This is a genomic window from Terriglobia bacterium, assembly GCA_020073205.1.
Classification (GTDB): Bacteria; Acidobacteriota; Polarisedimenticolia; order Polarisedimenticolales; family JAIQFR01; genus JAIQFR01.
In genome coordinates, this window is sequence record JAIQFR010000027.1 from 1 (window position 1) to 42,224 (window position 42,224).

A 42,224-nucleotide genomic window follows, 5' to 3' on the forward strand; every position below is an offset into this window, starting at 1 on the left:
AGGCCTTCCCCGTCCCCGACGTTCGAGGGGCGGGATGTCTTCGCCCCGGCGGCGGCCTGGATCGCGCGCGGCACGGAGCTTCACCATTTCGGCGCGCCCGCCGACGACCTCGTGAGGCTCGAGACCCTCCACCCGGCGTTCCGCCCGGGTACCGTCGCCCGGGTGCGGGTGCTCGTCGTGGACCGTTTCGGAAACGCGACGCTCGACCTCGCGCGGCGGGACGTCGAGCCGATTCTCTCCGCGGGGGCCCCGGCCCCGCGGATCGTCGTCGAGACGCCCGGCGGGCCGGTGATGGATCTGCTCCGCACGTACGGCGACGGCGCACCGGGCCGGCCGTTCCTCCTGTTCAACTCCGCGGGCCACCTCGAGGTCGCCGTGCGGGAGGCCCGCGCCTCGGAGAAGCTCGGCCTGACGCCGGGGAAGGAGGTGGCGGTCGCCATCCGCTGAGGCCGCGGCCGGCTCCGCAACCTCCGGGTCGGGTCAGGACCGCCCGCGTCGTCCGGTCAGAAGACCGTGTAGATGAACGGCGCCAACGCGCTTCCCGCCGTGAGAACGATGAGGAGCCCGAGCAGGAGCAGCAGAAGGACCAGCGGCAAGAGCCAGTACTTCTTCCGCTGGGTCAGAAACTCCCAGATCTCCCGTACGACGCCGAGGTAGGACAACTTCCCCCTCGTTTCCTGGCGCCCGTGCCGCTCCGCGACCGGGCGGCCGTCCTACTCCCCTTCCACCGCGTTCCGCACGGTCACGACGAAGTGCTTCTGGACGAGGGTCACCTGTCGCTCGCCGAGCAGCGGCACGAACCGGGGCGCCGAGTTCAGGTAGTCGAGCACCCGTGCGCGCTCGGGGGGCATTCGAATCGCGAGGCGGCCGAGCAGGCTCGTCCCTCCGGCGAGGCTTATCCGCACGGGGACCTCCTTCGCCCCCTTTTCGTCCGCCTCGGGCCCCAGCGCGTCGGGAGGGCATTGCACGAGGATGATCCCGGTCTTGTTGAGGAGAAGTCGGTCCTCGCCGCAGGCGAGGGGGACGAACTCCTCGGTCGGGTCGGTCAAGCGGTCGAGGATCGTCTCCGGTCCGCCGTGGGGGCCGGTCACCGACGTGAAGACGCTGCCGTCGAGGGTCCTCCCGTCGTCAAGCAGGATCCGTACCCGGGTCTCGATCTTGGGGACCTTGTAGAGATCCATGGCTTCCCCCCCCCCCGCTCCGGTGACCACCCCGCCGCGCTCTGCCGAGTGTAGCATGTGCCTCCCTTTCGAATATGGGGCTTGCCGCGTCCGTTTGGGGGCCTAGATTTTCCCGTGGGGAGCCATCGATGGCGCTGTTCGGAAGTCTCCATAGCATGCCGTTGACCGACGTGCTTCAGTGGCTCGGCACGACCCGGAAGACGGGCACGTTGTTCATCGAGCGGAACAAGGTCGTCAAGCAGATCGTGTTCCGGGAAGGGCGGGTCGCCGCCTGCTCGTCGGAGGACCCGCCGGAGCTGCTCGGGCACTACCTGGTCGGACAGGGGAAGATCACCGAGGAGGTCCTCCGACAGGCTCTCGCCCGCCAATCGGAGACGCGGGAGCACCTCGGAAAGATCCTGCTCGACATGCAGGCCCTGTCGACCGAGGACCTGAGGCGCCACCTCGCGGCCAAGGCCGAGGAGACGATCTACAGCCTGTTCGATTGGGACGAGGCGGAGTTCCGCTTCGACGAGGGGGGCGAGCCATCCCCCCACGTCTTCCCGGTCCAGCTGGAGATCGAGGACATCCTGCTCCGTGGGCTCAAACGCTTCGACGAGATGAAGCGAATCCGGACGGTGTTCAACGATCCGGGGATCGTGCTGCGGAAGACCGACCGTCAGCCGCCGGCGGAGGTGTTCAAGAACCGGACCGCGAAGGGCATCCACGAGCTGATCACCGGCGACCGGACGGTCGCGGAGATCCTCCTCCACGCGCACGCCTCCGAATTCCTCGTCACCAAGTTCCTGTTCGAGTTGTTCCGGAACGGCATGGTCGAGATCGCGGAAGTGCGGCAGGTCAGCCCCGATTTCACCCAGGGGGCGGCCTCGCGCCCCGAGGAAGCGCCGGTCGACTGCGTCGCGCAGGCCGTGGCGCAGCGCACGGAGGTCGAGAACGAGACGGCCCGATCCGCGGTACCCGAGGCCGGGCCGCCCCGGGTGTCGCCGGGGACCGAGTTGGAAGCGGCGCGGGCCCTGATGGCGCGGGGCGAATTCGAGGGCGCCCTGGACATCCTGAACGAGCTTTACCGTGCGCGCCCCAGCGACGAGTCGCTCCGCCGCCTGGTCGCGGAGGCCGAGGCGGCCTTCGTCGACAAGGCCTACCGGCATTACGTCCCCCCGAACAAGGTCCCGCTGCTCCGCTGCCCGGCGGAGTCCCTGACCGGCGAGGAGTTGTCGCCGGTCGAGTTCTTCCTGTTGAGCCGCTTCAACGGGACGTGGGACGTCCGGTCGATCATCCAGATCACCCCGATCCGTGAGGTGGACGCGCTCAGAACGCTGAAACGGATGCGGGAGAAGGGATACGTCGAGCTGCGAGACCCCAAGTGATCCGTCCCCGGTATCTCTTCCGGCGCGCTTTGCATCTCTAAAGAGTCTCGACGGTCTCGGTGGGGGCATGGGTGCCTCCAGGACCGGAGACGGGACCTGCGGGAGGCTGGCGTGCCGATTTACGAGTTCAAGTGTCGCGCATGCGGTCGCCGGTTCGAGGCCATCCGTCCGATGGGTGACAGCGGCTCGGCCCTCGAGTGCCCTGACTGCGGCGCTGGGACTCCCGAGAAGCAGCTCTCGGTCTTCGCGGCTTCGACGGGCTGGAATCGTGACGCCCGACCGGCCCGGTCGTCCTGCCGGTCAGGTTTCAGCTGAGCGAGCTGACGGGATCCCGGTCGGGCTCCCCCTCCAGAACGACCACCGCGCCGGCCACTCCCCTCTGGTGGGTCAGGGTGACGTGCGCACGCCGCACTCCCATGCGGTCCGCCCGTTCCCGGGCCGCCCCGAGGAGCTGGAGCACGGGGCGTCCGTCCTCCGTCCGGATTACTTCAACCTGCTGGAAAGTAAGGCCTTGGGACCAGCCTGTCCCCAGGGCCTTGAGACAGGCCTCCTTCGCCGCGAACCTGGCCGCGAGAGCCTGAGTCCTGTCCGCCCGCGTCGAGCAATCGGCAAGCTCCCTGGACGTGAAGACCCGGTCCTCGAATCGGCTGCCGTGTTCCCCGAGAGCCCGGACAAGTCTCGAGACCTCCAATAGGTCGAATCCGATCCCCAGGATCATCACGCCCCCGTCGCGAGCCAACTCCATCGTCGGGTCGGGCCGTCGGAATGGTATAATACGCGCGCTTCGCTGCGCTTCCAGCGTCAGGGAAGTATTTGTTGACAAAAGACTTGTCTCCCGGTTGCCCCTTGCGAGCGAGGAACATGGGCCGTTCGTCACGCGAGATTCGCCCGTGAGCCGCCCCGAGCGCGAGATCTTCGACCGGCTCGGCGCGAAGGGGCTGGTTCGCGTCTTGGACGACCTCCTCGACCCTGGGCACCTGGTCCGTCTCGCCAACGCCTGCGGGCTTCGCTATCCCGGAATGCGGACCCAGTCCCAGAAGCGGGCGCGGATCCTCGCGGACCTGGCCGAGCGCGCGGGTCGAGAGGACAACCCGCGCAAGACGATCTTCCGCACGCTTCGCAAGGAGACCGCGGAGGCCGCGAGAGCGTGGGGTGCGCTCTCCCCGGCGGAGCGGGAGAGCGAGCTCAAGGAGGACCAGGACGGTCCCGCCGGCCGAAAAGTCGGACTGCGGTTGTTCCTGTTGGCGACCGATTCCTCGGACGCGGCCGGCGACGCGGCCCTTTCGCGACTGCTGGCGCGCGAGGAGGCCCGGGCGGAGGCGGCGCTCCCCTCGGCGCCGCCGGTGGCGCGCGACCCGGAGATCGTGGCGCGAGAGGCCGCCCGCCTGAGGAAGAAGGTCGCCGAGCTCCAGAAGAAGGTCGCCTACGTGGAAGGACAGATCGCCAAGGGACGCGACTCCGAGAAGGCGCTGAAACGCGACCTCATGCAGCGCAAGGGGGAGCTGGCGGAGGCGCGGATGCTCAACGAGCAGCTCCGGCGCGAGCTGCAGGACGCGCGCGGCGCCTCGACCGACTCCCCCACCGCTCAACCGTCGCCGGCGCCGCTCGAGGCGGCCGTCGCGGAGATCGCGGGCTCGGTGCGCAAGATCGCGGCCGAGCAGCGCCGCCTCGCGCACCGGCTCGAGAAGATGTCGGAGGCGGCTCCGCCCGCCACGACGCTCTCCCCCGAGGCCCTCGGACCGGTGACGAGCGGGATCGAGGAGCTCCAGAAGGAGATCGCAGGACTGAGGCGGGAGCGACGCAAGGACCTCCAGGAGCAGGGCGGCCGCCTGGACGGTCTGACGGGCGAGGTGAGGTCCTACCGCGTCGCCGCCCAGGCGGCGGCCCCGGCCCCGAAATCCGCGCCGCGGCGCAAGGGGGACCCGGAGCGGGTCGGCGTGTTCGTCGACGTCCAGAACATGTACTACGCCGCGAGGCAGCTCAAGGGGAAGCTGGATTTCGACGCGCTGATCCAGGCCGCCGTGCGGGACCGGCGGCTGATCCAGGCGACCGCCTACGTCGTGGAGACGAAGGAGATCGACCAATCCGGCTTCATCGCGATGCTCGAGCAGCGCGCGATCGAGGTCCGCCGCAAGACCCTGAAGATCCGCTCCGACGGCTCCATGAAGGGCGACTGGGACATGGAGATGGCTCTCGACATCCTCGACGCGGCTTCCCGCCTCGACGTGGTGGTGCTCGTGTCCGGGGACGGCGACTTCACGTCCCTCGTCAACAGGGTGAAGGGCATCGGGCCGCGAGTCGAGGTGATCGGTTTCCCCCGCAACACCGCCAAGTCGCTCCTCGAAGCCGCCGACCGGTTCCAGCCGCTCGACCGGAAGTACATGATCCGGACCGGCACGGAGACACGCCCTGCCGCCGGGCCGGAGGAGCCGCTTCCGACGAGCCTCGCCCCCGAGCCCGCGCCGCGAGAGGAGCCGGCGCCGGCGGGCCACGCCCGATAACGACGCCCGTCCCGGACTCGGAGGCACGATGAGCATGTCGATCCTTCGGACCAAGCCGCTGACCCGGCTTATGGCGGACGCCAGCGATGAGCGCCACGCGCTTCGGAAGACCCTGCGCGCGTGGGACCTCGTCGCCATCGGCATCGGCTGCATCATCGGGGTCGGGATCTTCGTGCTGCCCGGCGTGCAGGCCGAGAGGAACGCGGGACCGGGGATCATGCTGTCGTTCGCCATCGCCGCGGTGGCCTGCGCCTGCTCCGCGCTCTCCTACGCCGAGCTGGCCGCGATGATCCCGATCTCCGGCTCGGCCTACACTTACGGCTACGCCACCCTGGGCGAGATCTTCGGCTGGATCATCGGCTGGGACCTCATTCTCGAGTACATGGTCGGAGCCGTCCTCGTCGCCACGGGCTGGTCCGCGTATCTCGTCAACCTCCTGGAGGTCTCGGGGATCAAGCTCCCGCACGCCCTCTGCGCGTCGCCGTGGGACAAGGTCCCGGGCGTGTTCAACCTCCCGGCCGTCGCGATCGTCGCGTTCCTGTCCTGGCTCCTCGTGCGAGGGATCAAGGAGAGCTCCAGGGTCAATCTCACCATCGTGATCGTGAAGGTCGCGGTCATCCTGCTGTTCATCGTCGTGACCGCGGGACACGTCGATCCCTCCCACTGGCGGCCGTTCGCGCCGTTCGGGTTCGCCGGGATCGTTCGCGCGGCGGGCATCGTCTTCCTCGCCTACGTCGGCTTCGACGCGGTCTCCACCACCGCAGAGGAGGCCGTGAATCCCCAACGCGACATGCCGATCGGCATCATGGGCTCCCTCGTCGTCGCGACGGTCCTCTACATGACCGTGGCCGCGATCATGACCGGAATCGTCCCCTACAAGGAGCTCGGCGTCGCGGACCCCGTGGCCTTGGTCGTCAACCGGCTGCAGATGCCCTGGGTGTCCATCGTGATCAGCATCGGCGCCATCGCCGGCATCACCAGCGTCCTCCTGGTCCTGCTCATGGGCCAGCCCAGGATCCTCTTCGCGATGTCGCGGGACGGCCTGCTTCCGCAGGGGCTCGCTCGCGTTCACCCCCGTTTCAAGACGCCCTACGTGACCACGGCTCTGACCGGGACGATCGTCGCGATCGCGGCCGCGCTGACCCCGATCGACGTCTCGGCGGAGCTGTGCTCCATCGGCACGCTCTTCGCCTTCATCATCGTGTGCGCCGGGGTGACGGTGCTGCGGGTCACGCGCCCCGACCTCTCCCGGCCGTTCCGCGTCCCCTTCTTCCCGGTCACGACCGTCGTGGGCGCACTTATGTGCCTCGGCCTGATGGCGATGCTCCCGCTGGCGACCTGGATCCGGTTCGTCGGGTGGTTCGCGGTCGGGATGCTGGTCTACGCTTTCTACGGCTACCGCCGCAGCGCCCTGGGTCCGAACGGACCCCGGGAAGCGCCGTAGCCGCGACGTCGCGCGTCAGGCGGGAGAATCGACGAACGCCGTCCCGCCGTCGGCGCCGACACGGAGGTGGCGCCGGCTCCCCTTCCACTCGGGCAGGACGAGGATCCTGCCGGGCGGAGACGGCGGCTCGGCTTCGAGGTCCTTCTCCACGTGGAAGTGGCCGAGCACCACCGCATCGTGTCCCTCGCGGAATCGGGCGGCGGCGAAGCGCCGCACCGCGTCCTCCGGGAACCGGCGGCGGTAGGCGACATTCGTGCGGGCCAGCCGCTCTCTCAGAGTCTCGGCAAGGCGGCGCCGCGCGCCGGCGGGCAGCGCGTTGAACAGGGCCCACAGCGGGCGCGAGCGCGAAACGCGGCGCCAGGCGCGGTACGCGCGGTCGTCCTCGTTCACCAGGTCGCCGTGGACGGCGAAGAAGCTCGATCCGCCGCGTCGCTCGACGAGGCCGTCGGCGGAGGCGTCGTCGAAGGCGGCCCCGACGTGGAGCGCCGCGACTCCGTAGTCCCGGTTCCCCTCGAGGTAGGCCACCGACACCCCGCGACGGCGGAGCGCCGCCAGGGCGAGGGCGACGGTCCGGTGATGGGGACCCTCCATCTCGGGCCGGCCGATCCACACCTCGAACAGGTCGCCCGCGAGCACGAGGCGCGAGGTCGTGGGAGCGATCGCCTCGACGAAGCGGCAGAACTCCACGACGGCCAGGTCCCCCGCGCCCAGGTGGACGTCGCCGACGAAGACCAGATCGTCCCCCGTCCCGCTCAACCCCCGTCCTCCGTGCCGCCGGAGAGCGCCGCGACCTCCCGCCTCAGCGTGCCGAACGTCCCCGCGGCGATCGCCTGGCGCGCCCGCGCCATCAGTCCGAGATAGTAGGCGAGGTTGTGGATCGTGTGGAGGCGGGACGCGAGGATCTCGTTGGAGAGATAGAGGTGGCGCAGGTAGGCGCGGCTGTAATGGCGGCAAGCCTCGCAGGAGCACTTCGCGTCGAGGGGGCCGCCGTCGCTCCGGTACGCCTCCCGCTTGATGTTGATCCGGCCCTCCGAGGTGAACAGCGTGCCGTTCCGGGCGTTGCGCGTGGGCATCACGCAGTCGAAGAGGTCGCATCCGGCGGCCACCGCCTCGACGAGGTCGAGGGGGCGACCGACCCCCATCAGGTACCGCGGGCGGTTCGGGGGGAGCAGGGCCGAGGTCGTCCGGGCGACCTCCGCGATCGCCTCCGGCGGCTCGCCGACGCTCACGCCACCGATGGCGTACCCCGCGAAGTCGAGTCGCAGGAGATCGGCGGCGCTCCGCTCCCGCAGGTCGCGGTACGGCCCCCCCTGGACGATCCCGAACGGGACGCCGGGGCCTCGATAGGCGCCGAGCGAGCGCTCCGCCCAGAGGGACGTGCGCACGACCGCCCGCTCCACCGCCTCCCGCTCCGCGGGGAGCGCCGGGCACTCGTCGAGGACCATCGCGACGTCCGACCCTAGGGCGGCCTGGATCTCCATGCTCTTCTCCGGGGTCAGGAGATGGAGCGAGCCGTCGAGGTGCGACCGGAACCTCACGCCCTCGTCGTCGATCCGCCGGAGCTTCGAGAGCGAGAAGACCTGGAACCCGCCGGAGTCCGTGAGGATCGGCCCGTCCCAGTGCATGAACCGGTGCAACCCGCCCAGCTCCGCGACGAGCTCGTGCCCGGGCCTCAGGTAGAGGTGGTAGGTGTTGCAGAGGACGATCTCGGCCCCGCACTCCCTCAGCTCCTCGGCTGTGACCGCCTTGACCGCGCCTTGGGTCCCTACCGGCATGAAGGCCGGTGTCGCGACGTCTCCATGAAGAGTTGACATCCGCCCGAGGCGCGCCGCCCCGTCCGTCCGTTCGAGCGCAAACGAGAAGCCGCTCAAGGAACGTCGCCGAGGTACATCGCGTCCCCGTAGGAGTAGAAGCGGTAGTCCTCGCGGACGGCCTCGGCGTACGCCCCGAGCACCCGCTCGCGGCCGGCGAACGCGGAGACCAGCATCAGTAGCGTCGAGCGCGGCAGGTGGAAGTTGGTCACCATCGCGTCCACCGCTAGGAAACGGTGCCCCGGGCGGATGAAGAGATCGCAGCGCCCCCCGCCGGGCCGCACGGCCCCGTCCGGTCCCGCTGCCGCCTCGAGCGTCCTCACCACCGTGGTCCCCACCGCGATCACGCGGCCGCCGGCGCGCCGAGTCTCGGCGACCGCTTCCGCCGTCGCGACGGGGAGATCGTACGCCTCGGCGTGCATCACGTGCTCGTCCACCTCCTCGGCGCGCACGGGGAGGAACGTCCCCGGCCCGACGTGGAGCGTGAGGCGGGCGATCCTCACTCCCCGCGCGGCGATCGTCTCGAGGAGCTCCGTGGTGAAATGCAGCCCGGCGGTCGGCGCCGCCACGGCACCGGGGCGCTTCGCGTAGACGGTCTGGTACCGCTCCCGGTCCGCCGCGCTTCGCGGGTCGGCGACGCCTCGCCTTATGTAAGGCGGGAGCGGGGTCTCTCCGAGCCGTATCAACGCCGCGGCCGGGTCGCCTCCCGGCGCCTCCAGCGCGATCTCGTACGTTTCTCCGGAGCGCCCCAAGACCCGCGCCTTGAGGCCGCCTCCGAATTCGATCATGCCCCCCGGCCGCGCCGGCTTCGACGCCTCCATCAAGCAGCGGTGGACCGGCGAAGGACCGCTTCCGCCGACCGGCTCCAGCAGCAGCACCGTCACCCTGCCGCCGGTCGACTTGGCGCCGTGGAGGCGGGCGGGCACGACCCGGGTGTCGTTGAGGACGAGGAGATCCCCAGCGTCGAGCAGCTGCGGGAGATCGAGAAACCTCCGGTGGGCGACCTGCCCCGACCGCCGGTCCACCGCCATGAGCCGAGACGCGTCGCGCCGCGGGAGCGGCTCCTGGGCGATCAGGCGCTCCGGGAGATCGTAATCGAATTCCGAGAGCCTCACCGCCCGACCATCGCGCGGAGGACGGCCAGGTTCTCGCGGTCCTCGGCGAGGTCTTCCCCTTTCGGCGTCTCGAGGACCATCGGTAGCCCTCGAAAGCGCCGGTCGGCGAGGATCAGACGGAAGGCCTCGAGCCCCACCCGTCCGCGCCCGATGTGCTCGTGGCGATCGAGGCGGCTCCCGAGACCTCCCTTCGAGTCGTTGAGGTGGAAGGCCCGGATCCGGGCAATGCCGACGCACCGGTCGAAGGCGTCGAAGGTCTCCCGGTAGGACCGCGCATCGCGGAATTCGTACCCCGCCGCCAGCGCGTGACAGGTGTCGAAGCAGACGCCGAGGCGGCTCGAGCAGGACGCGCGATCGAGGATGAGAGCGATTTCCTCGAATCTCGCGCCGAGGGTCGACCCCTGTCCGGCCGTGATCTCGAGGAGGACCTCGAACCCTCTCGCCGCTGCCGCCGGGCGGATCCCCTTGATCGGGCGCGTGCCGAAGAGCGCGTCGAGAGCCCGCGCGACGCGACGCGCCCCCGCCGCCGTCCCGGTGCCCACGTGGGCCCCCGGGTGAACCACGAGGAACGGAATCCCGAGGGTGGAGCAGCGCGCGATCTCCTCCCCGAACCCCTCGACCGAGCGCCGCCAGAGGACGTCGTCGGGCGACGCGAGGTTCACCAGGTACGAAGCGTGCGCCACCGTGTGGCGATCGAGCCCCGCCGCGCGGGCGGCGGCCCGAAACGCCTGGGGCTCCCCCGCGAGGAACGGCCTCGCCGCCCACTGGTTCGACGACTTGACGAACACCTGGAGAGCGGTGGCGCCGACGGAAACCGCCCGCTCCACCGCGAGCGGCATCCCTCCCGCGACGGACATGTGGGCGCCGAGCCTCGGGGCGCGTTCGCGTGCCGGTTTCGTCGCCGCAGCCGAGCCCATCGACGCGCTCCTATTCCGGGGCTCCTCGGAGCGCCTCCGCCACGTCCCGCACCAGGACGCGCCCCCCCCGGGCGCGGACCAAACCGAGGATCCCCAAGCGGGTCAGCGCAAAATCGTACCGCGTGGGGTCGTCGGGGTCGAGCCGCTTGAGCGCCTCGGTGACCTCCACCGCGGCTCCCCACGACGACGAGCGGCGCCGCGTCCACCCGAGCGCCCGCGCGAGCCGCTCCATGTGGACGTCGAGAGGGACCACGAGCCTCCGCGGCGAGACTCGCCTCCAGACGCCGCAGTCGAGCCCGTCCTCGGGCCGTACCATCCAGCGCAGGTAGAGGCAGTGCCGCTTGCAGGCCGACCCGTCCCGCGGGCGCGGGAGGAGCCAGCGTGCCCTCGCGCGCTCCTTCTCCGCGCCTTCCCCGCCGCTCGGTGCCGGGTCGAGAGCGTAGAGGGCGTCCGCGAACGCGTCCATCGCCGGCCCGAGGTGCGCGCTGCCGGGATCAGGATCGTGCCTCACGAAGAACGACTCGAGCGACCCGTCCGACTCCCGGGCGCGCCGGATCCATCCGAGCAGACGCGCCACCTCCCCGCCGCCGGTGAACCGGTGGCGGAAGTCTGCGAGGTGCCGGCCATCCCTGGTCGGATCGAACGATTCGAGGAAGAGGCTCGGACGTGGTCCGAGAACGCGGAGAAGCCGCTCGAGACTCGACCGGATCGACTCGACGCGGCCGTACGCGAGACTCGCCGCGAGGAGGCCCGCCAGCTCGCGATCGTCCGCGCGGTCGTAGCGCCGCACCATGCCGAGGGGATCACTGTCGAGGAAGCCCCGCTCGTACCTGCGCGCGAACGCGTCGAGGCTGGCGCGCATCGCGTCCAGATTCAGGCCGATGCGACGGCCGGGCTGCATGCGCCCATGGTAACAGCGGAGGGCGGATCCCGCGCCGCGGCGAGGGGCGAGGCGAATCAGCGCCCGCCGAGCCAGAGGATGCCGAGCGCCGCAGCGACGGCCAGCGCCGCGGCGGCAAGAACGATCCAAGGCCAGCGGCGGCGCCGCCGGGCGGCGGGACGAGCGCGGGGTCCCGCGTCGCCGAAGCTCGCCTGGAGCATCGACCCCGCCAGCACTTCGTGCCCCGCGGCGCGGCGGAACACCTCCCGGTTCACCCGCAGCACCCCTTCGTCGCGCACCCGGCCGAAGAGCGCCTTCTCGATCCTCCGGCTGCGATCGTCCGGCGGCGGATGCGCGCTCGCAAGCTCCGCAACCGACGGATGGCCTCGCTCGACCTGAGATCGGAGACGCCCGAGGTAGCGCACGACCGACCGGGGGTCGTACCCGATCGAGAGCACCGCCTCGAGGGCCCTGAGGTCCGCGTCCCTCTCGCGCCTCCGCCCGTACCCGAGGCGAACGAGGTCGAGGGCGGCTCCGGCCCACGCTTCGGGGTCGGGCGCGGCTCCGCCTCGCGACACCGCGCGGAACCCCATGCGCACCAGCTGGACCGCCGCATCTTCCGAGGCGGCGTGGGCCAACTCGTGGCCGATCACGAATGCCAGCTCCGCCTCGTCCTCGAGGAAGGCGATGGTGTCGAGGCTCAGGAGAAGCGTGCCGGAGGGCAGCGCGAGGGTCTTGAGGCCGGGCTCGTCCACCAGGACGACCCGCGCGCCCTGAGGCGCGCGCTCGATCTTCTGCGCGACCTGGCGCGCGATCCTGTCGAGGTAGGACACGAGCGGCGGAGACGTGACCAGCCTCCAGCGGCCCGAGAGCGCGGAGCGGATCTCGGATTCGGCCGCGGCGGCGATCGCCGCGTCGGGGAGCTCGACGGGGATCGAGCCGGCCCGGCAGTCCGGGCAGCGCTGTCCCGCGTGGGGAAGGATCTCGTGAGCGACGAACGGGAGCCCGCACGACTCGCACGTGAAGACCATGTCGCGAGTTTCGGCGCCAGGCGCGCTCCGTGTCCCGCACCTCGGACAGCGCGTCACCGGACGGCCTCCCAGCGTCGCCGTGGGGACCGCCGGCAGCAGGCCCTGGGGCTCTCCGCAGCGCGGACACGTCCCCGAGGAACGACCGCCGCTCGTCGGCGGCCCGCCGGTCAAGGCTTCCTGTCGTTCCATCGAAGGAGGCCTCCCGCGAGAGCGATTCCGCAAACGCAGCCCCACGCGGCGGCGGGCCAGAAGGGTCCGTCGGCGAGAGAGGCCAGCGCCGTCCCGCACACCATTCCGATCCCCGCTCCCGCCGCGAGCGCGAGGGAGACCCGCGACTCGCGCCCCGGCGATCGCCTGGAGGCGGCCTCCGCCGCCGGCTCGATCGCCGGTCCTGTCGCTCGTTCCGAGGGCCGCACCGGATCCGGCCCGGCCCCCGGTCCCTCCGCGAGAGCGTAAGGCGTCTCCGGTGAGGCCGCCAGCCGAGCGCCGGCCCGCTCGGGCGCCGAGGCGGCGGGAGGGAGCTCGTCCGCCACGATCCAGTAGGTCATCGCCTGGCGCGGCTCTCCCGCCTCGGCTCGGAGCGCGGTTCGCGCGAGGCTGGGTTCGAGCGACGGATCGTCCATTCCGATGGCGAGATCATGGGCCGGTCGCGCGACCGGCTGCGGAGCCCGTCGCGTCGGCGCGACGGCCGGGACCTCGCGCCGCTCGGCGTTCGGCACGGCCTGCGCATCGTGGGTTCCGCCGTCGACCCGGTAGGTGCGGCCGCCCAGGAGAGGGAACGTGAACGAGCATCGGGAGCAGCGCGCGCTTCGGGTCGACGGTCGCTCCTCCGCGGCGTGGCGGTAGGGCGTGCCGCAGGATGGGCAGATCACGATCACGCGCTGACCCCCTCACCGGCGCCGGATCGACCGGGCCGCCGGAAGCAAAAGCTAGGTTCGCCGCAATCGCGGGTCAAGTCGAGAGGGAGGGGCGAAAGCTCGAGGGAGACGACGCTCGTGCGCCGCGAGGCGAGGCTCAGGCTCGGACGCCGCCGTAGGTCCGGGCGATCTCGCGCCAGGCGAGGAGCGAGTTCTCGATGGTCCGGTCCGGAACGGTGAGCGAGATCCGGAAGTACCCCGCCCGACCGAAGCCGATCCCCGGCACCACCAGCACGTTCCGCTTGACGCATTCCTCGACGAACTCCCGGTCGTCGGGCACGGGGCTCTTGGGGAACATGTAGAACGCCCCCCGCGGCTTGACGATGTCGAAGCCCATCCCCGTCAGCGCTTCGTACAGGACGTTCCGCCGCCGCTCGTACACGCGAGGGTCGATGCCGTCCCTGAGGCAGTCCTTGACCGCCAGCTGCATCAGGGCCGGGGCGTTCACGAACCCGAGGACCCGGATCGCGAAGACCATGCCCGCCAGGAGCTTCTCCGCGGAGTCCGCGCCGGGGTGGACCGCGATGTGACCGATCCGCTCCCCCGCGAGCCCGAGGTCCTTGCTGTGCGAGTAGACCACGATCGAGTGCTCGTAGATCGGGAAGACGTGCGGGTACACCGCGCCGTCGAACAGGATCTTCTTGTAAGGGTCGTCGCTGATCAGATAGATCGGCTGCCCGAAGCGCGCCGACTTCTCCCGGAGGAGATCCGCGACCCGGCGCAGCGACGCCTCCGCGTACACCACGCCGGTGGGGTTGTTGGGCGAATTGACGATGACGGCCCGGGTCCTGGGACCGATCCTCGCGTCGAGACTCTCGAGGTCGAAGTCGAACGTCTCCCCCGTTTCGGCGACCACCGGAACCCCGCCGTGGTTGTCGATGTAGAACAGGTATTCGACGAAGTACGGCGAGAAGACCACGACCTCGTCGCCGGCGTCGAGGATCGTCTTGAGCACCACGTTGAGACCGCCGCCCGCTCCGACGCAGAGGATCACGTGGTCGGCCGGGACGTCGACGCCGGACTCCTCCGACACCCAGCGCGCCACCGCCTCTCGGGCCTCCGGAAAGCCCGCATTCGGCATGTAGCCGTGCATGTGTTTCGCTGGGTGCTCGACGAGGTGCCGGAGTCGGCGCTGGAAGGCCTCCGGCGGGTCGAGGTCCGGATTGCCGAGGGTGAAGTCGAACACGCTGTCGGCGCCGAACTGCTTCCGCAGACGGAGCCCTTCCTCGAACATCTTCCGGATCCAGGAAGACTCCTCCATCTGCCGCGCGATCTTGGACGAAACGGGCATGGGTGGACCTCCGCCGGCGAGCGTGGCCTCGCACTATAGCATGGGCCTGCGGCGAGCGACGCTCGCCACGGGCCGAAATGGAGCGGTTTTAGGGCTCTATGGTATATTCCCGGCTTCCCCGAACGCCGGGCGGGCTCCGGGGTGCGGGCCGTCCGCTCGAGGTGCAAGAGGAGCGCATCGATGAAGGTTTTCGACACCGCGGACCTTCGCAACATCGCGTTGATCGGCCACGGCGATTCGGGCAAGACCACCCTCGCGTCGGGGATGCTCTTTGTCGCGGGCGCCGTGAGCCGGTTCGGGCACGTCGAAGACGGCACGACGGTCACGGACTTCGACGACGAGGAGATCGAGAGGAAGATCTCGCTCCAGACCGCCCTCGCGCACCTCGAATGGCGCGACAAGAAGGTGAACCTCCTCGACACGCCGGGGTACGCAGCGTTCGTGGCGGACGCCAAGTCCGCGCTGTCCGTCGCCGACGCCGCGCTCCTCCTCGTCGAGGGCGTTGCGGGGGTCCAGGTGATCACCGAGCGCACGTTCAAGTTCGCCCAGGAGGCGGGCGTGCCGGTGGTGATGGTGGTGAACAAGCTCGACCGCGAGCGCGCCTCTTTCGAGAGGACCCTCGAGTCCATCCAAGGGCGATTCGGCCGGTCCGCGGTACCGATCCAGTTCCCCATCGGCGAGGAGCTGGCCTTCGAGGGGGTCGTGGACCTGGTGTCGATGAAGGCCTGGACGTTCCCGAAGGACGACTCGGGCAAGGGATCCTCCGGGGACGTGCCTCCCCCGATGGTGGAGCGAGCGAAGGAGCTGAGATCGAAGCTGGTGGAGATGGTCGCGGAGAGCGACGACACGCTCATGGAGACCTTCTTCGAGACGGGAGATCTGAGGGACGAGCAACTTCGCGCGGGGCTCCGCAAGGCGATCCTCGAGCGGAAGATTGTCCCGGTGACCTGCGCGAGCGGGCTCCATGCCGTCGGCGCGTCGTGCCTTCTCGACCTCGCGGTGGACCTCCTTCCCGCGCCGGGGGAGCGAGGCGACGCGGTCGGGACGAATCCTGCGGACGGCTCGGAGGTGCGGCGGCCCATCTCCTCCGCGGGGCCGGTCTCCGCGTTCGTGTTCAAGACCATCGCCGACCCGTACGCCGGTCGGCTCTCACTGTTCCGCGTGGTAACGGGGGTCCTGAAGGGCGACTCGTCGGTCGTGAACGTCAAGGAGGGCGCCGCCGAGCGCCTCGGCGCGGTCTCGATCCTCCAGGGGAAGCAGCTCGTGTCGGTCCCCGAGCTCAGGGCGGGAGATCTCGGCGTCGTCGCGAAGCTCAAGGAGACGCGCACGGGCGACACGCTCGCCGATCCCGCACACCCCATCCAGTACCCGGCGGTGGCGTTCCCCGCTCCGTCGATCTCGTTCGCCCTCGAGCCGAAGTCCAAGGGGGACGAAGAGAAGATCTCCACGGCCCTCGCGCGGCTCATGGAGGAGGACCCGGTCCTGAGGGTGGGCCGGGACCCGCGCACCCACGAGACCCTCGTCTCCGGGAGCGGGCAGGTCCACGTCGAGGTCGCCGTCGCCAAGATGAAGAAGAAGTTCGGCGTCGAGGCGCTCCTGAAGCAGCCGAAGGTCCCGTACCTCGAGACCATCAAGAGGAAGGTCGGGCCGGTGCAGGGGCGGCACAAGAAGCAGACCGGGGGCCGCGGGCAGTTCGGCGACTGCTGGATCGAGATGGAGCCGCTCCCTCGGGGTACCGGCTTCGAGTTCGTGGACAAGATCTTCGGCGGGTCGATTCCGCAGAACTTCCGGCCGGCGGTCGAGAAGGGGGTCGTGGACGCCGCGTCGCGGGGTTGGCTGGCCGGCTGCCAGGTGGTGGACTTCCGGGTGACCTTGACGGACGGGTCGTACCACACGGTGGACTCTTCCGAGATCGCGTTCAAGATCGCGGGATCCCTCGCGTTCAAGGCGGCGATGGAGGAGGCTCGGCCGACCATCCTCGAGCCGATCTACTCGGTGGAGATCGTGGCCCCCGAGGAGTACATGGGCGACATCATGGGCGACCTGTCGTCCCGGCGCGGGAAGCCGCAGGGGATGGACGCCGAGGGCCACGACCAGGTGATCCGCGCCCAGGTCCCGCTCTCCGAGATCCTGACGTACGCCTCCACGCTGAAGTCCATCACGTCGGACCGGGGGACCTACGCCATGGAGTTCGACCACTACGAGGAGGCTCCCGCGCACGTCCAGGAGAAGATCATCGCCGAAGCGGCGAAGGCGAAGCAGGAAGAAGCGGAGAAGTGAGACGGCCGTGGTGCGGGATTTCGTCTACGTCGAGGAACTCGAGGCCCACGTCGGCGAGCGGGTCATCCTTAAGGGCTGGCTCTACCACAAGCGATCCTCGGGGAAGCTCAAGTTCCTGGTCCTGCGCGATGGCACCGGTTTCCTCCAGTGCGTCGCGTTCGCGCGGGACGTTCCGCCCGAGCTGTTCGAGCGTTGCGATCGCCTGCCTCTCGAGTCCTCCATCCGCGTGACCGGAACGGTGCGCCGGGACGAGCGGGCGCCGGGGGGATTCGAGCTGGGGCTCGAGGAGCTCGAGGCGATCCACGAGGCCGCGGACTACCCGATCCAGCCCAAGGAGCACGGCGTCGAGTTCCTCTTCGACCACCGCCACCTCTACCTGAGGTCGCGAACGCCCATGGCGGTCCTCAAGGTCCGGAGCGAGGTGGTCCAGGCCTGCCGGGACTTCTTCTACGAGCGGCGGTTCGTCCTGATCGACTCCCCCATCCTGACCCCCGCCGCCTGCGAGGGGACCACCACGCTGTTCGAGACGGACTACTTCGGGCGGAGCGCCTACCTCACGCAGTCCGGCCAGCTCTACGTCGAGCCGGCCTGCATGGCGTTCGGGCGGGTCTACTGCTTCGGCCCCACGTTCCGCGCGGAAAAGTCCAAGACGCGCCGGCATCTGACCGAGTTCTGGATGATCGAGCCCGAGGTGGCGTTCATGGACCTCGACGGCCTCCTCGAGCTGGCCGAGGAGTTCGTCTCGTACCTCGTGGGACGCGCCCTCGAACGGTGCCGCGAGGAGCTCCTGTTCCTCGAGCGGGACACCTCGCCGCTTAAGAGGGTCGCCCCGCCCTTCCCCCGGATCACCTACGACGAGGCGTCGGCCCTTCTCGCGCGCCCCGAGGCGCGGGCGCGGATGGCGGAGGCGTCCGCACCGGCCTTCGCGCACGGCAGCGATTTCGGGGCCCTCGACGAGACCATCGTCACCGAGGCGTTCGACCGCCCCGTGATGGTCACCCACTGGCCGACCGCGATCAAGGCGTTCTACATGCAGCCGGACGCCGCCGATCCGACGAAGGCCCTCTGCGTCGACGTGCTGGCCCCCGAGGGGTACGGCGAGATCATCGGCGGCTCCCAGCGCATCCACGACCACGATCTACTCCTCTCGCGGATACGGGAGCACGGCCTGCCGGTCGAGGCGTTCCAGTGGTACCTCGACATCCGCAAGTACGGGACGGTCCCGCACTCCGGCTTCGGGATGGGGATCGAGCGGTTCGTCAGCTGGATCTGCGGGATCCCGCACCTCCGCGAGGCGATCCCCTACCCCCGCCAGATCCACCGGCTCTATCCGTGAAGGCGTCCCGGTCCTCCGGAGGGGCCCCGGTCCTCGTCGGGATCGTGAGCCTCGGCTGCGCCAAGAACCTGGTGGACACCGAGGTCATGCTCGGACACCTCGAGCGAGCGGGCGCCTCGTTCGTGCAGGACCCCGCCGAGGCGGAGGTCCTCGTGGTCAACACCTGCGGGTTCATCGAAGCCGCCCGCGAGGAGTCGATCCGGGCGATCCTCGAGGCGGCGGAGCACAAGGTCACGGGACGCCTGAAGCGCCTCGTCGTCGCGGGCTGCCTCGTCCAGCGCTACCCGAGGGAGATGCGGGAGAGCCTTCCCGAGGTGGACGACTGGATCGGGCTCGACGAGCTCGACCAGGTGGTCCGGGCCGTGGCGAGCGGGAGGCGAGAGGCCCTCGGCGCCCCGGCCGTCGCTGTGCCCTCCGCCTACCTCTACGATCACGCCACGCCGCGCCGTCTGGCCACGCCGCCCTGGACCGCGTTCGTGAAGATCGCCGAGGGATGCGACCACACGTGCTCGTTCTGCGCCATTCCCTCGTTCCGCGGCGCGTTCCGTTCGCGCCCGATCGACGACATCGTCCTCGAGGCGGAGGCGCTCGCCCGCTCCGGCGTTCGCGAGATCGGCCTGATCTCGCAGGACACCAGCGACTACGGCCGCGACCTCGGTCAGAGGGACGGCCTCCCCCGGCTGCTCGAGAGGCTCGACGCGGTTGGGGAGCTCCGTTGGATTCGCCTGCACTATCTCTATCCGAACAGCGTGACGCCGCTGCTCGTCGACGCCATGGCCCGGCTCGAGAAGGTCGTCGAGTACGTCGACCTCCCGCTGCAGCACGCGCATCCCGCGATGCTCCGCCGAATGCGCCGCGGCGGCAGCGCCGAAGGACACCTGGCGCTCGTCGAACGATTTCGCGCCGCCATGCCCGGCGCCGCTCTGAGAACCACCCTCATCGTCGGCTTTCCCGGCGAGACCGAGGAGGAGTTCGGGGCGCTGCTCGCCTTCGTCGCCGAAGCGCGATTCGACCATCTCGGGGCGTTCACGTACTCGCACGAGGACGGGACCCGGGCGTTCGCGCTCGATGACGACGTCCCTCCCGAGGCGAAAGAGGAGCGTCGCGAGCGGCTGATGGTGTTGCAGCAGGGGATCGCGTTCCGCCGCAACGAGGGGAGGATCGGCTCGCGGGTCGAGCTGCTCGTCGAAGGGGTCCACCCCGAGACGGAGCATCTCCTCGTGGGGCGGACCCGCGGCCAGGCGCTGGACGTCGACGGCCAGGTCCTGGTGAACGACGGGGCGGCGCCCGCGGGGACGTTCGCGACCGCGGAGATCTCCGATACCGCGGGGTACGATCTCGTCGCCAGGATCGTCGATGCTCCCTGACGCGAGCGAACGCGAGGGTCGGGTCTCCACGCTTCGCGTCCGGATCGCGACGGCCTTCGGCATCGGTCGGGCGCCGCTTTTCCCCGGGACCTGGGGATCGCTCCCGGGGGTCGCGCTCGCGTGGGGGCTAAGCGTCGCGGGCGGGCCCTGGGCGGTCGTTGCGGCGATCGTCGTCGTCACCGCGGTGGGAACCTGGGCCGCGGACGGCGCCGCCCGCCATTTCCGGCATCCCGACCCCTCCCCGGTGGTGGTGGACGAGATCGCCGGGCAGATGCTCTCGCTGGCCTTCGTCCCGCCGACCTGGCAGGTGCTGGTCGCCGGCTTCTTCTTCTTCCGAGTTTTCGATATCCTCAAGCCGTTCCCCGCGGGCGCCCTGGAGCGGCTCCCGGGAGGCGCGGGCATCATGGCGGACGACCTCGCCGCCGCGATCTACGCCAATCTCGTGCTCCAGGCGGCAATCCATTTCGCCCCGCGGGCGATGGGGACCGCATGACCGTCTGGAACGGCATGGACGCCTTCCCCCGCGACGCCGCGCCCGTCGTGGCGACCATCGGGAACTACGACGGCGTGCACCTCGGCCACCGCGCGATCCTCGAGAGCGTGGTCGCCGCGGCGAGGCGGCGCGGGCTCCCTTCGCTCGTGGTGACGTTCGACCCCCACCCCCTTGCGATCGTGGCCCCTTCCCGCCGGCCGCGGCTCCTCCAGACGCGCCGGCAGAAGCTCGACTCGCTGGACGGGTGCGGGATCGGCGGCGTGCTGATCCTGAGGTTCGACGCGACCTTCGCCGCGATGACCGGAGAGGAGTTCTTCCGGACGTTTCTGAGGGGCCGCGTGACCCCGGCGGCGATTCACGTGGGCGCGAGCTTCCGGTTCGGGCACGACCGCGCCGGGGACGTGGACCTCCTCTGCCGCATCGGCTCCGAGATGGGGTTCGAGGTGGTCGGCGTGCCGCAGGTCGCGGTGAGCGGCGAGATCGTCTCCTCCTCCGCGGTCCGTCGCATCGTCGAGGACGGGGACGTGGAGCGCGCCGCGCGGATGCTGGGCCGTCCGTTCGCGCTCGCCGGCGAGGTGGTGGCCGGGGACGGGCGCGGCCGGATGCTCGATTTCCCCACGGCGAACCTCGACGTCGAGAACGAGATGGTCCCCCACCGCGGCGTGTACGTCACCGAGTCGTCGGTCCTGTCGTCCAGGAACCCGTCGGTGACCAACGTGGGCGTGCGCCCGACGTTCGGCGGCGAGACGCTGGTGGTGGAGACGCACCTCATCGACTTCGACGAGGACCTCCTGGGCGAGCGGATGGAGGTCCGCTTCCTCGCCCGCCTGAGGGACGAGAAGCGCTTCTCGGGCGGCGACGAGCTGGCGGACCAGATCGCGAGGGATCGCGCCGCCGCGGTGGCGTACTTCCAGGGCCGCGACACCGCCTGGCCATGAGCGGCCTCTTCATCACGTTCGAAGGGGTCGAAGGCTCGGGCAAGAGCACGCAGCTCGCGAGGATCGCGCGGCGGCTCGCGGGCGCCGGGAGGGACGTCGTCGCGACGCGCGAGCCGGGCGGGACCGCGCTCGGCCGGCGGCTTCGCGGCGTGCTGCTCGAGCGGGACGGGGCGCCGATCGGGCCCCGAGTCGAGCTCCTCCTCTACGTCGCCGACCGCGCTCAGCACGTGGCCGAGGTGATCGCGCCCGCCCTGCGCCGAGGAGCCGTCGTGCTCTCTGACCGGTTCCTCGACGCGACGATCGCCTATCAGGGATACGGGCGCGGGCTCGGCCGGGAGGCGGTGCTCGCGCTCCACCGGGAGAGCCCTCTTAACCTCCGTCCCGACCGAACGGTCCTCCTCGACCTCGACCCGGTCTCGGGCCTCGGCCGAGCGCGGTCCCGCAACGAGGCGGATGGGACCGACCTTGCGGAGGGGCGGTTCGAGAGCGAGGAGGTTGCGTTCCACCGGGCCGTCCGCCGAGGTTATCTCGCGCTCGCCTCGGAGGAGCCAGGGCGGATCCGCCTCGTCGACGCGGTCGGACCCGAGGACGCCGTCGAGGAGCGGGTCCGGGCGGCGCTCTCGGACCTCCTCCCCTCTCTGCGGGATCCCGTGCCGTGAGCTTTCGCGAGATCCTCGGACAGCGCGCGGCGATCGACTTGCTCCGCCGGGTCTTCGCGTCCGGACGCCTTCCCCACGCCCTGCTGTTCCAGGGGCCCGCCGGCGTGGGCAAGGCGCTCGCGGCCCGCGCCCTGGCGGCGGCGCTCCAGTGCCGCGAGGGCGGGCCCGACGCGTGCGGGACCTGTCCGCCCTGCGTCAAGCTCGCCCAGGGCAACCATCCCGACTTCCTGTGGTTCACGCGCCTCCCGAAGAAGGAGGCGGCGTCCCGGGGCGAGGAGCCCGGGGAGGCCGGCGCCGACGACACCGAAGACCTACGCTCCGACCTCAAGCGGGACATCACCATCGAGCAGATCCGCGATCTCGCGGACCACGCGTCGTACGCGCCTCGCGAGGGGAGGCGCCGCGTCTTCGCCATCGACCCCGCGGACCGGATGAACCTGAGCGCGCAGAACGCGCTGCTCAAGACCCTCGAGGAGCCGCCGGGAAGCTCGTTGCTCGTGCTCGTCACGTCGCGGCCGCAGGTGCTCCTTCCGACGGTGAGGTCGCGATGCTTCGTGGTCCGCTTCGCCGCGATGCCCACCGACGCCCTCGCCGCCGCCCTGGAGTCGCGCGGCGTCCCCCACGCCGAGGCCCTCGCCCGGGCCGCGCTCTCCGAGGGAAGGCCGCGGATCGCCGCGGCCCTCGACGTCGAAGCGCGCCGGGCGCGGCGGGAGGAGATCCTCTCCGCGATCGAGACCGTGGCCGCCCGCGGGAGGGGCCTCGCGAAGCTCCCCGCCCTGGCGTCGAAGCTCGCGGGCCGGGACGAGGAGTCGCTGATCGAAGGGCTGGACCTCGTCGAGGCGCTCCTTCGGGACGCGGAGCGCGCGGCGCTCGAGTTGCCGGCGGGCTCGCTCGTCCACGCCGACCTCCACGAGAGGTTGTCGTCGCTGGGCCGCGACATCGGTCCGGAGCGCGCGGCGGAGATCATTCGATTCGCGGACCGCGTGCGCGACGACCTGCGCTTCAGCCTGAACAAGACGCTGGTGGCCGAGGCCCTCCTTGCGGCCATCGCCGGGGCGCCGGTGCCGTATTAGGTCAGTCGTACGACGACCCCGCCCGATCCACCATCGCCACCGCTTCCACGTGCGCCGTCTGGGGAAACAGATCCACGGGGACGACGCGCCGGGTCACGTAGCCACGGTCGGCCAGGGCTCGCAGGTCGCGCCCCAGCGTGGGCGGGTCGCAGGAGATCAGGACGATCCTCGACGGTCCGAGGCCCGCGATCGCCTCGGCCACTCCCCTCCCGAACCCGGTGCGCGGCGGGTCCGCGATCACGACCAAGGGTGGCGACGCGCCTCGGTGGGACGATCGCAGGAACGAGGCGACGTCGGAGGCGACGAACTCGATCGGACCGAGACGCTCTTCAGTGGCTGCCCGCCGCCCGCACTCGATCGCCTCGCGATCCGCCTCGACCACGGTGCCGCGCGCGCCCCGCCGCGCCAGTGCGAGCGCGAAGACGCCAACGCCCCCGTAGAGGTCGAGCACCTGAGGCGACGCGAACGACGCGGTGGCGTCGAGCACGAGCCCTACCAGCGATTCGGCGGCTCCCGGGTTGACCTGGAAGAACGCCGCCGCGGGTAGCCGGAACCGCGTTCCACCCAGGGTCTCCTCAATCCAGGGATCACCCAGGAGCGACACGGTACTCGTCCCGCCCCGCCTGCCGGGGCGGGCGAGGAGCCTGACCACCCCCTTCACCTCGGGATGGCGCGAGGCGAGGTGGCTCGCGAACGGCATCGCCGAGGGGAAAGGTCCAGGCGAGCCCCGGAGCGCGACGAGGACGTCGCCGGTCGCCTTCGACTCCCGGATGACGAGCCGCGTCGGCTCGGAGGAGCGGTCGAGGGCGGCCTCGTGCCGCCCTGCCCCCTCCAGGAAGAACCCGCGAGCCGAGGTCAGAACTCGCGCCCCCGCGCTCCCTTGCAGCAGGCAGGACTGGACGTCGACGATCCGATCCACGGTGCGGGGAGGATGGAAGCCCAGGACCCTTCTCGGACCGACCCGGCCGAAGGTCATTTCGACCTTGTTGCGGTATCCCAGATCCCGGTCCGACGGAAGGGTCTCGGCGACCTCCACCCCGACGAGTCGCCCGACGCGCTCGACGCCGTCGACCACGAGGCGGCGCTTCCAAGACCGCTGATCGGCCTCGCCGAGGACCATCCAGGGGCAGCCGCCGCACGCCCCCTGGATCGGGCATGGCGGCGTGCGGCGGGATTCGGCCGGCTCCAGGACGCGCACGGCGCGTGCCTCGACCAGCGCATCCCGGGATCGGACCGGAACCGCTTCCACCAGGTCTCCGGGCACGGCACCTTCGACCAGCCAGACTCGACCGACGACCCGGCCGATCCCTCGGCCCCCGGCCACCAGCGCTTCGATCCTGACCGTCTGGGTTTCATGTCCCGGAGGCGGGACCACCACATCATGGGTTCCTGGTCCCCGATCGTCCAATCCCTTGTATTTTTTCCTTGACATGCGCCACCGCATGGGGGTAGGGTCAGGTTGTGGTCGGGTGCCTATGGCAAATCTCAGAGGTGGGAACGTAATGAGGTCGGTACCGCATTCGAGGCAGGTTTCGCTTCCTCGGACGCTGCTCACTCTCCCCGGAGGACAGCAACCCAACCTCGACGCTTCCGAAGCCGGTGCTTTGCGTCGGCTTCTCCCACCTTTCGCTCACGGCTCGGTCCCGCCCAGCGGGCCTCGCCGTGGGCTCATGCCAACCCACCGCTGGAGTCTCGACCCGTGCCTTGGGAGCTATTGTCCGGGGAGAGCGAGCAGCGTCTGAGGATCCGCGCCCGCGGACGTGATCGTCGCCCGCAACCGTCATCGAATCGCATCGCGAGTTCATGCGCCGGGGACCATCCTCGTATTTGGCAGCCGCGCACGGAATATTTTCCCCCCTTTCAGCCGGGACCGCCGTAAATTCCTAGGGTCAACTTTCGGGCAGCTTTGTCGTGTCCGCCCGACGCTGGGGATCCGGGGGGGTGCTAGCCCCGGCGGACGGCGGTTCGTAGCGGTACCGGGTTGCCCACCTCCCCTCACGGGGAGAACTCGGTGGCCGCGTTCGGGCGGTGGCGCGGGCCACCGCCCTTCTTTTTGTCCATGCTTCGGCCGCGTCGCCGGGCGCGACGTCAGCCGAGCGGGCCACGCTGCGCTTGACCGTGTTCGGTGGCGGGCGTTATCTTCCGGGCCGGGAGTCGAGGCGCGCGTTTTCCGGCGCGGCAGGAACGGCAGATGGAGATCCTCACGGGCGAGCAGATGCGCCGGGTGGACCGGAGGGCGATCGAGTCCCTCGGGATCCCCGGTCTCTTGCTGATGGAGTCCGCGGGTCGCGGGATCGCCGAAGCCTTGCTCGCCGACTTCCCTGATGCTCGCGCGCGCGGCATCGTGGTGCTCTGCGGCAAGGGGAACAACGGAGGGGATGGGCTCGTGGCCGCCCGATTCCTCGCGCGGGCCGGTCTCGTCCCGAAAGTGATCCTGCTCGCCGCGGGGGACGAGCTCTCGGGGGACGCCGCGACGAACTTGAGAGCCGCGCGAGCCAGCGGCTTGACGGTTCTCGAGGCGGTGGGCCTCGAGGACTGGGAGCGGCAGAAGGGGGTCCTGAGGGAGCGCGGGCCCGTGGTCCTCGACGCCCTCCTGGGAACGGGAGTTCGCGGGGGCGCGAGGGGGCTTCCCGCCCGGGTCATCGACGACCTGAACCGATCCGGCGCCACGGTCGTCTCCGTCGATTTGCCGTCGGGGCTCGATTCGGACTCGTGCCGGGTCGAAGGTCCGGCGGTGAGCGCCGCGCGGACCTACACCCTCTGCCGCCCGAAGATCGCGCTGGTCCTCGAACCGGCATCCGCCTTCTCGGGGGCGTGGAAGGTCCTCCCGATCGGCATCCCGGACGTCGCGGTCGCCGAGGAGAATCCGGACCTCGAGTGGCTGGACGCCGCCGCGCTCAGCGGCGCGCTGCCGGTCCGTCGGGCGAACGCGCACAAAGGTACCTACGGCCATCTCCTCGCGGTCGCCGGCTCCCGCGGAAAAGCGGGAGCTGCGGCGCTCGTTGCCCGGGCCGCGCTGAGGACGGGCGTCGGGCTGGTGACGGTCGCGACCCCCGCCTCCGCGCTTCCCGTCGTCGCGGCGCAGCAGGCCGAGGTGATGACGGAGCCGCTGGACGAGACCGCGTCGGGAGCGATCTCGGCGGCGGCTTCCGCGCGCGTCCTCGACCTCCTCCTGTCCAGGACCGCGCTGGCGCTCGGACCCGGCCTCGGCACGGAGCCCTCGACCCGGGACCTGGTGACGGCCGTGCTCTCCGGGCGGAAGCGACCGGCGGTGATCGACGCCGATGGCTTGAATGCCCTGGCAGCCGGGGGACCGGACGCCCTCCGCCGCGCGGGCTCCGCCGATACGCCATGGGTCCTGACGCCCCATCCCGGCGAAGCGGCGCGCCTCCTCGAGTGCAGCGCGGCCGCGGTTCAGGAAGACAGGCTCGGCGCGGCGCGACGCCTCGCCGAAGCGGCAGGAGCGGTGGTCGTCCTGAAGGGACACCGGACCGTGATCGCCGCTCCCCGGGGACGGGCTTCGATCAACGCGAGCGGAAATCCTGGGATGGCGACCGCAGGTTCCGGCGACGTCCTCACCGGGGTCATCGGCGCGCTCCTCGCCCGTGGGCTCGACCCCATGAAGGCGTGCCGGATCGCGGTGTTCGTCCACGGCGACGCCGGCGACCGGGCCGCCGCCGCGAAAGGTCAAGAGGGGATGATCGCGGCCGATCTAATGGAGCGGCTGCCTGAGGCGATCCTCGCGCTCGGCGGCCCGGAAGAAGGCCAGCCGTGGTGATGACAAGGCGGTCCAAGCCATCGGTCAAGTCCGTCGAGAGCGCCTCGCCCCGGGCGGCACCGCCCGTCCCGCGGACGACCTTCTCTCTCAGCGAGGAAGAAACCTGCGAGATGGGCCGCGCGCTCGGGCGGGGGCTCAAGGGCGGAGAGCTGATCCTGCTCGAGGGGGACCTCGGCCTCGGGAAGACCGTCTTCGCCCGAGGGGTCGCCGCCGGCCTCGGTGTCCTCCCGGAGGACGTCTCCTCTCCCTCCTTCACCCTCGTGCAGGAGTACACGGGCGGACGGAAGCCGATGTTCCACGTGGACCTGTACCGGGTCGACGATCCCGAGGAGATCGGCACGCTCGGCCTCGAAGAGATCCTCTCGGGCGGCGGTGTCGTGCTGGTGGAGTGGGGCGAGAAGCTCCCGCCGTACCTGAGGCGCGAGGCGATCGCCGTTCGCTTCCACGACGTCGGCGAAGGCTCCCGCCGGATCGAGATCGCGACCTCAGGGAAGCCCGCGGAGCGGCCCCAGGGCGACGCCTAATCGAGCCGGTAGTTCGGCGCCTCCTTCGTGATGATCACGTCGTGCACGTGGGACTCGCGCAGCCCCGAGCTCGTGATCCTCACGAATCTCGCTTCGTGGCGCAGGGCGGTGATGTCCGCGCACCCGACGTACCCCATCCCCGCGCGGAGGCCGCCGACGATCTGAAGAACCAGGGCGGAGAGCGGGCCCTTGTAAGGGACGCGCCCCTCGATCCCCTCCGGCACCAGCTTCCGCTCGTCGAACTCGTCCTGGAAGTAGCGGTCCCGCGAGCCGAGCTTCATCGCGCCGAGGGAGCCCATCCCGCGGTACTCCTTGAACGTCCGCCCCTGGTAGAGGACCGTCTCGCCCGGGGACTCCTCGGTTCCCGCGAAGAGGGAGCCCACCATGACCGACGAGGCGCCGGCGGCGAGGGCCTTGGTCACGTCGCCGGAGAACTTGATCCCGCCGTCGGCGATCAGCGGAACCCCGGCCTCCTCGCACGGCCCCGCGGCCTCCATGATCGCGGTCAGCTGCGGGACCCCCGCGCCGGTCACGATTCGCGTGGTGCAGATGCTCCCCGGGCCCACGCCGACCTTCACGCCGTCGACGCCGAGATCGATGAGCGCCTTCGCCCCCTCGCGGGTCGCGACGTTGCCCGCGACGAGCTGGACGTCGGGGAACCGCTGGCGCACCCGCGCGACGGTGCCGAGGACCCCCTCGCTGTGCCCGTGCGCGGTGTCCACCACCAGCACGTCCACCCGCGCCTCGATCAGGGCGGCCGCCCGATCGGGGGTGTCCGCGCCGATCCCGACCGCGGCGCCGACCCGCAGGCGGCCGAGCTCGTCCTTGCACGCCCGGGGGTACTTGATCTGCTTCTGGATGTCCTTCACGGTGATGAGACCGACCACCCGGAACTCCGAGTCCACCACCGGCAGCTTCTCGATCCGGTGCTTGTGGAGAAGCTCCTTGGCCTGCTCGAGGGTCGTGCCCACCGCCACGGTGATCAGCCCCTCCGAGGTCATCAGCTCGCGGATCGGCTGGTCGGTCCGCGTGCAGAACCTCAGGTCGCGATTGGTGAGGATGCCGACGAGACGCCCGTTCTCGTCGTTGATCGGCACGCCCGAGATCCGGAACCGGCTCATCACCTCGAGCGCCTCGAAGATCTTCTGGTCCGGCGTCATCGTGATCGGATCCACGATCATGCCGGACTCGGAGCGCTTGACCTTGTCCACCTCGTGGGCCTGGGCCTCGATGGACAGGTTCTTGTGGACGATCCCGATCCCGCCCTCCTGAGCGATGGCGATCGCGAGGCGGGACTCGGTGACGGTGTCCATCGCCGCCGACACCAGCGGGATGTTCAGGGCGATTCCGCGGGTGAGCCGCGTCCGCGTCTCCACCTGGCTGGGCAGGACGCGCGAATGCGCGGGCACGAGCAGCACGTCGTCGAAGGTGAGGGCTTCGTGGGGGAAGACTTCGGCCATCGTGCGCCTCCGGTACCGCTCCGGAGAACCGGGCCCCGGGCGCGGGACGGCATTCTAGTCGAAACTCCCGCGCGCTCCCAATGTCGCGTTCGAGGGGTCGGCGAGGCCACCGAGCTTCAGGACCGTGTTCCAGTTGCGGCCCGTGGCCGACGTGCCGAGCTTCTTCTCGATGAGGACGTTCGTCAGGCGCGAGCGGCCGACGCCGGCGGGATACACGACGTAGAGGTGCCGGCCGGAGGCGCGGACGACCTCCGGGCCGGTGATCGAAGCCCGCAGCGCCTCCACCTGCTCGCCGTCCGGCGCGCGCTTCAGGAGCACGACCAGGAGATGGCCGGGATCCCGCTCGGCTTCGTCGCGGAAGGGGTTTCCCGCGACGATCCCTTTCCATTCCTCCGCGGTTCGGACGAAGAAGTCCGTTCGCAAGCCGAGGCGCTTCTCCGCCTCCCCCTCCAGCAGGCGCTCCAGCTCGGCGCCCTTTCGGCGCGCGCCTCGGAAGACGAGATTGCCGCTCTGGAGCAGCGACCGTGGATCGGTGAAGCCAAGGACGGTCAGCAGCTCTCGCAGGTCGGACATCGCGACCTGCCTGTGCCCGCCCACGTTGATGCCCCTGAGGAGCGCCAGGTGCATCGTCACGACCGTGGCCCCCGCAGCTCGAAGCGTAGGGCCCCAGGCTCCGAGCCGTCGCCGATCAGGTGAAATCCACGCTTCCGCAGGAGGCCGATCGACGGTGTCAGCTCCGGAAGGGGCTCGGCGATGATCCGTCGGACGGCGGGGTCGGCCGAGGCTCGGGCGACGAGCGCCCGGGTCACGGGCTCGCACGCGCGCCGATCTTCTTCACCGACGCGCGGGCCTCCGCCTGAATGTCCGACGGCATTCGCCCGTCCTTGGCGATCTGCCTGAGAACCGGTAGCGCCGACCGCGCCGACGGCCCGATCTTGCCCAGGGCCGTGATCGCCCAGAAGCACTCGAAGGAGCAGTCGGGTCGGCGCTTCACGAGCCACTTGACGAGGTCGGGGACCACGGCCGCGTCGCCTCGGTTCACGAGGCCGGACAGCGCGCCCGCGGCGGCCTGGGAGAGCGGGATGGAATCGCCGTCCAGCGCCTTCGCGAGGTCGGGAACGTACCGTCGCGCAGGGGCGCCGAACGTCCCCAGCGCGATGGCGGCTCCGGCGCGAATCTCGGAGTCCTCGGATTCCGAGTTCAAGAGCGCCGCGAGGGAGGCGACGGCGCCGGGCGGGAGCTGCCGGAGCGATCCGACAGCTTTCTGCTGTCGACGGCGATCCGGCCCCTCCACGTCGCGGCAGAGCGCGCGGAGCTGCTGCGTGTCCGGCAGCTCCGAGGCGAGCGCGGTGACGCTCAACGCGATGCACAGGGCGACTCGAAATAAGGTCGTCACGACTCGAACCGTCGATTCCCCGTCCACGTCGCCCCCCCCCGAGGTGCCGGAGCCGCCTCTCCGGATTCCGACGAAACGCGCCACGTCGTGCGCCGTGGGCGCGGGCTCCGCGCCGTCTTCCCCTCACGCCACCCCGGCGGTCGCTCCGTGGCACTTCTTGAACTTCTTGCCGGAGCCGCAGGGGCAGGGGTCGTTGCGGCCGACCTTCGCGGTCTTGCGCTCGACGGTCTCGATGCCCCCGCGCGCCGTCACGCCCGCCGCGGAGCGCGAGGCCGCGGCGAACACCTGCTCCTGCTCCCGCCGCCGGCGCTCCTCCTCCCTGCGCCGGTCCTCGTCGGTCATCGGCTCGAGGAGGAACAGGAACCGCACGGCGTCGTTCTCGATCTGCTCCTTCATGGTCGAGAACATGTCGAACGATTCCTTCTTGTACTCGACGAGCGGGTCGCGCTGGCCATAGGCCCTGAGGCCGATCCCGTCCTTGAGGTGGTCCATCGCGAGGAGGTGGTCCTTCCAGGACGAGTCGATGATCTGCAGCAGGATGTGCCGCTCGTACTGGCGCATCAGCTCCGAGCCGACCTTGGCCTCCTTCGCCGCGTAACGGGCCTCGAGCTTCTCCCAGACCGCGTCGGCGACCTGGTCCAGCTGGAGCTTAGGGAGGGCGATGCCCTCCCGCTCCGGCTCGGTTCCGAAGAAGTGGAGGACCTGCTGGCGGAAGGGCTCGATCTCCCACTCCACGGGGCTCTTGTGGACGCCGAGGTAGTCGTCCACGAGGACCTCGAGAATCTCGCGCGCCCTTCCCAGGAAGTACTCCGACTGCTCCTTCCCCGCGAGCAGGTCCCGGCGCAGCGCGTAGATCTCGTTCCTCTGCATGTTGTTGACGTCGTCGTACTCGAGGAGGTGCTTCCGGATCTCGAAGTTGCGCTCCTCGACCCGCTTCTGCGCCTTCTCGATGGCGCGGCTGACCATGCCGGACTCGATCGGCGCCCCCTCCTCCGTCCAGACCCTGTTCATCACGCGCTGGACGAACTCGGTGGCGAAGATCCTCATGAGGTCGTCTTCCAGCGAGAGATAGAAGCGGGAAGAGCCGGGATCCCCCTGCCGGCCGGCGCGGCCGCGCAGCTGGTTGTCGATCCGCCGCGACTCGTGTCGCTCGGTCCCGATGATGTGGAGGCCGCCGAGCGCCACGACCTTCTCGTGCTCCTCCCGGCAGGCGACCCGGGCACGTTCGAGCGCCTCGGCGTACGCCGCATCCCACTCGTCCTTCGGCGTCTCCCCCGGCTTCTGCCCCTTCAGGATCAGCTCCTGCCGGGCGAGGTACTCGGGGTTGCCGCCGAGGAGGATGTCGGTCCCTCGCCCGGCCATGTTCGTCGCGATGGTGACCTGGTTGATGCGCCCGGCCTGGGCGACGATCTCCGCCTCCATCTCGTGGTACTTCGCGTTGAGGACGACGTGCTTGATCCCCCGGCGGCGCAGCAGCCCCGAGAGCTTCTCGGACTTCTCGATCGAGATGGTCCCGACCAGGACCGGCTGGCCCCGCTTCTGGCAGTCGGCGATCTCCTCGACCGCCGCGTTCCACTTCTCGTCCTCCGTTCGGTAGAAGATGTCGGAGTTTTCGATCCGGATCAGCGTCCGGTTGGTGGGGACGACCACGACCTCGAGGTTGTAGATCTTGTCGAACTCCACCGCCTCGGTGTCCGCGGTGCCGGTCATCCCGGCGAGCTTGCCGTACATCCTGAAGTAGTTCTGGAAGGTGATGGTGGCGAGCGTCTGGTTCTCGCGCTCGATCTTCACCCCTTCCTTGGCCTCGACGGCCTGGTGGAGGCCGTCGCTCCAGCGACGCCCGGGCATGAGCCGCCCGGTGAACTCGTCGACGATGATCACCTCGCCGTCCTTGACCATGTAGTCCACGTCCCGCCGGAAGAGGACGTGGGCCTTCAGGGCCTGGCTGACGTGGTGGAGGACCTCCATGTTCGCAGGGTCGTACAGGTTCTCGATGCCCAGGAGCTGCTGGCAGTGCTCGACGCCGGTCTCGGTGAGGGTCACGGTCCGGGCCTTCTCGTCCACGATGTAGTCGCCGGTGTCCTCCTGCTCGTACTCCTTCCCTCCCTGGATCACCGCTCCCTTCCGGAGCCTCGGGACGATCCGATCGAGCTTGAAGTAGAGGTCGGTGGACTCCTCGGCCGGGCCGCTGATGATCAGCGGGGTCCGCGCCTCGTCGATCAGGATCGAGTCGACTTCGTCCACGATGCCGAACGCGTGGCCGCGCTGGACCATCGAGTCCAGCGTGAACTTCATGTTGTCGCGGAGGTAGTCGAACCCGAACTCGTTGTTCGTCCCGTACGTGATGTCGGCGCCGTACGCCGCCTGACGCTCCGGGTCGGTCAGGTCGTGCTGGACGCAGCCGACGGTCATCCCGAGGAACCGATAGATCCGGCCCATCCACTCCGCGTCGCGCCGCGCCAGGTAGTCGTTGACCGTGACGACGTGCGCGCCCTTGCCCGCCAGCGCGTTCAGGTACACGGGGAGCGTCGCCACGAGGGTTTTCCCCTCGCCGGTCTTCATCTCGGCGATCTTTCCCTCGTGGAGCACCATCCCGCCCACGAGCTGGACGTCGAAGTGCCGCATCTCCAGAACGCGGCGCCCGGCCTCGCGGACCACCGCGAACGCCTCGGGGAGGAGTTCGTCCAGGGTCTCGCCGCGCTCGAGGCGCCCCCGGAACTCGTCCTTCTTCGCGCGCAGGTCGTCGTCGGACAGCGAGCGGATCCCGGGCTCCAGCCCGTTGATCAGCTCCACCCTCGAGCGCATCCGCTTCAAGGTGCGCTCGTTCTTCGAGCCGACGATTTTCGTGAGGAGCATGTTGATCATCGAGCGATTCCCGCGGGACGGCGCCGGCGCGGCGCGTCGCGCAGGTCCTCCCCTAAGCATCGGCCAGTATAGGAGGCCGACCGGAGATTGGCTACGGCTCCGTCCCGATCCCCGGCGGGAGAGGCGCCGGCGGGTGGACGACATTGAAGAAGAGGCGGTCGACCGCCCGAAGCAGGGCGGCGTCGGTTCTCGCGACGCCTCCGCGAAGGGACAGGGGCAGGCGCAGGGCGCGGAGGAATCGGTCCGCCGTCCGGTCGGCGACGACGCCCGCGGCGGCCCAGCCGACGTCGTGCAGGGCGAGAAGCGCCGCGTAGGCCCGGGCGCCGCGGCGGTTCAGATCACGCCAGGTCCCGTCCCGCCTCACGGCGACGGCGCGGCCGATCACGCTCTGGCGGTCCACGGGCGGGTCGAGCGCGAGCACGCTGTCCCCCCGGGTCCTCAGGCAGGGCCGTCCGTCCGGATGCGTGGCGCGACCGAGCAGCCGGTGCACCGCGAGATAGCTGGCCTGCCGGAACACCAGGAGATCGCCGCGGCTCAGCTCTCCCGGCGCGAAGTCCACGCAGAGCACCGATCCCGGAGGCACCGTGGGCTTCATGCTCTCGCCCAGCACCCTCACGGTTCCCAGACGTCCGGCGCTCCCCATGAGAGCCACGGCGGCGTTCACGAGCGTCGAGGTCATCTCGTTTTGGGGGTTCACGAAGCCGGCTCGATAAGCCGACCCCCTCCGGACCTGCGGGGGGGCATGACCTTCAGGTCCGGAGGGGGCTCGACACTGACCAGGAGGAGGTCATGTCTACGCTTCCGATGAAAAGCAACTCCGGTGCCAATCCTGCGAATTTCAATTAGTCCGTGCTTCCGCGACATTAGCGATTCGCTCCCGCAGGGTACTGCCCTACCGTCGCTGCCAGGCTGACGTAGCGCGGCAACGCCGCGCGCCAGCATGGCGCGTGGCGCTCGAGGGCGCGCTCCCGCGACCTCAATCATCGGGGTCCCCCTCACCCTCTCGACGGGCCAGACGCTCGCGGATCTCGGCTTCGGCCGCTTTGACCTCGGCTTGCAGCAGGTTGATCTTCTCCATGATCGGATCGATCAGATCGGCGTGATCGAGCAGGTCGGCGTGGAGGCGCCGGTCCACGCCCACGATCCGCGCCGGGATCCCGACCACCGTGCAGTTGTCCGGAACGTCCCGCACCACCACCGACCCCGCCCCCACCTTGACGTTCTCCCCCAGGACGATGTCGCCCAGCACGGCCGCGCCGCATCCCACGACCACTCCGCGGCGGAGCGTCGGGTGGCGCTTCCCGCGCGTCTTGCCGGTGCCGCCCAGCGTGACGCCCTGATAGAGCGTGCACTGGTCCCCGATCACCGCGGTCTCTCCGACGACGGTTCCCATGCCGTGGTCGATGAACACGTCGCGTCCGATCGTCGCGCCGGGATGGATCTCGATCCCCGTCAGGAACCGCGCCGTGTGCGACACGAGGCGGGCCAGCGTTCGGAGCCGGAGGCGCGCGTGGAGGTAATGCGCGACCCGATGGGCCGCGAGCGCGTGCACCCCCGGATAAGCCAGCAGGATCTCGAGGCCCGACCGCGCCGCCGGATCCCGCTGACGCACGGTGTCGAAGTACTTGAACATCATCGGTCCTCGCAGGGTCGACATTTCGCCGCCCGGAGGGTCAATTTATCATCCTACCCTCCGCAAAAGCACGGCTGATCGGCAGCATCCGGGGGTTCCACCCCCGGACCCCTGGCAACCACGCGAGCGCAAGGCAGCGGACTGCCTCGCGCTCGCGGGGTTACATCAAGAAGACACCGGTTCGGGTCCGCAAGAAGTAACCCCGAGTTTGGAGGGCAGTCCCCTGCCCTCCAAACTCGGGGTTGCGGGGGTTCGGGGGCGGAGCCCCCGACGATCCGCTCGCCGTTGCCCTCCCTTCCCGCGCTCTGCTACCGTACCCTCTCCGTCGGTCGTCGAACACCGGAGCCCCCGTGTACTACAAGAACCTGTTCCGGAAGCTCGAGAAGACGCTGGCCACCCTCGAGCGATCGGAAGACCTGGTCGGCACCCTCGCCGCGATACTCGGCCGCCTGGTGAACGACTTCCAGGACGACCTCGGGATCGTGGGCGGGAGGATCTACGTCCGCCACGGGAGCCACTACGTCCTGGAGACGGAGTTCCCGCCCGGCAAGGCCCCGCTCGGCTTCAGGATTCCCGTGTCGTACCGGCCGATCCAGGAGATCCTCGATCGGGGATTCGTGCTGAAGGACATCACGGACCCGGGGATCGATCGCGAGATCGAGCGGGCGATCGGGGTGAGCGTCTTCGCCGCGATCCGCGTCGGCGAGAAGGGGCGCCAGATCATGGCGTTCAGCCTCAAGCACCCCGCCGAGGCGGATCAGGTGGTCTACACGCTGAACACGATCCGGCACGTGGTGAATCTCAAGGTGCGCCAGGAGCACCTCGAGGGTCGGGTCGCCGAGGCGCGGGAGATCCAGCTCTCCCTCCTGCCCCTGACCTCGCCCGCCTTCGGGCCGTTCGATCTCCACGGCGCGTCCGTTCCGGCGGAGGAGGTCGGAGGCGATCTCTACGACTTCATCCCGGTCTCCTCGCGGCGAATCGGGATCGCGATCGCCGACTCGTCGGGCCACGGCCTTCCTGCCGCCCTCCAGGCCCGGGACGCCATCATCGGCCTCAGGATGGGGGTCGAGGAGCAACTGCGGCTCACGGCGACCATCGAGAAGCTGAACCGGGTCGTCAGCCACTCCGCCCTCGCCTCGAAGTTCATCTCGCTGTTCTACGGCGAGCTGGAGCTGAACGGCACGCTGGTCTACTGCAACGCGGGGCACACGCCGCCGCTGCTCCGGGCACGCGGCGGCGTCGAGGAGCTGACCCGCGGCGGAACCGTGCTGGGCCCGAATCCCGACGCTCGCTACGAGCGGGGGTACGTGGACCTGCCTCCGGGCTCGGCGCTCCTGGCTTACACGGACGGTATCAGCGAAGCGGAGAGCGCCGCGGGCGAGGCGTTCGGGGTGGAGCGGCTCCGGGAGGTCCTGGCGTCCGAGCGGTGGGCCTCGGCGCGAAACCTCGTCGAGAAGGTCTTCGGGGCGGTCAAGGAGTTCTCCTTGGCGGACCCGCCCGTGGACGACCAGACGGTCGTCGCGGTGGTGAGGCGCTGATCACCGCTCGAGGAGGCAGAACACCACGCCCACGGCGGCGATGAGCAGCCCGCTCCACGCCTCCATGTGGCGCGCCGCTCCCGGCGGCTCGAAGCGCCGGATGCCGACGACCCCCGCCACGGACAGGCCCACCATGAGCGCGATCGTGGTGACGCTGTAGGCCAGCGAGACCATGGCGATGACCCTCGCGCCGTGCTCCGCTGCGGCCAGCACGATGGGGAGGACGAGCACGCACGGGTTCAGGCCGACAATCAGCGCGAGGTAGACGACCCCGCGCCCCCCCGCGCCCTCGATGAGCTGCCGGTCGGCGTGGTAGTGGAGATGCTCCGGGTGAACATCCCCCTCGTGCCCGTCGCAGTCGGGCCCCTCCTCGCCGCGGTGGAGCATCACTCCGCCGGGGTGGAAATGCCCCCCCTTCTTCCAGGCCCATCCGGCGTAGGCCAGGCCGAACACCACGAGCAGCGCGCCGCTGACGCGCTCGAGGGTCGCCCCGACCGCCTCCATCGCCCCGCGGCCGATCCGGATGGCCACGAGGCCGAGCAGGACCGAGAGGCCCGTGTGGATCAACGCCGAAGCCCCGGAGACCGTCGCGACGGTCCGCGCACGCCAGCGACGAGCCCGGCCGATGAGCACGAACGGGAGCCAGTGGTCCGGGATGAGCGTGTGGAACGCCGCGGTCGCGACCGCGGTCCCCGTCAGCAGGTAAGAGGTGGCATCCGACACGGGATCATCTCGCTCCTCGAGAAGAGGCGGCCGGATTCTAGCACCCGCCAGGCCGCTCGATGAGCGCGGCCGCGCGCTCGCCGGAGGCGGCGGCTCCCTCGAGCGTCGCGGGAAGCCCCGTGTCGGTCCAATCGCCGGCCAGCACCAGGTTCGGCACGGCGGTCTCCGCCTTAGGCCTCGACGCCAGGTTGTCCGGCGTGAAGCGCGCCGTCGCCTCGCGCTCCTTGATGACGCGCGACCTGACGAGCGCCGCGCCGCGGCTCCCCGGAAAGAACCGGCGGACCTCCTCCGTCGCGGTTCGGACGATCTCGTCGCGCCCGCGCTCGATCCAGTCGAACGCCGCGCTCCGCACGAGCGAGAGGTAGCCCGGCGGTCTGGCTCCCCCGATCCGGCCGCGGTCGAACACCCAGTGGACGGGAGAGCCCAGGAGCCCCGACATGCTGCGGTCCGCGACCTCGCGATCGAACCAGAGGTGGACGCCGACGATCGGGGACGCCCCCAGGGATCTCGCACGCTCGGCCCCGAAGTCGGACGCGCCGGGGGGCAGAAGCCCGGCGGCGGCGCGCGGAGGAACGGCGACCACCGCGGCGCCCCCCTCGTGCCGGCTCCCGTCCCGGCAGACCGCAGCCTCGAACCGTCCGTCGTGGCCGGTCTCGAGGCGCTCCACGAGCTTCCCCAGCAAGATCTCTCCACGGCGCTCGCCGAGGTACCTTGCCGCGGGCGCGGCGATCACCGCGTCGAGGCCGCGCGACGGGAAGCCGAGGCGCGACGCCGAGGGGCCGCCGAGGAGCGCGCGCCGCACCACTTCGGCGAGCAGCGAGGCGGGCGCGGTCTCGGGATCGAGGTTCAGCGCCGCGAGCGTCAGCGGGTCCCACAGCACCGAGCGACCGGCCCGCGACGAACCGAGCGAGGCGAGCCACGCGGCGACCGTCATCCCCCGGGCGCGGGGCCCGCCGGAGCGTACGTCGCGCGCGACGGCGCGGGCCGTGGCGAGATCGCGCAGCGGAAAGCCATCGAGACGCGCCAGGCCCGCGAGGAGCCCGAAGGGAGACGGAAGCGCCGCCGGCCGGAACGTCGCGCGGCCCCCTCCGGGCCGAAGCATGACCACTTCGAGGCGCGGCTCGAACGCGATGGCCGCCGATCCCCCGGTCCGGGACGTGAACCTCAGGAAGCTCTCATAGCACCCGATCACGAGATGCTGGCCGTTGTCCTCCACGTCTCCGGTCAATGGGTCGACGAAGGAGCGCGCCCGCCCGCCGGGTGCGCGCGCCGCCTCGAGGAGGCGGACCTTCGCGCCGCGAGCCGCGAGAACGGCGGCCGCCGCCAGTCCCGCGCACCCCGCCCCCACGATGATCGCGTCCGGCCTCAAGCTCGGCTCCCCAGCCGGTCTCTCAGGAGAACGCCGAGGGCGATCAGCCCCCGGTGCGGCGCCGCGACCCGGGGCTTCCGAGCGAGCACCGCGGCCCCCGCGCGCTCGATCTTGCGGAGGAGCACGCGATAGACCGCGGCCATGATCCGCCCCGCCATCAGCCGCCGGCTCTCTCTCCGGGGGAGGGCGGCGGCCGCCGCGGCGAATCGATCCCGCGCGTACGCGGCCTGCTCGCGGATCAGCGCGTCGAGCCGCTGCAGCACGTCCGGGTCGCGCCGGGACAGGTCGCTCTCCACGAGACCGTGGCGGCGGAGCGCTCCCGCCGGCAGATAGACCCGGCCCCTCTCGAGGTCCTCCCCGACGTCCCGAAGGATGTTCGTCCACTGGAGCGCCACGCCCAGCTCCTCCGCGTAGGCGTCCGCGGCGCCCTCCTCGCATCCGAAGACGCGGACGCAAAGCAGGCCGACGGCGGACGCCACGTGGCGGCAGTACTGACGGAGGTCCTCCTCGCTCTCGTAACGGCGGCCCTCGATGTCCCAGCCCACGCCCTCGAGGAGTTCCTCGAACGGCTCCCGCGGAAGACGGAACGCCTCGACCACGCGGGCCAGGCGGGCGACGTCCGGGTCGTCCGCCCTCCCCGCGAAAGCGTCGTCGAGCTCGCGGCGGACGGCGGCGAGCGCGGCCCGCGCCTCCTGAGGTCCGGCCGCCTCGTCCACCGCGTCGTCCGCACGGCGGCAGAAGCCGTACACCGTCAGGATCCCCTCCCGCCTCGCGGGAGGCAGGAAGCGGAACGCGACGCGGAAGCTGCTGGCGGGGCCGCGGGCGCCCCTCCCCGCCGCGGCGGCGCCGCTCGGGGTCACGGCGACGCCCAGCGGCCGAGCACCGCCTTCGCGGTCAGGAGCGCTTTGTCGCCGGCGGTCAGCTCCGGGCGCGCGTGGAACACGTCGCAGCCTGCGGCTTCGATCCGGTCGAGGATCCGGTTCCCTCCGAGCCACGTCAGCCGGATCTCGATCGCCAGCCGGCCTCGGAGCTCGTGGAGGAGCGGGCGGCCGTCCTCGAAGAAACGCCGTGTCCGCCCGAGAAGCTCCAGCAGGAGGGCTCGAAGCCCCTCGTGGAGCCGTCCGGCGCGGAGATCTTCCTCGGCGACGCCGAACCTAAGGCGGTCGTCGGCGGGGAGGTAGATCCGGTCGTTCCTCAGGTCGACCGCGACGTCCTGCCAGAAGTTGGTGAGCTGGAGGCCGGTGCAGATCGCGTCCGAATGGCGCGCGCGCGCGTCGTCCGCGTGGCCGTAGAGGAGGAGCATCAACCGGCCGATCGGGTTCGCCGACCTCCTGCAGTAGTCGAGGAGGGCGTCCCAGCTCGCGTACCGCCGGACCCGGCAGTCCTGCCTGAAGGCGTCCAGGAGGTCCCGGAACGGCCCGGCCGGGAGCGAGAACCGCTCGATCGTTTCGCCGAGCGCGACGAACACGGGGTGGTCCGCCTCCCCGGCCAGGCAGCGATCGAGTCGCTCCTCCCAGCGCTCGAGCTGCTCGAGTCGCCTCCCGTCGTGCATCGCCTCGTCGGCGAAGTCGTCCGCGGCGCGGGCGTAGGCGTAGATCGCGGCGACGTGCGGCCTCAGGCGGCGAGGAACCAGTCGCGACGCGACGGGAAAATTCTCGTAATGGGCACGAGCGACCGCCGTGCAGTACGCGTACGCTTCCTCCCGCGTCCAGCGAGCGCGCTCCCCGACCGCGGCCTTCACCATGCCCGTGGCCTACCGGGCGTACTCGACGGCACGCACCTCGCGGATCACGGTCACCTTGATCTTGCCGGGGTAGTCCATCTCGGTCTGGATGCGCGACGCCAGCTCGGACGCCAGGAGGTCGACCTTCGCGTCGTCGACCTCTTCGGAGCGGGCGATCACGCGGATCTCGCGCCCCGCCTGGATCGCGTACGACTGCTCCACCCCCGGCATGGAGTTGGCGAGCCCCTCGAGCTGCTCGATCCGCTTGATGTACTCGGCGACGCTCTTCCGCCTCGCCCCGGGCCGCGCGCCCGAGAGGGAGTCGGCGGCCGAGACCAGGACGGAGATCGGCGAGATGACCTCGCAGTCCTCGTGATGCGAAGCGATGGCGTTGATGACGACCTCGGGCTCGCCGTACTTCCTCGCGACCTCGGCGCCGATCTCCGGGTGCGTTCCCTCCCGCTCGTAGTCGATCGCCTTGCCGATGTCGTGGAACAGGCCCGCGCGACGGGCCAGCTTCTCGTCGAGCCTCAGCTCCGCGGCCAGCATCCCGGTGAGGACGGAGACCTCCTTGGCGTGGAGGAGCGCGTTCTGCCCGTACGAGGTCCGGTACATCAGGCGCCCCAGGAGCTTGACCATCTCGGGGTGGACGTCCCGGACCCCCAGCTCCTTCAGGGTCTGCTCCCCGGTGCGACGCATCTCCTCGTCGAGCCGCCGCCGGTTCCGGCGGACCAGGTCCTCGATCCGTCGAGGGTGGATGTTGCCGTCCTTGATCAGCGACTCGAGCACGCGGCGGGCGACCTCGCGGCGGACCGGATTGAACCCGGACAGCGTCACCGTGCTGGCCACCTCGTCGATGAGGAGCTGGATGCCGGTGGCCTTCTCGAAGGCACGGATGTTCTTCCCCTCGTGCCCGATGATCCGTCCCTTGATCTGGCTCCCCTCCGGGAGCTGGAACTGGGTGACGGTCCGCTCCGCGGAGAAGTCCGACGCCGCTCGCTCGATCGCCAGGGCGATGATCTTCACCGCCTCGGCGTCGGCGACCCGCTGGGCCTCGTCCTTGATCTCCTTGATGAGCGCCGCCGCCTCGTACCGGGACTCCGCCTTGAGACTGGCGAGGAGCTGGCGCTTCGCGTCGTCGCGTGTCATGGCGGAGATCCGCTCGAGCTCCAGGAACTCCTTCTGGAGGAGCTTCTCGAGCTCTTCCCGGGCGCCGCGGAGCTCCTCGTCCTTGACGCCCAGGGCCGACTCGCGCTCCTGGAGGGCCTCGCGCTGCCGCCCCAGGTCCACCTCGAGGTCCTGGAGCGTCTGCCGCTGGGTCTTCACGTCCCGCTCGCGCTTCAGGAGCTGCCCCTTCCGGGATCGAAGGTCGTTGTCCGCCTTGTTCCGCTGGCGGAAGATCTCCTCGCGCGCCTCGACCAGAGCGGTCCTCTTGGCCTTCTCCGCCTCTCGGCGGGCGTTGTGGAGCAGCTCCTCGGCTCGCCGATGCACCGCCTCGATGCTGTTCCGGCCGAGCCGGTTGTTGAACCACCAGCCGAGCGCGCCGCCCGCGGCGAGCGCGACCGGCACGGAGATCAGAAGGAGCGTCGGGCCGCTCATGGTCGATCCTCCCCGCGCTCCTCGAAGGCGGCGTCGGAAACGAACGGGTTCGTGAGGCGCTCGTGTCCGAGCGTGGTCTCCGGGCCGTGCCCCGGAAAGCAGACGATGTCCGAGGGGAGCCGGAACAGCTTGCCCCGGATCGAGGCCACGAGGTCGGGCCACGAGCCCCCGGGCAGGTCGGTCCGACCCACCGATCCCTGGAACAGCGTGTCCCCGACGATCATGCGGCGGCCGAGCCTGAGACAGGTCCCGCCCGGCGTGTGCCCGGGCGTGTGGATCACCTCGATCTCCATCCCGTCGAACGCGAGCGGCACGCCCTCCTCGAGCTCGAGGTCCGGCTCCGGCGAGGGGTCGATCCGGTAGCCGAGGGCGTCGCCCTGGGCCGCGAGCCCGCGGAGGAACGGCGCGTCGGCGGGATGGATCGCGAGGGGTGCGCCGGTTCGCTCCTTGACGAGACGGTTCCCGGCGACGTGGTCGAGGTGCCCGTGGGTGTTCACGACGAGGTCGAGCGCGAGGCCGCGACGATCGAGGAAGTCGAGCACCTCCTCGATTCCGAATCCCGGGTCGAACAGCGCCGCCCGGCGCTTAGACGGTCCGACGAGCACGTAAACGTTCTGCACGAACGGACCGAGCGCGAACCGGACGAGCTCGAGATCCTCCGTCATGCGGGTCTCCCGCGGTGCGCCACCGAGGCGGAGGTATGATCCGACAAAAGCCGGGCTCGGGCAAACGGCGTCAGTGCCGCCTCTGGGCCGCCGGCAGGAACCGCTTGCGGAGCCGGAAAGCTTTGGGTGTGACCTCCACGAGCTCGTCGTTCCGGATGAACTCGAGCGCCTGCTCCAGGCTCAGCGACCGGGGGGGGATCAGCCGTATCGTCCGGTCGGAGGTGGAGGCCCTCATGTTGGTCAGCTTCTTCTCCTTCGTGATGTTGACGTCGATGTCCGCGGGACGGGCGTTCTCCCCGATGACCATCCCCTCGTAAACCTGGTCGCCGGGCTCGACGAACATGGTGCCG

At 70.5% G+C, this 42,224-nt stretch carries 40 protein-coding genes; 15 read left to right on the forward strand and 25 right to left on the reverse strand.

The features are described from left to right. The coding region (locus LAO51_07700; protein MBZ5638626.1) for an SAM-dependent chlorinase/fluorinase at positions 1 to 447 on the forward strand (447 nt) is incomplete at its 5' end. 56 nt (positions 448 to 503) lie between these two features. Here LAO51_07700 and LAO51_07705 read toward each other — a convergent pair. Together LAO51_07705 and LAO51_07710 are read right to left on the reverse strand one after the other, a co-directional pair. Then, positions 504 to 662: a DUF5989 family protein gene (locus LAO51_07705; GenBank protein MBZ5638627.1), complete on the reverse strand. Its 159-nt coding sequence runs from the start codon at positions 660 to 662 to the stop codon at positions 504 to 506. 51 nt (positions 663 to 713) lie between these two features. Then, positions 714 to 1,238 carry a hypothetical protein gene (locus LAO51_07710; GenBank protein ID MBZ5638628.1) on the reverse strand — a complete coding sequence of 175 codons (525 nt, stop codon included), beginning with the start codon at positions 1,236 to 1,238 and terminating at the stop codon, positions 714 to 716. 98 nt (positions 1,239 to 1,336) lie between these two features. On the opposite strand from LAO51_07710, the gene LAO51_07715 reads away from it, so the two are divergent. After that, positions 1,337 to 2,548: a DUF4388 domain-containing protein gene (locus LAO51_07715; protein MBZ5638629.1), complete on the forward strand. Its 1,212-nt coding sequence runs from the start codon at positions 1,337 to 1,339 to the stop codon at positions 2,546 to 2,548. Between the two features lie 111 nt (positions 2,549 to 2,659). Further along, positions 2,660 to 2,863 (forward strand): zinc ribbon domain-containing protein, encoded by a 204-nt coding sequence (locus LAO51_07720; protein ID MBZ5638630.1) that lies wholly within the window; start codon positions 2,660 to 2,662, stop codon positions 2,861 to 2,863. Here the strand turns inward: LAO51_07720 and LAO51_07725 are convergent. Next, a complete protein-coding gene (locus tag LAO51_07725; protein ID MBZ5638631.1) occupies positions 2,856 to 3,266 on the reverse strand; it encodes a holo-ACP synthase in 411 nt (136 codons plus the stop codon). The two genes, LAO51_07720 and LAO51_07725, sit on opposite strands and share 8 nt — an antisense overlap. A 970-nt stretch (positions 3,267 to 4,236) precedes the next feature. Between LAO51_07725 and LAO51_07730 the strand changes: the two genes are divergently transcribed. After that, entirely contained in the window at positions 4,237 to 5,049 is an 813-nt protein-coding gene (locus tag LAO51_07730; GenBank protein MBZ5638632.1) for an NYN domain-containing protein, read from the forward strand. A gap of 28 nt (positions 5,050 to 5,077) precedes the next feature. After that, positions 5,078 to 6,493, forward strand: coding sequence for an amino acid permease (locus LAO51_07735; protein ID MBZ5638633.1), 1,416 nt, complete (start codon positions 5,078 to 5,080; stop codon positions 6,491 to 6,493). 15 nt (positions 6,494 to 6,508) lie between these two features. On the opposite strand, the gene LAO51_07740 is transcribed toward LAO51_07735, so the two are convergent. From LAO51_07740 to LAO51_07775, 8 genes are all read right to left on the reverse strand, one after another. Beyond that, positions 6,509 to 7,249, reverse strand: coding sequence for a hypothetical protein (locus LAO51_07740; GenBank protein MBZ5638634.1), 741 nt, complete (start codon positions 7,247 to 7,249; stop codon positions 6,509 to 6,511). Further along, complete coding sequence (gene tgt / locus LAO51_07745; GenBank protein MBZ5638635.1) at positions 7,246 to 8,364, reverse strand: tRNA guanosine(34) transglycosylase Tgt; 1,119 nt, start codon at positions 8,362 to 8,364, stop codon at positions 7,246 to 7,248. Before tgt ends, LAO51_07740 begins: the two co-directional genes overlap by 4 nt. Continuing rightward, positions 8,361 to 9,419 carry a tRNA preQ1(34) S-adenosylmethionine ribosyltransferase-isomerase QueA gene (gene queA / locus LAO51_07750; GenBank protein MBZ5638636.1) on the reverse strand — a complete coding sequence of 353 codons (1,059 nt, stop codon included), beginning with the start codon at positions 9,417 to 9,419 and terminating at the stop codon, positions 8,361 to 8,363. The genes tgt and queA overlap by 4 nt, the downstream gene beginning before the upstream one ends. Beyond that, positions 9,416 to 10,336: a deoxyribonuclease IV gene (locus LAO51_07755; GenBank protein ID MBZ5638637.1), complete on the reverse strand. Its 921-nt coding sequence runs from the start codon at positions 10,334 to 10,336 to the stop codon at positions 9,416 to 9,418. The genes queA and LAO51_07755 overlap by 4 nt, the downstream gene beginning before the upstream one ends. 10 nt (positions 10,337 to 10,346) lie before the next feature. After that, positions 10,347 to 11,237, reverse strand: coding sequence for a TIGR02757 family protein (locus LAO51_07760; GenBank protein ID MBZ5638638.1), 891 nt, complete (start codon positions 11,235 to 11,237; stop codon positions 10,347 to 10,349). A 56-nt stretch (positions 11,238 to 11,293) separates the two neighbouring features. Continuing rightward, positions 11,294 to 12,247, reverse strand: coding sequence for a M48 family metallopeptidase (locus LAO51_07765; GenBank protein MBZ5638639.1), 954 nt, complete (start codon positions 12,245 to 12,247; stop codon positions 11,294 to 11,296). 167 nt (positions 12,248 to 12,414) lie between these two features. Beyond that, positions 12,415 to 13,125: a zinc-ribbon domain-containing protein gene (locus tag LAO51_07770; protein MBZ5638640.1), complete on the reverse strand. Its 711-nt coding sequence runs from the start codon at positions 13,123 to 13,125 to the stop codon at positions 12,415 to 12,417. Positions 13,126 to 13,261: 136 nt separating this feature from the next. Then, positions 13,262 to 14,455: a pyridoxal phosphate-dependent aminotransferase gene (locus LAO51_07775; GenBank protein MBZ5638641.1), complete on the reverse strand. Its 1,194-nt coding sequence runs from the start codon at positions 14,453 to 14,455 to the stop codon at positions 13,262 to 13,264. Positions 14,456 to 14,635: 180 nt separating this feature from the next. On the opposite strand from LAO51_07775, the gene fusA reads away from it, so the two are divergent. From fusA to holB, 7 genes are read left to right on the forward strand one after another with little or no spacing between them, the layout of a single operon-like run. Further along, positions 14,636 to 16,735 (forward strand): elongation factor G, encoded by a 2,100-nt coding sequence (fusA, locus tag LAO51_07780; GenBank protein MBZ5638642.1) that lies wholly within the window; start codon positions 14,636 to 14,638, stop codon positions 16,733 to 16,735. Between the two features lie 7 nt (positions 16,736 to 16,742). Next, a complete protein-coding gene (gene asnS, locus LAO51_07785) occupies positions 16,743 to 18,071 on the forward strand; it encodes an asparagine--tRNA ligase (protein ID MBZ5638643.1) in 1,329 nt (442 codons plus the stop codon). Then, positions 18,068 to 19,438 (forward strand): 30S ribosomal protein S12 methylthiotransferase RimO, encoded by a 1,371-nt coding sequence (rimO, locus tag LAO51_07790; GenBank protein ID MBZ5638644.1) that lies wholly within the window; start codon positions 18,068 to 18,070, stop codon positions 19,436 to 19,438. The genes asnS and rimO overlap by 4 nt, the downstream gene beginning before the upstream one ends. Then, positions 19,428 to 19,931: a phosphatidylglycerophosphatase A gene (locus LAO51_07795; protein ID MBZ5638645.1), complete on the forward strand. Its 504-nt coding sequence runs from the start codon at positions 19,428 to 19,430 to the stop codon at positions 19,929 to 19,931. The genes rimO and LAO51_07795 overlap by 11 nt, the downstream gene beginning before the upstream one ends. Then, positions 19,928 to 20,869, forward strand: a complete 942-nt coding sequence (locus LAO51_07800; protein MBZ5638646.1) for a bifunctional riboflavin kinase/FAD synthetase — start codon at positions 19,928 to 19,930, stop codon at positions 20,867 to 20,869. The genes LAO51_07795 and LAO51_07800 overlap by 4 nt, the downstream gene beginning before the upstream one ends. After that, a complete protein-coding gene (gene tmk / locus LAO51_07805; protein MBZ5638647.1) occupies positions 20,866 to 21,528 on the forward strand; it encodes a dTMP kinase in 663 nt (220 codons plus the stop codon). Before LAO51_07800 ends, tmk begins: the two co-directional genes overlap by 4 nt. Continuing rightward, positions 21,525 to 22,601: a DNA polymerase III subunit delta' gene (gene holB, locus LAO51_07810; protein MBZ5638648.1), complete on the forward strand. Its 1,077-nt coding sequence runs from the start codon at positions 21,525 to 21,527 to the stop codon at positions 22,599 to 22,601. The genes tmk and holB overlap by 4 nt, the downstream gene beginning before the upstream one ends. A 1-nt stretch (position 22,602) precedes the next feature. Here holB and rlmD read toward each other — a convergent pair whose 3' ends face one another. Next, complete coding sequence (rlmD, locus tag LAO51_07815; GenBank protein ID MBZ5638649.1) at positions 22,603 to 23,925, reverse strand: 23S rRNA (uracil(1939)-C(5))-methyltransferase RlmD; 1,323 nt, start codon at positions 23,923 to 23,925, stop codon at positions 22,603 to 22,605. Between the two features lie 867 nt (positions 23,926 to 24,792). On the opposite strand from rlmD, the gene LAO51_07820 reads away from it, so the two are divergent. Together LAO51_07820 and tsaE are read left to right on the forward strand one after the other, a co-directional pair. Beyond that, entirely contained in the window at positions 24,793 to 26,379 is a 1,587-nt protein-coding gene (locus tag LAO51_07820) for an NAD(P)H-hydrate dehydratase (GenBank protein ID MBZ5638650.1), read from the forward strand. Positions 26,380 to 26,489: 110 nt separating this feature from the next. Then, positions 26,490 to 26,903 carry a tRNA (adenosine(37)-N6)-threonylcarbamoyltransferase complex ATPase subunit type 1 TsaE gene (gene tsaE / locus LAO51_07825; GenBank protein MBZ5638651.1) on the forward strand — a complete coding sequence of 138 codons (414 nt, stop codon included), beginning with the start codon at positions 26,490 to 26,492 and terminating at the stop codon, positions 26,901 to 26,903. Here tsaE and guaB read toward each other — a convergent pair. The 6 genes from guaB to cysE all read right to left on the reverse strand — a co-directional run bounded on the left by guaB (position 26,900) and on the right by cysE (position 34,260). Further along, entirely contained in the window at positions 26,900 to 28,363 is a 1,464-nt protein-coding gene (gene guaB, locus LAO51_07830; GenBank protein MBZ5638652.1) for an IMP dehydrogenase, read from the reverse strand. The two genes, tsaE and guaB, sit on opposite strands and share 4 nt — an antisense overlap. A 54-nt stretch (positions 28,364 to 28,417) precedes the next feature. Then, entirely contained in the window at positions 28,418 to 28,996 is a 579-nt protein-coding gene (locus LAO51_07835; GenBank protein ID MBZ5638653.1) for a DUF1697 domain-containing protein, read from the reverse strand. Between the two features lie 172 nt (positions 28,997 to 29,168). Continuing rightward, positions 29,169 to 29,843, reverse strand: coding sequence for a hypothetical protein (locus LAO51_07840; GenBank protein ID MBZ5638654.1), 675 nt, complete (start codon positions 29,841 to 29,843; stop codon positions 29,169 to 29,171). 39 nt (positions 29,844 to 29,882) lie between these two features. Next, positions 29,883 to 32,624, reverse strand: a complete 2,742-nt coding sequence (gene secA, locus LAO51_07845) for a preprotein translocase subunit SecA (protein ID MBZ5638655.1) — start codon at positions 32,622 to 32,624, stop codon at positions 29,883 to 29,885. Between the two features lie 91 nt (positions 32,625 to 32,715). Next, entirely contained in the window at positions 32,716 to 33,321 is a 606-nt protein-coding gene (locus tag LAO51_07850) for a S24/S26 family peptidase (protein MBZ5638656.1), read from the reverse strand. Between the two features lie 279 nt (positions 33,322 to 33,600). Further along, complete coding sequence (gene cysE, locus LAO51_07855) at positions 33,601 to 34,260, reverse strand: serine O-acetyltransferase (GenBank protein ID MBZ5638657.1); 660 nt, start codon at positions 34,258 to 34,260, stop codon at positions 33,601 to 33,603. Positions 34,261 to 34,607: 347 nt separating this feature from the next. On the opposite strand from cysE, the gene LAO51_07860 reads away from it, so the two are divergent. Further along, positions 34,608 to 35,795: a PP2C family protein-serine/threonine phosphatase gene (locus LAO51_07860; protein ID MBZ5638658.1), complete on the forward strand. Its 1,188-nt coding sequence runs from the start codon at positions 34,608 to 34,610 to the stop codon at positions 35,793 to 35,795. Here the strand turns inward: LAO51_07860 and LAO51_07865 are convergent, their stop codons facing one another. The 7 genes from LAO51_07865 to LAO51_07895 form a co-directional block, all read right to left on the reverse strand. Further along, a complete protein-coding gene (locus LAO51_07865) occupies positions 35,796 to 36,518 on the reverse strand; it encodes a hypothetical protein (GenBank protein ID MBZ5638659.1) in 723 nt (240 codons plus the stop codon). 37 nt (positions 36,519 to 36,555) lie between these two features. Next, positions 36,556 to 37,887, reverse strand: a complete 1,332-nt coding sequence (gene hpnE, locus LAO51_07870; protein MBZ5638660.1) for a hydroxysqualene dehydroxylase HpnE — start codon at positions 37,885 to 37,887, stop codon at positions 36,556 to 36,558. Further along, a complete protein-coding gene (locus tag LAO51_07875) occupies positions 37,884 to 38,747 on the reverse strand; it encodes a squalene/phytoene synthase family protein (GenBank protein ID MBZ5638661.1) in 864 nt (287 codons plus the stop codon). The genes hpnE and LAO51_07875 overlap by 4 nt, the downstream gene beginning before the upstream one ends. Beyond that, positions 38,744 to 39,631, reverse strand: coding sequence for a squalene synthase HpnC (gene hpnC / locus LAO51_07880; GenBank protein ID MBZ5638662.1), 888 nt, complete (start codon positions 39,629 to 39,631; stop codon positions 38,744 to 38,746). The genes LAO51_07875 and hpnC overlap by 4 nt, the downstream gene beginning before the upstream one ends. A gap of 9 nt (positions 39,632 to 39,640) precedes the next feature. Then, positions 39,641 to 41,209: a ribonuclease Y gene (gene rny, locus LAO51_07885; protein ID MBZ5638663.1), complete on the reverse strand. Its 1,569-nt coding sequence runs from the start codon at positions 41,207 to 41,209 to the stop codon at positions 39,641 to 39,643. Next, positions 41,206 to 41,874, reverse strand: a complete 669-nt coding sequence (locus LAO51_07890) for an MBL fold metallo-hydrolase (GenBank protein MBZ5638664.1) — start codon at positions 41,872 to 41,874, stop codon at positions 41,206 to 41,208. The genes rny and LAO51_07890 overlap by 4 nt, the downstream gene beginning before the upstream one ends. 70 nt (positions 41,875 to 41,944) lie before the next feature. After that, positions 41,945 to 42,224: translational GTPase TypA (locus LAO51_07895; protein MBZ5638665.1), on the reverse strand; the 280-nt coding region annotated here is incomplete at its 5' end.

What these genes read in the sequence shown, in the direction of transcription:
- LAO51_07710 (MBZ5638628.1), bottom strand. Translation starts at nt 1,238, where the DNA reads ATGCTACACTCGGCAGAGCGCGGCGGGGTGGTCACCGGAGCGGGGGGG.
- LAO51_07715 (MBZ5638629.1), top strand. Translation starts at nt 1,337, where the DNA reads ATGCCGTTGACCGACGTGCTTCAGTGGCTCGGCACGACCCGGAAGACG.
- LAO51_07725 (MBZ5638631.1), bottom strand. Translation starts at nt 3,266, where the DNA reads ATGATCCTGGGGATCGGATTCGACCTATTGGAGGTCTCGAGACTTGTC.
- LAO51_07730 (MBZ5638632.1), top strand. Translation starts at nt 4,237, where the DNA reads ATGTCGGAGGCGGCTCCGCCCGCCACGACGCTCTCCCCCGAGGCCCTC.
- LAO51_07735 (MBZ5638633.1), top strand. Translation starts at nt 5,078, where the DNA reads ATGAGCATGTCGATCCTTCGGACCAAGCCGCTGACCCGGCTTATGGCG.
- LAO51_07755 (MBZ5638637.1), bottom strand. Translation starts at nt 10,336, where the DNA reads ATGGGCTCGGCTGCGGCGACGAAACCGGCACGCGAACGCGCCCCGAGG.
- LAO51_07760 (MBZ5638638.1), bottom strand. Translation starts at nt 11,237, where the DNA reads ATGCAGCCCGGCCGTCGCATCGGCCTGAATCTGGACGCGATGCGCGCC.
- LAO51_07765 (MBZ5638639.1), bottom strand. Translation starts at nt 12,247, where the DNA reads ATGGTCTTCACGTGCGAGTCGTGCGGGCTCCCGTTCGTCGCTCACGAG.
- LAO51_07775 (MBZ5638641.1), bottom strand. Translation starts at nt 14,455, where the DNA reads ATGCCCGTTTCGTCCAAGATCGCGCGGCAGATGGAGGAGTCTTCCTGG.
- fusA (MBZ5638642.1), top strand. Translation starts at nt 14,636, where the DNA reads ATGAAGGTTTTCGACACCGCGGACCTTCGCAACATCGCGTTGATCGGC.
- LAO51_07795 (MBZ5638645.1), top strand. Translation starts at nt 19,428, where the DNA reads ATGCTCCCTGACGCGAGCGAACGCGAGGGTCGGGTCTCCACGCTTCGC.
- LAO51_07800 (MBZ5638646.1), top strand. Translation starts at nt 19,928, where the DNA reads ATGACCGTCTGGAACGGCATGGACGCCTTCCCCCGCGACGCCGCGCCC.
- tmk (MBZ5638647.1), top strand. Translation starts at nt 20,866, where the DNA reads ATGAGCGGCCTCTTCATCACGTTCGAAGGGGTCGAAGGCTCGGGCAAG.
- LAO51_07820 (MBZ5638650.1), top strand. Translation starts at nt 24,793, where the DNA reads ATGGAGATCCTCACGGGCGAGCAGATGCGCCGGGTGGACCGGAGGGCG.
- tsaE (MBZ5638651.1), top strand. Translation starts at nt 26,490, where the DNA reads ATGGGCCGCGCGCTCGGGCGGGGGCTCAAGGGCGGAGAGCTGATCCTG.
- guaB (MBZ5638652.1), bottom strand. Translation starts at nt 28,363, where the DNA reads ATGGCCGAAGTCTTCCCCCACGAAGCCCTCACCTTCGACGACGTGCTG.
- secA (MBZ5638655.1), bottom strand. Translation starts at nt 32,624, where the DNA reads ATGATCAACATGCTCCTCACGAAAATCGTCGGCTCGAAGAACGAGCGC.
- cysE (MBZ5638657.1), bottom strand. Translation starts at nt 34,260, where the DNA reads ATGATGTTCAAGTACTTCGACACCGTGCGTCAGCGGGATCCGGCGGCG.
- hpnC (MBZ5638662.1), bottom strand. Translation starts at nt 39,631, where the DNA reads ATGGTGAAGGCCGCGGTCGGGGAGCGCGCTCGCTGGACGCGGGAGGAA.
- rny (MBZ5638663.1), bottom strand. Translation starts at nt 41,209, where the DNA reads ATGAGCGGCCCGACGCTCCTTCTGATCTCCGTGCCGGTCGCGCTCGCC.
- LAO51_07890 (MBZ5638664.1), bottom strand. Translation starts at nt 41,874, where the DNA reads ATGACGGAGGATCTCGAGCTCGTCCGGTTCGCGCTCGGTCCGTTCGTG.